The 57671-nt window shown below is 70.7% G+C and carries 46 protein-coding genes and 1 riboswitch (1 of these 47 running past the window's edge); of the genes, 20 read left to right on the forward strand and 26 right to left on the reverse strand.

The window, feature by feature from the left end; translation table 11 throughout:
* Positions 1–419 precede the first annotated feature (419 nt).
* Positions 420–3290: an FAD-binding and (Fe-S)-binding domain-containing protein gene (locus ACWEF2_RS19115; RefSeq protein ID WP_453816878.1), complete on the forward strand. Its 2871-nt coding sequence runs from the start codon at positions 420–422 to the stop codon at positions 3288–3290.
* 214 nt (positions 3291–3504) lie between these two features.
* Entirely contained in the window at positions 3505–4479 is a 975-nt protein-coding gene (locus tag ACWEF2_RS19120; RefSeq protein ID WP_355598699.1) for a LysR family transcriptional regulator, read from the forward strand.
* A 31-nt stretch (positions 4480–4510) separates the two neighbouring features.
* Here the strand turns inward: ACWEF2_RS19120 and amaB are convergent, their stop codons facing one another.
* From amaB to ACWEF2_RS19175, 11 genes are all read right to left on the reverse strand, one after another.
* On the reverse strand, positions 4511–6046 hold the full coding sequence (gene amaB, locus ACWEF2_RS19125) for an L-piperidine-6-carboxylate dehydrogenase (RefSeq protein WP_453816880.1): 1536 nt from the start codon (positions 6044–6046) through the stop codon (positions 4511–4513).
* A gap of 112 nt (positions 6047–6158) precedes the next feature.
* Positions 6159–7304, reverse strand: coding sequence for a Glu/Leu/Phe/Val family dehydrogenase (locus tag ACWEF2_RS19130; RefSeq protein WP_453817054.1), 1146 nt, complete (start codon positions 7302–7304; stop codon positions 6159–6161).
* A 130-nt stretch (positions 7305–7434) separates the two neighbouring features.
* Positions 7435–8799 (reverse strand): flavin-containing monooxygenase, encoded by a 1365-nt coding sequence (locus ACWEF2_RS19135; protein WP_453816882.1) that lies wholly within the window; start codon positions 8797–8799, stop codon positions 7435–7437.
* A 279-nt stretch (positions 8800–9078) separates the two neighbouring features.
* Positions 9079–9570 (reverse strand): gamma-glutamylcyclotransferase family protein, encoded by a 492-nt coding sequence (locus tag ACWEF2_RS19140; protein ID WP_453816884.1) that lies wholly within the window; start codon positions 9568–9570, stop codon positions 9079–9081.
* Positions 9571–9615: 45 nt separating this feature from the next.
* Entirely contained in the window at positions 9616–10794 is a 1179-nt protein-coding gene (locus ACWEF2_RS19145) for an NAD(P)/FAD-dependent oxidoreductase (RefSeq protein ID WP_453816886.1), read from the reverse strand.
* 42 nt (positions 10795–10836) lie between these two features.
* Positions 10837–11343 carry a hypothetical protein gene (locus ACWEF2_RS19150; RefSeq protein WP_453816888.1) on the reverse strand — a complete coding sequence of 169 codons (507 nt, stop codon included), beginning with the start codon at positions 11341–11343 and terminating at the stop codon, positions 10837–10839.
* 56 nt (positions 11344–11399) lie between these two features.
* Positions 11400–12143, reverse strand: coding sequence for an amino acid ABC transporter ATP-binding protein (locus ACWEF2_RS19155; protein WP_453816890.1), 744 nt, complete (start codon positions 12141–12143; stop codon positions 11400–11402).
* A gap of 4 nt (positions 12144–12147) precedes the next feature.
* A complete protein-coding gene (locus tag ACWEF2_RS19160; protein ID WP_453816892.1) occupies positions 12148–13161 on the reverse strand; it encodes an amino acid ABC transporter permease in 1014 nt (337 codons plus the stop codon).
* Between the two features lie 116 nt (positions 13162–13277).
* Complete coding sequence (locus ACWEF2_RS19165; RefSeq protein WP_453817056.1) at positions 13278–14120, reverse strand: transporter substrate-binding domain-containing protein; 843 nt, start codon at positions 14118–14120, stop codon at positions 13278–13280.
* Between the two features lie 274 nt (positions 14121–14394).
* On the reverse strand, positions 14395–16350 hold the full coding sequence (locus ACWEF2_RS19170; protein WP_453816894.1) for an aconitate hydratase: 1956 nt from the start codon (positions 16348–16350) through the stop codon (positions 14395–14397).
* Between the two features lie 271 nt (positions 16351–16621).
* Positions 16622–16996 (reverse strand): MarR family winged helix-turn-helix transcriptional regulator, encoded by a 375-nt coding sequence (locus ACWEF2_RS19175; RefSeq protein WP_453816896.1) that lies wholly within the window; start codon positions 16994–16996, stop codon positions 16622–16624.
* Between the two features lie 388 nt (positions 16997–17384).
* Here ACWEF2_RS19175 and ACWEF2_RS19180 point away from each other — a divergent pair, with 388 nt between their 5' ends.
* Both ACWEF2_RS19180 and ACWEF2_RS19185 read left to right on the forward strand, forming a co-directional pair.
* Positions 17385–17672 carry a DUF3040 domain-containing protein gene (locus tag ACWEF2_RS19180; RefSeq protein WP_453816897.1) on the forward strand — a complete coding sequence of 96 codons (288 nt, stop codon included), beginning with the start codon at positions 17385–17387 and terminating at the stop codon, positions 17670–17672.
* Positions 17673–17844: 172 nt separating this feature from the next.
* Complete coding sequence (locus tag ACWEF2_RS19185) at positions 17845–18729, forward strand: slipin family protein (RefSeq protein WP_453816899.1); 885 nt, start codon at positions 17845–17847, stop codon at positions 18727–18729.
* A gap of 117 nt (positions 18730–18846) precedes the next feature.
* On the opposite strand, the gene ACWEF2_RS19190 is transcribed toward ACWEF2_RS19185, so the two are convergent.
* Positions 18847–19233, reverse strand: coding sequence for a hypothetical protein (locus ACWEF2_RS19190; protein WP_453816901.1), 387 nt, complete (start codon positions 19231–19233; stop codon positions 18847–18849).
* Between the two features lie 175 nt (positions 19234–19408).
* On the opposite strand from ACWEF2_RS19190, the gene ACWEF2_RS19195 reads away from it, so the two are divergent.
* A complete protein-coding gene (locus tag ACWEF2_RS19195) occupies positions 19409–20233 on the forward strand; it encodes a helix-turn-helix domain-containing protein (RefSeq protein WP_355598685.1) in 825 nt (274 codons plus the stop codon).
* Positions 20224–20418, forward strand: a complete 195-nt coding sequence (locus tag ACWEF2_RS19200; protein ID WP_355598684.1) for a DUF397 domain-containing protein — start codon at positions 20224–20226, stop codon at positions 20416–20418. The genes ACWEF2_RS19195 and ACWEF2_RS19200 overlap by 10 nt, the downstream gene beginning before the upstream one ends.
* A 46-nt stretch (positions 20419–20464) precedes the next feature.
* Here the strand turns inward: ACWEF2_RS19200 and ACWEF2_RS19205 are convergent, their stop codons facing one another.
* Positions 20465–20917: an Lrp/AsnC family transcriptional regulator gene (locus ACWEF2_RS19205; RefSeq protein ID WP_355598683.1), complete on the reverse strand. Its 453-nt coding sequence runs from the start codon at positions 20915–20917 to the stop codon at positions 20465–20467.
* A gap of 115 nt (positions 20918–21032) precedes the next feature.
* Between ACWEF2_RS19205 and ACWEF2_RS19210 the strand changes: the two genes are divergently transcribed.
* Positions 21033–24518 carry an indolepyruvate ferredoxin oxidoreductase family protein gene (locus ACWEF2_RS19210; protein WP_453816904.1) on the forward strand — a complete coding sequence of 1162 codons (3486 nt, stop codon included), beginning with the start codon at positions 21033–21035 and terminating at the stop codon, positions 24516–24518.
* 366 nt (positions 24519–24884) lie between these two features.
* Positions 24885–26174 carry an ABC transporter ATP-binding protein gene (locus ACWEF2_RS19215; protein WP_453816906.1) on the forward strand — a complete coding sequence of 430 codons (1290 nt, stop codon included), beginning with the start codon at positions 24885–24887 and terminating at the stop codon, positions 26172–26174.
* Positions 26175–26187: 13 nt separating this feature from the next.
* Here ACWEF2_RS19215 and ACWEF2_RS19220 read toward each other — a convergent pair whose 3' ends face one another.
* The 3 genes from ACWEF2_RS19220 to ACWEF2_RS19230 all read right to left on the reverse strand — a co-directional run bounded on the left by ACWEF2_RS19220 (position 26188) and on the right by ACWEF2_RS19230 (position 30013).
* Positions 26188–26820, reverse strand: coding sequence for an amino acid-binding protein (locus ACWEF2_RS19220; protein WP_453816907.1), 633 nt, complete (start codon positions 26818–26820; stop codon positions 26188–26190).
* Between the two features lie 94 nt (positions 26821–26914).
* On the reverse strand, positions 26915–28186 hold the full coding sequence (locus ACWEF2_RS19225; RefSeq protein ID WP_453816908.1) for a NosD domain-containing protein: 1272 nt from the start codon (positions 28184–28186) through the stop codon (positions 26915–26917).
* Between the two features lie 210 nt (positions 28187–28396).
* On the reverse strand, positions 28397–30013 hold the full coding sequence (locus ACWEF2_RS19230) for a glycoside hydrolase family 13 protein (RefSeq protein ID WP_453816910.1): 1617 nt from the start codon (positions 30011–30013) through the stop codon (positions 28397–28399).
* Positions 30014–30480: 467 nt separating this feature from the next.
* Here ACWEF2_RS19230 and pulA point away from each other — a divergent pair, with 467 nt between their 5' ends.
* The 6 genes from pulA (at position 30481) to ACWEF2_RS19260 (ending at position 39364) form a co-directional block, all read left to right on the forward strand.
* Positions 30481–33273 carry a pullulanase-type alpha-1,6-glucosidase gene (gene pulA / locus ACWEF2_RS19235; RefSeq protein WP_453816912.1) on the forward strand — a complete coding sequence of 931 codons (2793 nt, stop codon included), beginning with the start codon at positions 30481–30483 and terminating at the stop codon, positions 33271–33273.
* Between the two features lie 79 nt (positions 33274–33352).
* Positions 33353–34309, forward strand: a complete 957-nt coding sequence (locus ACWEF2_RS19240) for an alpha/beta hydrolase (RefSeq protein WP_453816914.1) — start codon at positions 33353–33355, stop codon at positions 34307–34309.
* 377 nt (positions 34310–34686) lie between these two features.
* A riboswitch (cyclic di-AMP (ydaO/yuaA leader) is annotated at positions 34687–34825 on the forward strand.
* 18 nt (positions 34826–34843) lie between these two features.
* Positions 34844–35539, forward strand: coding sequence for a CHAP domain-containing protein (locus tag ACWEF2_RS19245; RefSeq protein ID WP_453816916.1), 696 nt, complete (start codon positions 34844–34846; stop codon positions 35537–35539).
* 158 nt (positions 35540–35697) lie between these two features.
* Positions 35698–36594, forward strand: a complete 897-nt coding sequence (locus ACWEF2_RS19250) for an aldose 1-epimerase family protein (protein WP_453816918.1) — start codon at positions 35698–35700, stop codon at positions 36592–36594.
* Between the two features lie 155 nt (positions 36595–36749).
* Positions 36750–37967: an FAD-dependent oxidoreductase gene (locus ACWEF2_RS19255; protein ID WP_453816920.1), complete on the forward strand. Its 1218-nt coding sequence runs from the start codon at positions 36750–36752 to the stop codon at positions 37965–37967.
* 65 nt (positions 37968–38032) lie between these two features.
* Positions 38033–39364, forward strand: a complete 1332-nt coding sequence (locus ACWEF2_RS19260; protein WP_453816922.1) for a class II 3-deoxy-7-phosphoheptulonate synthase — start codon at positions 38033–38035, stop codon at positions 39362–39364.
* 68 nt (positions 39365–39432) lie between these two features.
* On the opposite strand, the gene ACWEF2_RS19265 is transcribed toward ACWEF2_RS19260, so the two are convergent.
* Both ACWEF2_RS19265 and ACWEF2_RS19270 read right to left on the reverse strand, forming a co-directional pair.
* A complete protein-coding gene (locus ACWEF2_RS19265; protein WP_453816924.1) occupies positions 39433–39804 on the reverse strand; it encodes a thioredoxin family protein in 372 nt (123 codons plus the stop codon).
* Between the two features lie 330 nt (positions 39805–40134).
* A complete protein-coding gene (locus tag ACWEF2_RS19270; protein WP_453816926.1) occupies positions 40135–41934 on the reverse strand; it encodes an ExeM/NucH family extracellular endonuclease in 1800 nt (599 codons plus the stop codon).
* Between the two features lie 162 nt (positions 41935–42096).
* On the opposite strand from ACWEF2_RS19270, the gene ACWEF2_RS19275 reads away from it, so the two are divergent.
* The gene (locus ACWEF2_RS19275; protein WP_453816928.1) at positions 42097–43530 is read left to right on the forward strand and encodes a pentapeptide repeat-containing protein; all 1434 of its coding nucleotides are present in this window, start codon (positions 42097–42099) and stop codon (positions 43528–43530) included.
* Between the two features lie 121 nt (positions 43531–43651).
* On the forward strand, positions 43652–44335 hold the full coding sequence (locus ACWEF2_RS19280; protein WP_453816930.1) for a permease prefix domain 1-containing protein: 684 nt from the start codon (positions 43652–43654) through the stop codon (positions 44333–44335).
* On the opposite strand, the gene ACWEF2_RS19285 is transcribed toward ACWEF2_RS19280, so the two are convergent.
* Positions 44307–44654 (reverse strand): helix-turn-helix transcriptional regulator, encoded by a 348-nt coding sequence (locus ACWEF2_RS19285; protein ID WP_453816932.1) that lies wholly within the window; start codon positions 44652–44654, stop codon positions 44307–44309. The two genes, ACWEF2_RS19280 and ACWEF2_RS19285, sit on opposite strands and share 29 nt — an antisense overlap.
* Positions 44655–44838: 184 nt before the next feature.
* On the opposite strand from ACWEF2_RS19285, the gene ACWEF2_RS19290 reads away from it, so the two are divergent.
* Genes ACWEF2_RS19290 through cydC form a run of 4 tightly spaced genes read left to right on the forward strand, consistent with a single transcriptional unit; the run spans position 44839 to position 50224 of the window.
* The gene (locus tag ACWEF2_RS19290; protein WP_453816934.1) at positions 44839–46023 is read left to right on the forward strand and encodes a cytochrome ubiquinol oxidase subunit I; all 1185 of its coding nucleotides are present in this window, start codon (positions 44839–44841) and stop codon (positions 46021–46023) included.
* A 10-nt stretch (positions 46024–46033) separates the two neighbouring features.
* The gene (locus tag ACWEF2_RS19295; protein WP_453816936.1) at positions 46034–46801 is read left to right on the forward strand and encodes a cytochrome d ubiquinol oxidase subunit II; all 768 of its coding nucleotides are present in this window, start codon (positions 46034–46036) and stop codon (positions 46799–46801) included.
* 7 nt (positions 46802–46808) lie between these two features.
* Positions 46809–48548 carry a thiol reductant ABC exporter subunit CydD gene (cydD, locus tag ACWEF2_RS19300; RefSeq protein WP_453816937.1) on the forward strand — a complete coding sequence of 580 codons (1740 nt, stop codon included), beginning with the start codon at positions 46809–46811 and terminating at the stop codon, positions 48546–48548.
* On the forward strand, positions 48545–50224 hold the full coding sequence (gene cydC / locus ACWEF2_RS19305) for a thiol reductant ABC exporter subunit CydC (RefSeq protein WP_453816939.1): 1680 nt from the start codon (positions 48545–48547) through the stop codon (positions 50222–50224). The genes cydD and cydC overlap by 4 nt, the downstream gene beginning before the upstream one ends.
* A gap of 97 nt (positions 50225–50321) precedes the next feature.
* On the opposite strand, the gene ACWEF2_RS19310 is transcribed toward cydC, so the two are convergent.
* The 7 genes from ACWEF2_RS19310 to lon all read right to left on the reverse strand — a co-directional run.
* A complete protein-coding gene (locus ACWEF2_RS19310; protein WP_453816941.1) occupies positions 50322–51611 on the reverse strand; it encodes a S1C family serine protease in 1290 nt (429 codons plus the stop codon).
* Positions 51612–51831: 220 nt separating this feature from the next.
* Positions 51832–52056, reverse strand: a complete 225-nt coding sequence (locus tag ACWEF2_RS19315) for a hypothetical protein (protein WP_355597201.1) — start codon at positions 52054–52056, stop codon at positions 51832–51834.
* 118 nt (positions 52057–52174) lie between these two features.
* Positions 52175–53710, reverse strand: a complete 1536-nt coding sequence (locus ACWEF2_RS19320) for an acyl-CoA synthetase (protein ID WP_453816944.1) — start codon at positions 53708–53710, stop codon at positions 52175–52177.
* Between the two features lie 115 nt (positions 53711–53825).
* On the reverse strand, positions 53826–54689 hold the full coding sequence (locus tag ACWEF2_RS19325) for a MetQ/NlpA family ABC transporter substrate-binding protein (protein ID WP_453816946.1): 864 nt from the start codon (positions 54687–54689) through the stop codon (positions 53826–53828).
* 73 nt (positions 54690–54762) lie between these two features.
* Positions 54763–55419 (reverse strand): methionine ABC transporter permease, encoded by a 657-nt coding sequence (locus ACWEF2_RS19330; RefSeq protein WP_453816948.1) that lies wholly within the window; start codon positions 55417–55419, stop codon positions 54763–54765.
* 55 nt (positions 55420–55474) lie between these two features.
* On the reverse strand, positions 55475–56437 hold the full coding sequence (locus ACWEF2_RS19335; protein ID WP_453816950.1) for a methionine ABC transporter ATP-binding protein: 963 nt from the start codon (positions 56435–56437) through the stop codon (positions 55475–55477).
* Between the two features lie 422 nt (positions 56438–56859).
* Positions 56860–57671, reverse strand: the 3' end of a protein-coding gene (gene lon, locus ACWEF2_RS19340; protein ID WP_453816952.1) for an endopeptidase La. 1558 nt of this gene lie beyond the right edge of the window; 812 of the gene's 2370 nt are visible here — the last part of the coding sequence; the start codon falls outside the window, past its right edge; it ends in the stop codon at positions 56860–56862.

A 57671-nucleotide genomic window follows, 5' to 3' on the forward strand; every position in this document is an offset into this window, starting at 1 on the left:
GGCGGTGAGGAGCCGGGGAGGTGACTGGCACGGCGTGGTGGACGGCCTGCGGCCACAGGCCCAGGCACTGCTTTCGGCCGGCGTCGCCGTTCGCCGCACCGGCGCCGTGGAGGGCACCCGGCCCGGTGAGGGCGGGTGGCCACCGCACTCGTGAGACGGGGAGCCGGCGGATGTCCGCCGACGGCGCCGCCGCACCCGGCCCATCGGCCCGGTGCCCGCCGGACGCGGGACCGCGCCCCCTTGAGAAGCCACCCATCCACGATCTCTGAGACCAGGAGCCGACCGTGACCACCCTCAGCCTTCCGGCGGCCGAGTCCCCGGGAGAGCAGGTCCCCCTGACGCGATACGGCGTGAGGCCCGGCTCTCCGCAGGGGAACCGCATTGGCTGACGGCGGCACGAGATGACGAGAGAGAATGCTATGGACGTCACAAGTCGCGTCGACGCGGATCTGGTCGCGGCCCTGCGTTCGGCGGGTGCCGGGGACGTGGACGGGTCGCCTCTGCGCAGGTCGTTGTACTCCTCTGACGCGTCGTTGTACCGAATCCCTCCCCGGGCCGTGGTGGTTCCGCGTCACGTGGACGAGCTGGCCGCCGTGCTGCGGGTGTGCCGCGAACTCGCCGTCCCGCTGACGATGCGGGGGGCGGGAACGTCCATCGCGGGTAACGCCGTCGGGCCCGGCGTGGTGGTGGACGTCAGCCGCCACCTGAACCGCGTGCTGGAGATCGACGCCGAGGGCGGGACCGCCCTGGTGGAGCCCGGTGTGGTGCAGGCGAGCCTGCAGAGGGCCGCGGCGGGGTACGGCCTGCGGTTCGGGCCCGATCCCTCGACCCACAACCGCGCGACGCTGGGCGGGATGATCGGTAACAACGCGTGCGGATCCCGGGCGCTGGGGTACGGGCGGACCAGTGACAACGTGCTGGGACTCGATGTGCTGGCCGGCACCGGGGAGCGACTGCGGCTGGGGGCGGTGGAGAACCCCACGACCACCTCGCCGCTGCTGAACGAGCTGCGGGGTGTCGTGGGCGCCGACCTGGCGACCATCCGCACCGAGCTCGGCCGGTTCGGACGGCAGGTGTCGGGCTACTCGCTGGAACACCTGCTTCCGGAGAACGGGTTCGACGTCGCGCGGGCGCTGGTGGGCAGCGAGGGGACGCTGGCCCTGACGCTCGCGGCCCGGGTGCGGCTGGTGCGTGATGCCCCCGTGCGGGTTCTGGTGGCGTTGGGGTACCCGTCGATGGCGGAGGCCGCGGACGCCGTCCCCGCCGTCCTGCCGCACGCTCCCGTCGCCTGCGAGGGGCTGGACGCGCGGATCGTGGACGTGGTGCGTGAGCGGCGCGGGCCGGGGGCCGTCCCCGAGCTGCCGCGCGGTTCCGGCTGGCTCTTCGTCGAGCTGGTGGGTGAGGAGATCGGCGCCGTGCGGGCCGCGGCCGGCAGGCTGGTCGCGGACGCCGGGGCGCTGGACTCGCGGGTCGTCACCGACGCCGTCCACGCGGCGGCGCTGTGGAGGATCCGGGAGGACGGCGCGGGACTGTCCTCGCGGACCCCGGCCGGTGATCCCGCCCACGCCGGATGGGAGGACGCGGCGGTGCCGCCGCAGCGGCTGGGCGCCTACCTGCGCGAGTTCGAGACCCTGATGGGGCAGTACCGGCTGACCGGGCTGCCGTACGGGCACTTCGGCGACGGGTGCGTCCACATTCGCATCGACTTTCCGTTCGACACCCCGCGCGGCACCGGCGTCTTCCGTGACTTCCTGCTCGCGGCCGGCGCGCTGGCGGCCGAGCACGGCGGGTCGATGTCCGGTGAGCACGGCGACGGCCGTGCCCGGGGTGAGCTGCTGCCGCTGATGTACTCGCCGCGGGCGATCGGGCTGTTCGAGAGGGTCAAGGCCGTGTTCGACCCCGATGACCTGCTGAACCCCGGCGTCATCGTGCGCCCGTCCCCCCTCGACGCCGATGTGCGGGTCGCGGCGGCGAAGCCGCTACGGCGGACCGAACTGACCACTTTGGGCCTGGCCTACCGCCACGATCGCGGTGACCTGTCGATGGCGGTGCACCGCTGCACGGGTGTGGGCAAGTGCCGGGCCGACAACAGCGCCGACGGTGGCGTGATGTGCCCGAGCTTCGTGGCCACGCGGGACGAGAAGGACTCCACGCGCGGCCGTGCCAGGGTGCTGCAGGACGTGGTGTCGGGCAACCTCGGCCCGGACGGGTGGAGATCGCCGGCGCTCCACGACGCCCTGGACCTGTGCCTTTCGTGCAAGGGCTGCTCGTCGGACTGCCCGACCGGTGTGGACATGGCCGCCTACAAGGCCGAGGCGCTGCACCAGAGGTATCGGCGCCGGCCCCGTCCACGGTCGCACTACGCCCTCGGGTGGCTGCCGCGCTGGGCGCGGCTGGTCTCCCGCTCGGTCGCCCTCACGCGGCTGACCAACGTCGCGATGCGCTCGAAGACGCTGCACCCGCTCGTCGCCTGGAGCGCCGGAGTCGACCGGCGCCGGTCGCTGCCGGCGTTCGCGGAGAACACCTTCCGGCACTGGTTCGCCCGGCGGCCCGTACAGCCCGACGCCGGAAGGCACGGGGATGTCGTCCTGTTCGTCGACACCTTCACCGACGCCTTCTCCCCCGAGGTCGGGCAGGCGGCCGTCGCCGTCCTTCAGGACGCCGGCTACCGCGTCACCGTCACCGACCGGCCGGTCTGCTGCGGCCTGACCTGGATCTCCACCGGCCAGCTCGACGGCGCCCGCCGGCAGGTGCGCGCCACCGTCGACGCGCTGCTGCCGCACGTGCGGGCCGGTGCCGTCGTCGTGGGGCTCGAACCCTCCTGCACCGGGGTGCTGCGGGCCGACGCCGCCGAGCTGCTGGACGGGCAGGACGCCTCGGCGGCGGCCGAGGTCGCCGCCGCGACCCGCACCCTGGCCGAGCTGCTCAGCCGGACACCCGGCTGGACCCCACCGGACCTGACCGGCACCACCGGTGTCGCCCAGCCCCACTGTCACCATCACGCCGTGATGGGCTGGGACGCCGACGCCGCCCTGCTCCGCGACGCCGGCGCCGACGTCGAGCGGCTCGGCGGGTGCTGCGGCCTGGCCGGCAACTTCGGGGTCGAGCGCGGGCACCACGACATCTCCGTCGCCGTCGCCGAGCACCGGCTGCTGCCCGCCGTCCGAGCGGCCGGGCCCGGCACCGTCCTGCTCGCCGACGGATTCAGCTGCCGCACCCAGCTCAACACCCTCACCGACCGCACCGGCCGGCACCTCGCCCAGCTCCTCGCCGAGCATCTACCCGAGTGACACCCCACTGAGCGCTCCCGCACCGCGGAAGCGGCCCGCCACGGGAGCGGGCCGAGCCGATCGGCGGTGCGGGGGACGCCGTGGCCGGAACGGTCCACGATCAGGACGCCGTGACGCCACATCCCCGGTTCAAGATTTATTCTGAGCTAGCGCTAGCGTTGCCTTAGCTCCTTGTCGCCGCCCGGCGTCAACCGAGCTGCAGATAGGATTTCGGATGCTCAACCCCGTTCACCTGCGAACACTTGTGGCTGTGATCCGCGCCGGCTCGTTCGCCGACGCTGCGCGGGATCTGGGATACACGGGCTCCGCGGTGTCGCAGCAGATCGCCACCCTGGAGCGGGTCGTCAAGGTTCCCCTTTTCGAGCGGGCCGCGCACAGTGTGCGGCCCACAGCGGCGGCGGAGTTCCTGGCCGCCCGCGCGCACGACACCCTGGCAAGCCTGAAGGCGCTTGAGGACGACATCACCGGCATGGCCGAGGGCACCGTCGGGCTCATCCGGATAGGCAGCTTCCCCACCGCCAGCGAGCAGCTGCTCCCCGAGGCGCTCGCGGCGTTCCTCAGCCGGCACCCGAAGGTCGAGATCCTTCTTGACGAGGGCGAGTCCGAGGATCTGGTGACGAGTCTCCAGGACGGCAGAATCGACCTCGCCCTGGTGTACCACTACGACCTGGTCCCCAAGTCGTGGCCTCGGAGCCTGCAGGCGAAGCCGTTGCTTGACGAGGAGTTGATCCTGCTGCTCCCCGAGGGCCATCACCTCACCACCGCCGACACCGTCGTCCTGCCCGATCTGGCCACCGAGAACTGGGTCTCGACCCGAGAGGGCACTCCGGGGTCCAAATGCATGGTGCGGCTCTGCACCGGCAAGGGTTTCGAACCCTCCGTGGCCGTCCGCAGCAACGACTACGACGTGATCCGCAGTTTCGTACGCTCCAGCCTCGGGATCGCCCTCGTTCCGGCACTCAGCCACGTGACCAGCGACGGGGTCTTCGCGGCCCGTCTCCAGGACGTGACCGCCCGCCGCCACGTCGTCGTACTGCATCGGGCGACGAAGTACAACCGTGCCGTCACCGAGGCATTGCGCGCCCTTGAACGGGCCGCGGCGACGATCGTCGCCACCCGGCCCGGGGTGTGCCCACCCACGCCTGGATACGTGACACACCCCGATGCCGGCAACGGCGAAGGCCATTGATCCCGCGGCCCCACGTCCGCCGGACAGGGCCTCAGACGGTGAAGTCAACGCCCTGGGCCAGGGGAAGCTCACCCGAATAGTTGATGGTGTTGGTCGCCCGCCGCATGTAGGCCCGCCACGCGTCCGATCCCGACTCGCGCCCGCCGCCGGTCTCCTTCTCACCGCCGAAGGCGCCGCCGATCTCGGCGCCGGACGTGCCGATGTTCACGTTGACGATGCCGCAGTCCGACCCGACCGCGCTGACAAACCGCTCAGCCTCGGCCTGGTCGGAGGTGAAGATCGCCGATGACAGCCCCTGCGGGACGTCGTTGTTGAGCTCGATGGCGGTGTCCAGATCCCGGTAGCGCATCACGTACAGGAGGGGGGCGAACGTCTCCTCCTTCACGATGTCGCTCTGCGCGGGCATACGGACGATGGCCGGCTCGACGTAGTAGGCGTCCGGGCTCGTGTCCTCCAGGCGGCGCCCTCCGCCGACGAGAAGCTCTCCCCCCTCCTTGTCAGCCCGGCCCAGGGCCTCGGTCAGACTCCGGAAGGCCCTCTCGTTGACAAGCGGGCCCACGAGCGTTCCCTCCGCCGTGGGGTCGCCGATCGGGAGACGCGCGTATGCCGCGACGAGGCGATTCTCCAGGTCGTCGGCGATGTCCTCGTGGACGAAGACGCGGCGCATGCTCGTGCAGCGCTGCCCCGCGGTGCCGACGGCGGCGAACACGATCCCCCGTGTCGCCAGATCGAGGTCGGCCGATCGTGCGACGACCGCCGCGTTGTTCCCGCCGAGTTCGAGGAGGCACCGGCCGAACCGGGCTGCCACACGCGGCCCCACGACCCGCCCCATCCGCGTCGACCCCGTCGCGCTGAGCAGGGCCACGTCGCGATGGTCCACCAGGCGTTCGCCGGCGTCGGCCCCGCCGAGCACGACCTGGCTGACGTGCCGCGGCGCGCCCGTCTCCCCGATCGCCCGCTGGAGGACCGCCTGACAGGCCAGTGCGGTCAGCGGCGTCGTCTCGGACGGCTTCCAGACCACGGCGTCACCGCATACCAGCGCCACCGCCGCGTTCCACGCCCACACGGCCGCCGGGAAGTTGAAGGCGCTGATGACCCCCACGACCCCGAGCGGGTGCCAGGTCTCCATGAGCCGGTGGCCGGGACGCTCGGACGGCATGGTCTTTCCGTAGAGCTGACGTGACAGGCCGACGGCGAACTCGCAGATGTCGATCATCTCCTGCACTTCGCCGAGCGCCTCAGAGGTGATCTTGCCGACTTCGAGGCTGATCAGGGTGGCGATGTCCTCCTTGTGCTCGACCAGCAGTTCGCCCAGCCTGCTCACCAACGCTCCACGCACCGGTGCGGGGGTCTCCCGCCAGACGAGGAACGCCTCCCGGGCACGCGCCACCGCCTCGTCAACGGCGCCGCCGTCCACCAACGTGACCGGCAGCAGATCCGCACCGTTGATGGGGGACCGTGAGAAGTGCGCACCGTGCAGCAGCGCGGGGTCCACACCGCAGCGCTCAAGGGCGCCTTGGGCCTCCCTGCGAAGGTGATCGGCGGCGGGCAGGACGGTGGCGGTCATAACAGCTCTCTCAGTCTGTGGTTACGGTCGGTAGGAGGGATCAGGCTCGTGTGCCGGGCCTGTCAAGATCTTTGGGTTCGGAGCCGGGGCCGTGCCGGGCGCCGGGTCCGGCTCACGCCACGGGCTCCTTGATCTGCTCGTCGATCGAGATCTGGCCTCGCAGGCACATCGCCGCCAGCACTCGTTCCTGGGCGATCTGCCGGGCCGCGACGTGAGGTGTGCTACCACGTCGGCTGCTCTCCAGCAGGACCGTCTCGGCGTTGCCGCGGATCTTCGCGGATATGTGGGAGAAGATCTGAGCCGGATCGGTGGCGAACGGGGAGTATCGGTTGTCCATGGAGAACGCGGCGGCTATGACCCCTCCGGCGTTGGCGATGAAGTCCGGGACCACGGAGATGCCGCGCGCGGCCAGCACGTCCAGGGCCGGACCGGTCGTCGGCATGTTGGCTCCCTCGACCACCAGGGAGGCCGTCGTCGACCGGGCCACATCCACGTCCACCACGTCCTGGGTGGCCGCGGGGACCAGGATGTCGCAGTCGAAGGCCAGCGCGTCGGTGGTCGGCCTGACCCCGCCGTACTCGCGCACACACCCGTCGCCGGCCTCGCCGCGCAGGTACAGGAGCCGGTCCAGGTCCAGGCCGTCGGGGTCGTGCAGCGAGCCGACGGACGTGGACACCCCGACAAGGGTGGCTCCCAGGGCTCGGAACTGCTCGGCGGCCGCGGACCCCACCGCGCCGAAGCCTTGAACGACGACCCGGGCGCCCTTCATCAGGAGGCCGGTGGTCTGGGCCGCGGCGTCGGCCGCCTCCGCGACGCCGAAACCGGTGACCCCCAGTTCGTCGTAGGGCACTCCCCCGAGCGCCCTGGGCAGGCCCACCGAGGCTCCGCGATCGCCGAGTTCGTCGACGAAGATCGCGGCGTCCTTCTCCGAGAGCCCCATGTCGAGACCGAAGACGTACTCCTTCGGCACCTCGTTGGCCAGGGCCCGGGCAAAGGCCCGCAAGATTTGCTCCTTGTTCGGCGCGTTGGGATCTCCCAGAATACCGGCCTTGGCGCCGCCGTGGTAAAGATCCACAGCCGCCCATTTCCACGTCATGGTGCGTGCCAGCCGGGCCACCTCGTTGACCGAGAGTGTGGGACTCATCCGGGTGCCGCCCTTGCCCATGCCGCGAGCGGTGTTATCCAGAACAAGGACGCCTTTCATCCCGGATTTGCGATCCGAGACGCAGACGACCTTCTCAGGTCCCCATTCATCCATAAGCGCAAAGGTGTCCGTCACAGTTCTCCTTAGTCATCGACCCGCCGACTCAGCATCACTGAGTCGGTAACCGTTTGGAAGGTGCTCAGCCCCTAGACTTTGACACCTCAAGCACCAGATCCGCTGGTGGTCACGGACCCTCGGCAGTTCGATCGACTCGCGGTGCGGACGAGGCGGCGGAGTCCGAAACCGCCGGGTGGGCGGGCCGGTTCGGAGCCCCGGCCGCCGGCGGGCGGCGCCTCAGCCGGCGTACCAGCCGTCTCGCCTTGGCCATGTCCTTCTCCCAGATGTGCCGAAGGTGATCGATCTGGTCTGTCGCGGCCGGTGCTCCGCCGAAGTGCTCCGCCAGGGGTTCCGTCACCTTCTCCTGGAGGTCCAACAACTCAAGAAGCAACTCCGACTGCGCGGAGTAGACGGGTAGTTGAGGACCTCGGGGGGCGATAAGCCCCACAAAGAAGAGACGTGAGGCATTGAGGGGAAGAATACCGCCCGCGACCCTCAGCGGAACGCCCCCGCTGGTCTCGACGGCGGAGGATTCCAGGAACGGCAGGGTGACTTTGAATCCCGAGGCCCACAGGATGGAGTCGAAGTCCTCCGTGGTCCCGTCGGCAAACGACACCGCCCTGCCGTCGATGGCGACGACCTCACCGGTTACCCGGATACGACCGTGATCGATCCAATAGGTCAGAAGGCTGTTGACGACGGGAAGGTTCTTGAACAGGTTCCGGCTGGCGGGCCTCGGAAGCCCGCGATGGCTTTCAGGGTTTCCGAGCGCGACTCTCACCAGCTCACGCAGGACGCGCTCCTGAAACCACACCGGCAGTTTCGCGACGAGCTTCAGCTCGCTGCGCGGCCTGCCGTACAACGTCTTGGGCTGGTAGACCCGCCCGCCCCTGATCGAGATGCTGGTCGTGAAGCCCGCCTGCGCGGCGTCGACGGCCAGGTCGCATCCGGAATTGCCCGCGCCCACCACCAGGACTCGCCGTCCTTTGAGATCCTCGGTGTTCGTGTATTCGGACGAGTGCAGGGAAACTCCGGTGAATCCGTCGGCGAGAGCCGGGAGATCGGGATCCCACAGGTGCCCGTTGGCCACGATCACCGCGTCGAACCGTCGCGTCGAACCGTCGGACGTCGTGACGAGCCAGCCCTGGCTGGAGTCCCCGTTGACGGGACGGATCCGGACCACCTCTGTGGAGAATCGAATGTGGTCGGTCAGTCCATTGCTTATGCCGTAGTCGACGATGTAGTCCCGCATCTGGTTGCGGCTGGGGAACATCGGATAGGTGTCGGGCATCCTGCTGTCCAGGAAGCCGGAGGAATCCCGGGGCGTGATCAGGTGCAGTGCCTCGTAGTCCGTGTGCCAATGCCCGCCGATGCGGTCATCGCGCTCGAAACACGTAACGTCATGGCCTGCGCTCACCAGCGCCTTAAGCGCGGCCAGGCCGGCTGCCCCCGCGCCGATGATGCAGTACGCGGGTTTGGTGGACTTTGCCACGTTGATACTCCTCCTTAGGAAGGTGGCTCAAGGGTGCGCGGGGGTCGTCACGGGTGCCCCGTCGTATCGGACCGACGGAGGCGCGGAGGCCGGGCGGCGCCGCCGTCGCGGTGAACACCCGGGCCGCCGGGGGAAGGTGGGCGAGCCCGCCCGCCGCCGGGCGGGCTCGCACCGCGCATGACCTTGCCGTCGGATACCGCCGACGGCGACATCCCGCATGGGCGGCGACCGGGTGTGTTCCGTCTCGCCGCGGATGCGGGCATGGGGTGACGCCGGCCTTCAGGGGGTCGTGCGCGGGGGCAACGCGTCGAGATAGTCGTTCAGCTGAACGACGAACTCCTCGGGAAGACCGGCTGAACGCGAGCCTCCGCGGACCAAGCCCACGTACGCGTCGTCGGGGGTCTCCGGTCGCAGAGGATCCGTCAGGAAGTACGTCGTGACCGTCATGGGCTCGCCCTGCGCCGTGGTGACGTCGATGGGCAGGCGCCGGAACCAGTCGCGGTCGACACCTGACGCCCGGTCGAGGCCGGCCATCTCCGAATCGGGAACCCGGTAGACGACTCCGTACGCCTCCGTACCCGGGGCCTCGGCCAGGTGGCATCCCACACGGCCGGCCTCCGCGTCGTAGGCCCAGAACTCCAGCCGGTGGCCGGGGAAGGAGGCGACGGCGACCTTCTCGGCGCCCGGGCAGTATCTCTGCATCTCCGCGGTGCCCAGCAGGGTGCCGTACCCGAAGTAGTAGGTGGTCAATTCGTCAGATGCCGAGGTCATTGTCAATCCTCTGAGTAGTGAGCTTCGGGGCCAAAGGGAGAACGCTCACCCGATGGTGCGTTTGAGGTATTCCGCTCCGGACACCGGGAAACCGGCGCCCGCGAATCGATTCAGGTTGAACGGCGTCAGGTCGACGGTCTTCGCGCCGTGGCCGAGAATCAGCTCGCTGAGGGACAGCCCCGCGGCCGGTGCCACCTTGTGCCCCTTGCCAGCCCCGGCGACGTTCAGGTACAGCCCGGGCATCTCATCCACCCCGCCGATGATGGGCTTGCCGTCCGGGGCGTAGGTGTCGGCTCTGGTCCATGACCGCCGGACCTTCGAGCCGCCGAGTACCGGTATCCGGGACGTGACCTTCGCGATCCCCACCTCGTTGGCGGCCGGATCGACGCGCAGGCCGTAGCTGTCGGGATCGACCGGCTTCCCGGTGAACTCGTCGTGGAGCGTGATGATGCCGCGACGACCACCGCGGGGCGTCAGCCAGGAATCGGTGATCGGATCCATGTACGAGCTGACCGGGCCGAGTCCTTCGGGAAGGTCGATCTCACCCACGGATATCGCACGTGACTCCAGGGGCAGCTCGACACCCGCCGACGCGGCGAGGTGTTTCGCCCAGGCACCGGCCGCCAGCACGACGGTGCGCGTGGCGACGGTCTGCCCGTCGGCGGTCAGGACGCCCGCCACTCCGCGGTCGTCGACCAGAATCCTGGTGGCGTCCGTGGGGTTCACGGTGACCCCCAGCCGCTCCACCGCGGCGAGGAGCGTCGTTGTGCACAACCAGTTGTCGGCCGTTCCGGCGTTGGGCTCGTAGACCGCCGCGCCGATCCCGTGGAGGTCGAAGTAAGGGTGGAGGTCGGAGATCTCCCCGGGGGTGAGGACGAGCGCCTCGACCCCGAGCCCGTGCTGAATGGCGACATTGGTCTTGAGGCTTTCGACCTCGCTCTCGTCGACGAAACGAATGAAGCCCGAGGGGAGCCACCCGTTGGGCGCCCCCACGTGCTCCTGCCAGTGCTCGAAGAACGGCATGCTCGCCGCCGCGAGAGCCGCCTCGGGCCTGTTGTCGTGGTGGGTCCTGAGCAGGCCCACAGCGTCCTGAGACGCGCCACGGTCATCCATGGTTCCGGTCAGGACGGTGACTCGCCCCGCGCCCAGCCGGGCCAGGTGATACGCGGTCGCGGCACCGTTGAGGCCGCCGCCGATGACGACGACGTCTTGTGTCACGGTCATGGGTTGATTCGCTCTCTTCTGACGTTTGGATACGGTCGTCGGCTATTCATCGGGGATGAGGACGGGATTGGCGCGCCCCGCGTCGGGGCAGGTCTCGGCCCCGTCGTAGGTCGCCCGCAACTCCGCCGCGTAGGACCGCGGCAGGTCCCATGCCTCAACGCCGGCCACGATGTGGTCCCATTCGTAGTCCGGGACCCTCATCGGCTCGCCCGGATTGTTCAGGCAGTAGGTCCAGCAGTCGTAGACGACACCGTCGTCTCCGTACACGGTGAGGAACCGAGCCTCGTTCGCCGCGAAGACCCGTGCGTTCTGAGGCGGGCTCATCGCGATGACCGCGCCGTACGCGACGCGGCCCCAGGCGTCACCGGTGTCCGAAAGGTGGCACCAGCCCTTACCGCCCTCCAAGTCCGCCGACCGGCGGAACTCGACTCGCCGGTTGTGGGCCCTGCCCAGGGTGACAACCCTCGCACTGGGAGCCCTCGCTTTGAGGAGGCGCGGGTCCAGCCATGTGCAGTAGGCGAAGTAGTAGCCGATATCGTCCGTGCTCATGAGTCGTGATCTCCGATTACGCAGCCACCGCCGCGCGGTTGTTGCCGTTCTGGTGTCTAGAGCCGGTGCGATTCGACGAGGCGACGCAAGAATGCCTGCGTTTTCGGCCGGTCCGGGTTCGACAGAATCTTTTCCGCGGGGCCCTCCTCGTATATCCCGCCCTCGGCGACAAAGCACACCCGGGTGGCGACCTCACGCGCGAAACTCATCTCATGGGTCGCCAGCAGCATCGTCATGCCCTCGTTCGCGAGCTCGCGAACGATCTCCAGGACTTCGCCGACGAGCTCCGGATCGAGAGCGGAGGTGATCTCGTCCAGCAGAAGGGCCTGCGGGGACATGGCAAGCGTGCGGGCGATGGCCACCCGCTGCTGCTCGCCTCCCGAGAGCGCCTCGGGGTATTTGTCGATCTTCTTCGACAGGCCGACACGCGAGAGGAGTTCGAAGGCCATGTCCCGCGCCGCCCGCTTGTCCCTGCCCAGGACACGCAGCTGAGCGACCATGACATTTTCAATGGCCGTCATGTGCGGGAAGAGATTGAAATGCTGGAAGACCATCCCCACGCGGCGGCGCACGGCGTTTATGTCCACGATGGGACTCGACACCTCAAGGTCGCCGACGAAGATGCTCCCGGCCTGAATGCTCTCCAGCCCGTTAATGCATCGGAGCATTGTTGATTTACCGCAGCCGGACGGGCCGATAAGACACACGACCTCGTGCTTGTCGACCCGGAGGTTCAGATCCTTAAGAACACTTATGGACCCGTAGGTTTTTCCGACATTCTCAAGTTTGACGAATGACATTCATCTACGCCTTTCCCTGGCGTTTGCGAGCCGAGCGCACAATGATGTAGTCCGTGAGCCGCGACAGCGGCAGTGTGACGATCAGGAAGCACAGGGAGACTCCCACCAGGGGGCTCAGGTTGGACATGAAGGTGACCTGAATTCTCGCTGTCGTGAGACCTTCGACCAGACCGAGCACCGAGAGCAGCGAGGTGTCCTTGAGCACGGAGATGTACCAGTTCAGCAGCGAGGGCAGAGTCGCCCGGATCGCCTGGGGCAGGATGATGTGGCGCATGGCGCCGAAGTATCCGAAACCCAGTGAACGCGCCGCGGCGAGCTGTCCGCTCGGAATGGCGTCGATGGCTCCGCGGAAGATCTCGGCGACGTAGGCGCCGTAGACGATGACGAGGGCTATGGCCCCCGTCTGGTACAGCGACATGTTGGCGAAGAATTCAATGCCGGTGGCGGGCAGCCCGAAGCCGATCAGCAGGATCGTCAGAAGACCCGGAAGCGCGCGAAACAGATCGATATAGCCAACGACGATAAGCCGTATGGGAAGATACGCCCGGCCGGGTATGGAACGGCCCACGACAAGAATCAGAGACCAGATCACGATTCCGATCTCGGCAATGATCGAGACATACAGGTTACCGAGAAAGGCGCCGCCGATTTCCGGGATGCTCGTCTTGAGGGCGTCCAGGTCGAAATACGCACGCAGCACGGCGTGATCGTTGAGCAGGAGAAAAGCCGTGAGCGCCCCCACGATCAGGGTGGTGAGGGCTGCGCCGAATGCGTACGTCGCCCAGTCCCGCGCTCTCACGGCCTGCGCGACGGAGGGTCTCCCCTCCCGCACCGACCTGCGATATCCGACCGCGCCTGCGAGCGAGACCAGCCCCAGCGGCGGGAAAACCACCGTCGCCACGATCGATGGAATCATGCTCGGGAACCTGCGCGGTGCGCTGTCGCCATCGGAATCAACCTGGCCGACGGCCAACAGGCCGTCCGGCGACTGCGCTGGATCCCCAATGGTTTGATTCATGGTTCGCTTCCCTGCTCGGCGGGAAAGCTCGACCGCCGTCCCCGTGGACGGCGATCGAGCTCTCTCGCGTGATCACTTCTTTGGTGGCCGACCGGAGCCGGCGGCAGACGTCAGCGTCAGCTGAACGACGGGCATGTCGGCACGGAGGCCGGGTCCACCCCACCGAGGGTGGGCAGAACGTTCTTGTCCTGCATCGCCTTGAGGGTCCCGTCCGCCTGGTACTTCTTCAGCAGCTCCTGAACCTTCGGGAAGACCGCGGCGCCCTTGTTGAGGATCCAGGCGTACTGGCTTTCCTCGGGCAGCTGGCAGGCGGCCTGCATGCCGGCGTACTTCGGCGTCTGCATCTTGGCGAGGACCGACGGAAGGTTGCCGAGGGCACCGTCGATGCGGCCGTCCATCACCGCGTCGTACTTCTGCTGATCCTCGTCGAAGCCGAGGGGCTTGACATTGGGCTTGATCACCTTGTTGATGTACTGGGACGTGTCGCACGCGCCACAGGAGCCCAGCTTCAGGTCCCGGATCTTGTCCGCGGTGCTCGCGTCAACGCCCTTTTTGGTGGCGATCGCGATGTGGTCGGACCAGATGGGAATGGTCATGTCGAATTTCTCGACGCGCTCCGGAAGGATGGAGAAGGTGTCCGCGGAAATGTCATAGTTCTTCGCCTGGCCGCCAATCATGGCCGTGAAGTCGATCTTGTTGTACTCAACCTTGAGACCCAGCTCCTTGCCGATCTTCTCGGTCAGGTCGACGAAGTAACCACCCGTCGGGGCCGTGGGGTCGCTGCCGTCGATGAATCCGGCGTAAGGGAAGTCCGCAAAAACCACGGTAAGAACACCGGGCTTGACGGTCTCGATTCCGGACTTATTCTCGGCGACCGGCTCGGAACTTCCGCATGCCGCCGTCGAAAGGGCAGCCAAGAGCACCGCACTAATGGCCAGAGAAACGCGCTTCTTGATCATCACTTGCCTTTCAATGCTCCCAGACGTGGTATCATATTTTTGGTGTTCCACCCTGGGCACGGGTCGCGCTTTTCGAGGTGATGCAACAAGTGATAGATCGTCGTCCCGCCGCATTCCCCATCCGCTACGGCCGAGGACCAATCACCGTGGTGTGAGTCTCACGGGCGGCGGATGCAGTGTCCAGATGGCAAGACCACACCAATATTGCGCTGAGGATTAGCAATGCTAATCGCGGTCTTTCTCGATCTTGGCGTGGCCGGCGTCGGGCCCTGGCTCAGCGTTCCCTGGAGGCTCGCCGCAACCGAGGGATCTGGCCGCCTGCCAGGATCATGGCGACCTGACGTGGGGACAGCCGGTGCCGGGTCAGGTATGTGGTGCCCCGGGTCAGGTTGCGGAGGGTGACCTCGGTTCCCCCGACCAGCGTGCCGTGCAGGCCGTCGACGCCGAGTTCGTCGCCCGGCGCGACGTGGTCGTAGTCGGCCTCCTCGGTGAACTGCAGCGGCAGGATCCCGAAATTGGCCAGGTTCTGCCAGTGGATGCGAGCGTACGACTTGGCGACCACCAGGCGCAGTCCCAGGTACCGGGGGGCGATCGCCGCGTGTTCCCGCGACGAGCCCTGCCCGTAGTTGGCACCGGCGACGATGATGTGCCGCCCGGCCTGCCGAGCCCGCTCGGGGTAGCCGGGGTCGACCCGGCTGAAGGCGAACTCGGCCAGTTTGGCAATGTTGCTGCGGTACGGCAGGGCCTGGGCGCCGGCGGGCAGGATTTCGTCGGTGGACACGTTGTCCCCGACCTTGATGACCACCCGGGCCGTCAGACTGTCGGGCAGCGGGTCCAGTTCGGGCAGCGAACCGATGCTGGGCGCCTTCACCAGCGTCACCGTGCTCGCTTCGGCGGCCGGCGGCGGCGGTTCCAGCATGGCGGTGTTGACGGCGGCGGTCTGCGGCAGCCCCAGGACGGGATAGTCGACACCGAGCAGGCCGGGCAGGTCTCGGGGATCGGTGATCCGGCCGGTCAGAGCGGCGGCGGCTGCGGTCTCCGGCGAACAGAGCCAGACCCGGTCGTCGGTCGTGCCGGACCGTCCGGGAAAGTTGCGGGGGAATGTGCGGAGACTGTTGGCCCCCACCGCGGGGGCCTGTCCCATGCCGATGCAGCCCATGCAGCCTGCCTGGTGAATGCGGGCTCCGGACCGGATGAGATCGAGGGTGGCGCCCATCGCGGTCAGCTCGGCCAGGGTCTGCCGGGAGGTCGGGTTGATGTCCAGGGACACCTGCGGGTGCGCCTGCCGGCCGCGCAGAACGGCCGCGACCACGGCGAAGTCCCGCAGTCCGGGGTTGGCCGACGAACCGACCACCACCTGGTGCACATCCTCACCCGCGACCTGCCGCACCGGCACCACGTTGCCCGGAGAGCTCGGCATGGCGATCAGCGGCTGCAGGCCCGACAGGTCGATCTCATCGGTGACGTCGTAGCCGGCGCCGGTGTCGGCGCAGATCTCCACGAATTCGTGCTCACGCCCCTCGGCCTGCAGAAACGCCCGTACTCTGGTGTCGCTGGGAAACACGGTGGTGGTCGCCCCGAGCTCGGCGCCCATGTTCGCGATCACGTGCCGGTCCATGGCGGACAGGCAGTCCAGCCCGGGACCGTGGTACTCGACGATCCTGTTCACACCGCCGTTGACGCCGTGACGGCGCAGCAGTTCCAGGATCACGTCCTTGGCACTCACCCATGCCGGCAGCACTCCGATCAGCCGTATCCCCCAGATCTGCGGCATCGTCACGTACAGCGGTTCGCCGGCCATCGCCAGGGCGACCTCCAGGCCGCCCACCCCGATGGCCAGCATGCCCAGCGACCCGGCGGCGCAGGTATGTGAGTCGGATCCGGCCATGGTGGCGCCCGGCACCCCGAAGCGCTGCATGTGCGCGGGGTGTGACACGCCGTTGCCGGGCCTGGAGTACCACAGCCCGAACCGCCGGCACGCCGAGCGCAGGAACAGGTGGTCGGCCATGTTCCGCTCGTCGGTCTGCAACAGGTTATGGTCGACGTACTGCACCGACACCCCGGTACGGATCCTTTCCAGGCCGAGGGCTTCCAGCTCCAGCATGACCATGGTGCCGGTCGCGTCCTGGGTCAGGGTCTGGTCGATGCGCAGTCCTATCTCTTCGCCCGGCACCATCTCACCGTCGACCAGATGTGCTGCTATGAGCTTTTCGGCCACATTGAGTCTCATCCCCGTCACCTCTTCTCCGGCCTGTCCGCCGAGCGCCGGGGTCTCCTCGACGGCTCCGAGCGCACTCCTCGGCGGCCGACCCCGTGCTCACGGTCTCTCACCTGCCGGCGTCGCGGCTGTCGCCCGGCGCCTGTACGGCGTGCCGGACCTCCGGAGACACCCGCGGGTGTGTTCCAGGTCCGGACTTTCCTGGACTCACCTCCATGATGTCCCCGTTCGACCACACGGGCCAGGTGTACCGCTCCGCTCACGGGGCTGGCGCGCGCCTTTCCTACGGTGTGCCGTTCCAGGTCGGGGGGGCGAGTATCGCGTCCATGCGCCGCAGCTCGTCGCGGTGGAGCGCGCTCAGACGCGTCAGGACCCGCTCCCCCTCCGAGGTCAGCAACACCCGCACCGCCCGGCCGTCGTCCGGGTGTGTGTCCCGCTTCACCAGTCCCTGCCTCTGGGCTCGATTGACCAGTTCGACCACGCTGTGATGACGTAGCTGGAGCCGGTCGGCGAGTTCCCCCACGGTCGCCCACTCCCGGCCGGGAAACCCTTTCAACGCCAGCAGCAGCTGATACTGCTGGGGAGTGAGGCCGTCCCTGCGCACCGTCTCCTCGCTGAAGCGCAGATAGCGGCGGATCCCAAACCGGAAGCGAGCCAACGCCTCGAAATCCTGCTTCGTCAGGGGTTCGGACTCCGTTTCCCCACCCTGTCCTCCGCCCTGCGCCGCCGCTCCGGTACGACGCCGCGCTTGCTCGATCTCTGGATTCGCCACACCGCGAGTGTATCGTAATACGACATATTTGGACCACGGCCGTACGTTCACGCCACCCCGGAGCGCCCCCTGGGACGCCCACCCCTCACGGTGGCCACCGGCCCCCCGGCGGGACACCGGCCTCCTTGCCTGGACGGACCAGGTACGGGCCGCTCGACCTGCACAGCAAATAAGGCTTATGTCGGATATTTTATATCGTGCTACGATAGAAAAGTTCGGGTAGACGCAGCGACAAGACGGCACCCGACAGACAGGCACCCCTAGGAGGTGTGTCGTGCTCAGTGACCGCGAACGTGAGGCACTGCGCGAGATCCAATGCCGACTGCTGGTCGAGGATCCGGGCTTCGCGCAGTCCTTCAACGCCGACGTGCGGCGCCTGAACCGCGCGTCACCCGACCTGACCTGGTGGACCTACACGAACCTGCTCGTGCTCAGCCTGACCTTCGGGGTGATCCTGCTGATGGCGGGCACACCGGTCGGCGCCCTGATGTTCACCGTGACGGCCGCGGCGCTCTGGCAGGCGCGGCGTCGACGGGACCGCTCCGGCCACCCTCGACCGTGACGGCCCGCGCGCCGCACCGGCTCCGGGCTCGGCGGACCTCACCCCCCCCCGCCGAGACGGGCCGGCCCCCTCCCCGAGCGGAGCCCGGCGGAACCGGTTATCGATCCAAAGGTCCTCGGATCGCCGGCGGAAGTCACCCCCGCCGGCCCGAGGGCGGATGTCGGAGGATGAAATGATCACCATCATCCCTGCCCTGGTCCTGCTACTGGGCCTGTTGTGGCTCGGGACGGGTGTCCGGGTCGTCAAACAGTTCGAGCGGGGCGTCGTGTTCCGGTTCGGGCAGGTCCGCGCCGAGGTCCGCGGTCCCGGGCTGGCCCTGATCGTGCCGGTCGCCGACCGGCTGCAGAAGGTCAGCATGCAGATCATCACCATGCCGGTGCCCGCCCAGGACGGCATCACCCGTGACAACGTGACGGTCCGCGTGGACGCCGTGGTCTACTTCCGGGTCGTCGATCCCGTACGCGTGATCGTCGACGTCCAGGACTACGAATCCGCCATTCGCCAGGTCGCGCTGGCCTCGCTGCGATCGATCATCGGCAAGAGCGAGCTGGACGACCTGCTGTCCAACCGGGAACGACTCAACCAGGGGCTGGAACTGATGATCGACAGCCCGGCCGTGGGCTGGGGTGTGCACATCGACCGCGTCGAGATCAAAGACGTGGCCCTGCCGGAGTCGATGAAGCGATCCATGTCACGGCAGGCCGAAGCGGAACGCGAACGGCGCTCCCGCGTCATCACCGCCGAGGGGGAACTGCAGGCGTCGGAGAAGCTGGCCCAGGCCGCCGAGACGATGACCGGGCACCCCGCCGCGCTGCAGCTGCGCCTGCTCCAAACGGTCGTCGAGGTCGCCGCCGAGAAGAACTCCACCCTCGTGCTGCCCTTCCCCGTCGAACTGCTCCGCTTCCTGGAACGGGCCACGCCCCCCGAGATCGACCGGCCCGCCGACCAGACCCTCCCGCGCTCCGCCCCGGCGCCGTCCATCGGACCGCCGATACCGGCCGGCCGTCCCGTCCCCGATACCGACGTCCTCGACCGGACCATGTCCAACGGCGCCTGAGGGCACCGGCGCCGTCCGGCTCCCGCGCGGGCTCGGCAGGCCGGAGCCCCGCGCTCCGGCCTGACCGCCCGCGAACCGCTCGCACCCGTGGGGGCGGGTGCCGTACCGGGTTCGGGGCTACCGGAGGGGAGCGGCCGCCGGGTGGACGCCTTCCGTCCGGTCACGGGGAGGCGCGCCCCTGTGCGGCGGGGGCGCGGTGACGTCCCGGCGATCCCCCCTGAGCTCGGCGTAGCGCAGCATCACGCCGCGCGCCACGGTGGCCGGGTTGTCCACACCGTAGACCGCGTAGAGCCGGCGCCCCGTCCTCGCCGACACCCGGCCGGTCCACCACCGGTAGACCATCCCGTCCGTCCAGACCACCAGATCCTCCCGTACCGACACCAGCGCCAGACCGTAGCCACCGTGAACGTCACCCTCGACGCCCTGTCGCGCCAGCTCGTCACGGAGCAGACCGGCGGCGTGTACGGCGGGCGTCCCGGCGAGCACACCTCGAACGATCACCACCGTCCACCTCCTCTCGGCATTCCATGGAAACGATCCGTCGTTTCCTCTTCCCAGAGTGAACAGGAGTGATTACTTTCTGTAGATGTTCGACTACGAAGAGGTACATGCACCTCGGTTCGGGTCGGCTGTAGGTCCCGCCCCGAACCGTGTAGGACCCAGAAAAACGGGAGCCCCCATGCCCGCACCGAAAGAGCTGGACCCCAGCACGAGCGTCACCGCCTACTGGGGGTCCGAGTTGCGCAGACTGCGAGAGGCGATGGGCTGGAGCCAGCAGGAGCTGGCGAGGCGCACCTCCTACTCCACCTCACTGGTCGGCCTGATCGAGACCGCCGCCCGCGCCCCGACCAGGAAGTTCGCACAGCGGTGCGACGAGGTGCTGGAGACCGGCGGAACGCTCATCAAGCTCTGGCCGCTGATCGGCAGGGAGTCCTCACCCGCCTGGGTCCGCTCCCTGTTCGAGCTGGAGTGGGAGGCGCGAACGCTGCGTAACTACCAGCTCTCCGTGGTGCCGGGGCTGCTGCAGACCGAGGACTACGCGCGGGCGCTGACCCGGGCGGGACGGCCGTTCGACACCGAGAAGGAGGTTGAGGAGATGGTGACCGTGCGTATGCAGCGGCAGCGGCTGCTCGACCGGCCGGACCCCCCGATCCTCTTCGTCCTGCTGGACGAGGCCGTGCTGACCCGCCCCATCGGTGGTGGCGGTGTCATGCGCGACCAGCTCGAACACCTCCTGAAAGCCACGATGCGACCGAGGGTCACCATCCAGGTGATCCCGTTCGAGGTGGGTGCCTACGCCGGACTGGCCGGGCCCATCCTGGTGCTCTCCTTCAAGGGCGCGCCCGACATCGTGTACATGGAGAACGCGGAATCCGCGCAGCTCATGATCGATCCGGGCCGAGTCGACCCGCTGTCGGCCCAGTTCGACGCGCTGCGCTCCTATGCCCTACCGCAGGCCGCGTCCGCGGCCTTCATCGAGAAAAGGATGAGCACATGGATCTGACCGACGCCCGGTGGCACAAGAGCAGCCGCAGCAACGGCAACGGCGGCGAATGCGTGGAAGTGGCCGTCAACCTCCCCGGCGTCGTCGCGGTACGCGACAGCAAGAACCCCGGGGGCCCCGCCCTGCTGTTCACCCCCCAGGTGTGGGCCGACTTCCTGACCCGGATCAAGACCGGCACGGTCTGAGCCGGACACGGACGACCCCCCGCCACCCCGGTAGGGGGCCGTCACCTCACAGGGGCAGGACACCGCCCGCCTTGATCGCTTTCATCGCGATCTGCGAGGTCAGCTTGTCGAGGCCGGGCAGACGGCCGAGCTTCTCCAGGCAGAGCTGGCTGTAGGACTCCATATCGGGCACCGCGACCCGTAGCACGTAGTCGGGACGGCCGAACATGCGCAGGCACTCGACCACGTCGTCGATCTCCATGACGGCCGCCTCGAAGGCGGTGACGGTCTCGGCGTCCTGTCCCTCCAGCTCGACATAGGCGAGGACCTGGAATCCACGCCCGACGGCTACCGGGTCGATCACGGCCCGGTAGCCACTGATCACCCCCGACTCCTCCAGGTTACGGACCCGGCGCAGGCACGGCGAGGGGGTCAGCCGCACCCGCTCGGCGAGCTCCAGGTTGCTGAGCCGACCCTCCAGCTGCAGAAGGCCGATAATTGCGCGATCGGTGGCATCCATGACAACAGATGCTAGCCATACAGCGAATGTCCGGTGAATGTTGACACCATATTTCGCCTTACCTGAAATAACCTTGCGGCAACCGCAACGGCACCGGGAGACGGGACCAACGATCATGACGATCTCCGCCGAGGCTCGCGGGACGGCTCCCGACGACAGGTACACCCTCGACGAGGGCCAGGTCTTCATGACCGGCACGCAGGCGCTGGTCCGGGTGATCCTCGACCAGATGCGGGCCGACCGCGCCGCCGGTCTCGACACCGGCGCGCTGGTCTCGGGCTACCCCGGCTCCCCACTCGGCGGCTTCGACCTGGAGCTCTCCCGCTCGCGGCGGCACACCGAGCCGCTGGACGTCGTGCACCGGCCGGGTCAGAACGAGGAACTGGGCGCCACCGCGGTCTGGGGCAGCCAGCTCGTGCCCGTGCTCCCCCGGCCGCGCAAGGCGGGCGTCCTGGGCGTCTGGTACGGCAAGGCCCCCGGCGTCGACCGCGCTGCCGACGCGCTCCGGCACGGCAACTTCGTCGGCGCCCACCCGGAGGGCGGCCTGATCGCCCTCTGCGGCGACGACCCGGCCTGCAAGTCCTCCACGCTGCCCTCGGCCACCGAGAGCGCGCTCGCCGCGCTCGGCATGCCGATCGTCCACCCCGGCAGCGTCCAGGAACTGCTCGACCTGGGCCGCCACGCGATCGCGGCCTCCCGGGCCAGCGGTCTGTGGGTGGCGGTGAAGGCGGTCACCAACGTGGTGGACGCGACCGGCACGGTCACCGTCGGCGCCGGACGCGTCGTCCCCGTCATGCCCGTCGTCGAACACGAGGGCAGGCCGTACCGGCATGTGCCCGACGCCACCCTGCTCGCGCCCTGGTCACTGGAGATGGAGCGGACACTCGTCGGGCCGCGCCTGGAGCTGGCCCGCGCCTACGCCCGTGAGAACGGCCTGAACCGGATCACCGCCGATCCCCGCGACGCCCGGCTCGGCATCGTCGCCTCCGGCACCGCCTACCACGACGTACGCGAGGCGTTCCGCAGGCTGGGCGTGGACCCCGCCGGGCTCGGCGTCCGCATCCTCAAGATCGGCATGCTCTGGCCGCTGGAGCCGGAGATCGTCCGGACCTTCGCCGGGGGGCTCGACGAGATCCTCGTCGTGGAGGAGAAGGGCCCGCTGCTGGAGACCCTGGTCAAGGACGTCCTGTACGGCACCGCGAACGCCCCGCGCGTCCTGGGCAAGCTCGATGAGAACGGCGCCCCGCTGATCCCCAGGACCGGGGGCGTCGACGCCGACCTGGCGGCCGGGGTGGTCGCCTTCCGGCTGCGCCGGGCCGGCCTGGACGACGCGGCGGGGGCACGGGTCGCGAAGGGCCTGGCCGTGATCTCCCGCCCTGCGCCGCTAAAACTGCTCGGCCCGCGGCGCACCCCGTTCTTCTGCTCCGGCTGCCCGCACAGCCGCTCCACGGCGGTCCCCGACGGCGCGCCCGTCGGGGCGGGGATCGGATGCCACACGATGGTGGTGCTCAACCGCGAGGGCAAGGGCACGCTGACGGGACTGACCCAGATGGGCGGCGAGGGCGCCCAGTGGATCGGCCAGGCACCGTTCACCGACACCCCGCACATCTTCCAGAACCTCGGCGACGGAACCTTCCACCACTCCGGTTCGCTCGCGGTGCGCGCGGCCGTCGGCGCGGGCGTCGACATCACCTACAAGCTGCTCTACAACAGCGCGGTCGCGATGACCGGGGGACAGGCGATCACCCCGTCCCTGGCGGTGGCCGACCTGACCCGCTGGCTGGAGGTGGAGGGCGTGCGCCGGGTGATCGTCACCACCGACGAGCCGGCACGCTACCGGAGGGTCGCACTCGCCCGGATCGCCGAGGTCCGCGACCGCGCCCACCTGGAGGAGGCCCAGCGTGAGCTGGCCTCGGTCCCCGGCGTGACGGTGCTCATCCACGACCAGGGGTGCGCGGCCGAGAAGCGGCGGCTGCGCAAGAGGGGCGACCTGCCCGACCCGGTCAGGCGAGTGGTGATCAACCAGCGGGTGTGCGAGGGGTGCGGCGACTGCGGGCAGAGGTCCGGGTGCCTGTCGGTGCTGCCGGTGGAGACCGAGTTCGGCCGCAAGACCGAGATCCACCAGTCGTCCTGCAACAAGGACTACTCGTGCGTGGAGGGCGACTGCCCGTCCTTCCTGACCGTCGTGCCCGGCGGGAGAGGCGGCGGGCACGCCGTCGCGTCCGCCCCGCCGGCCCCTCCGCGGAGGATGCCCCCGCCGGCCCCGCGCGGCGGGGAGGCGGCGATCAGGCTGGTCGGCATCGGCGGCACCGGCGTGGTGTCGGTGGCGCAGCTCCTCGGCACCGCGGCGATGCTGGACGGCAGGCGGGCGCGCGGACTCGACCAGACCGGGCTGGCCCAGAAGGGCGGCACGGTCGTCTCCGACATCCTGATCTTCGAGGGCGACGACGACCGGCCGGGACGGGCCGGGACCGGCGGCGTGGACGTCTATCTCGCGCTCGACCTGATCGGCGCCACCGACCCCGGGCATCTGCGCGCCGCGGATCGGGAACGGACCGTCGCGGTGGTCTCCACCAGCGTGGTCCCCACCGGCTCCATGGTCGTCGATCCCACCGCGCACACCACCGATCTCGGCTCGCCGATCGCCTCGCTGGAGTCGCGCACCCGGCGCGAGCTGAACGTCTACCTCGACGCCGAGGGCATGGCCCGGGCGCTGTTCGGCGACCACCTGCAGGCCAACACGATCGTGGTCGGCGCGGCCTGGCAGCGAGGGCTCATCCCGCTCAGCCTGGAGGCGATCGAGCGGGCCGTACGGCGGAGCGGCGGCAAGACCGCCGACCGGACCGTCGCCGCCTTCCACTGGGGCCGGGCGGTCGTCGCCGACCCGGAGGCCGTGGCGCGGGCGACCGCCTCGCCCGTCCCCGCCGAGCCGGCGCCGGACCCCGAGACGATGAGGCTGATCGACTCGGTCGCCGCCCCGGGCACCGAGCTGCACCGGATCCTCACGGTCCGGGTGCCCGACCTGGCCGCCTACCAGAACCGGCGCTACGCCGCCGGTTACGTCGACGCGGTCCGCACGGTCCTGGCCGGGGAGCGGAGGACCTCGGCCGGGTCGTGCCCGATCACCGAGGCCTACGCCCGCCGGCTGCACCGCCTGATGGCCTACAAGGACGAGTACGAGGTGGCCAGGCTCCACCTCGACCCGGCCGAGCGTGCCCGCGTCGCCGCCGAGTTCGGCCCCGGCGCGAAGATCTCCTACAACCTGCATCCGCCCGTGCTGCGCGCCGTGGGCGTGAACCGCAAGATCCGCATCGGCGGCTGGTTCGATCCGGTCTTCCGCCTGCTGTACGGCATGCGCGGGCTGCGCGGGACCCGGCTGGACCCGTTCGGCCTGGCCAGGGTGCGCGGGACCGAGCGCGCCCTCCCGGGCGAGTACACCCGTCACGTGCACCACGCCCTGTCGCACCTGCGCCCCGGCAACCGGGAGCTGGTCCTGGAGCTGGCCGAGCTGCCGGACCTGATCCGCGGCTACGAGGACATCAAGCTGCGCAACGTGGCCGCCTACCGGGAGCGGGTCGCCGCACTGCTGGCCAGGCTCTGACCCGGCACCGGCCGGGCGGTGCCCCACCGTCTCAGACGCCGGCGTCCGCCGGAGGCGTTCGGCCACCCGGCCGTTCCCGATCACGAAGGCATGTCCGGGCCGGGTGCGGGCCGGACGGCCCCTCTCCGCGCGCCATGAAAATCATTGCCGAAATTTCCGTAAACTGTAACATTTTATAGCTACGGGCGCGAGCGATTCTCAAATTGTATGGTCGCACGGCCGTTCCGCTCCCGAATAGCCGGAGAAAGAGTCGATGGATGTGCGGTTTCCACTGACATCTATGGACACACGGGTAAGTGGCGCGATGTACTACCTCATCAATCACATGGCTGGATCCGGATGGCGGACTCTGGGAGGAATGAACGCATGAGTACCGTCGTCCTCGACAACGTGAGCAAGGTCTACCCCGGCGGGCACCTCGCGATCGACCGGATGAGCCTGCGGGCCGACAAGGGGGAGCTCCTCGTCCTGCTCGGGCCCTCCGGGTGCGGCAAGTCCACACTGCTCCGGATGATCGCGGGCCTGGAGGAGATCACCTCCGGGGACCTGTGGCTGGGGGGCGCGCTGGCCAACGACCTCGCGCCACGTGACCGGGACGTCGCCATGGTCTTCCAGAACGGCGCGCTCTACCCGCACCGCACGGTGCGCGGCAACATCTCCTTCCCGCTGGAGGTCGCCAAGATCGCCCCGGAGACGGTGAGGGAGCGGGTGACCCAGCTGTCGAAGGCGCTGCACATCGGCGAGACCCTGGAGCGCCGCCCGGGAACGCTCTCCGGCGGTCAGCGCCAGCGCGTCGCGATGGGCCGCGCGATCGTCCGCCAGCCCTCGCTCTTCCTGATGGACGAGCCGCTCTCCAACCTGGATGCGGGAATGCGCACCGAGTTGCGCATGGAGATCTCCTCGCTGGTCCGCTCCCTCGGCGTCACCACGGTCTACGTCACGCACGACCAGGTGGAGGCCCTGACCCTGGCCGACCGCATCGCCATCATCAACCGCGGTGTGCTCCAGGACGTCGGCACCCCCACCCAGGTCTACAACGACCCGGCCACCGCCTTCACCGCCGCCTTCCTCAGCTCCCAGCAGCTCAACCTGCTGGCGGCCACCGTGCGCGCCCCGCAGAACCGGTTCATCCTGCTGGACTTCGGCCCGCACCAGATCACGATCCCCTGGAGCGACCCCAGGGCCTACGCCATCTCCCAGTACGTCGGGCACCAGATCATCGTCGGCCTGCGCCCGGACTGTCTCGCCCCGGTGCCCGAGACCTTCGACGGCCCCGTCTTCCTCGGCCGCGTCCGCACCCTGGAGTATCACGGCCACGAGTGGCTCGCCCACGTCGAGAGCGGGATCCCCACGGTGACCGTGCCCGAGCCGCCGGACCCCGGCCGGCACGTCGGCGACCCGGCGGCCTCCGCGTCCGGCGGCCGGGTCATGACCGCCCTCCGCCGCCTGTTTCCGGGGGTCGGACCGGCCCCCGGCCCCGAGCCGGAACCCGAACCGGAACAGGCCGGTGGCACCCACCGCAGAGCCGATCTCATCGTCCGGGTCGGCTCGCGGCCCGTCTGGCGCGCCGGCGAGCGCGTCCGCGTGGGGGTCGACGCGGGCCGCCTGATGCTCTTCACCCCGGACGGCTCCCGCATCGATCCCCCGCAGCGCTGACCGGCAGGGGGTTTCAGCGGCCGAGGATGGCCACGATCTCCACGACGCGGATGGCGCGATCCAGCTCCGCGCGGTGAAACGACGGGCCCTCGGTGCGGGCGAGGATCAGGTGGAGGCTCGCGCCGGGAACGGGAAGGCTCATGAACCGGTGACGGCCCGCGCTGAGGGCGCAGGGGCGCAGGGACCTGAGATCCGCCGCCTTGACGCCGGTCAGGCCCCCCGCCTCGTCGAGGGAGTGCGGGGCCTGCCAGCTGCGGTGGACGAGCTCTCCGGTCTCCGACGACACGGCGACCGCCCACTCGGCGCTCACCAGGGCGGGGGCCGCGTCCACGAGGGTGACGAAGGCCCGGCCGGGGTCGGCGGCGACGTGCTTGAGCAGGTCGTAGTCGGGGGCGGCGCCGGGAATCTCCCTGGTGGGCCAGACGGCTTCGACCTGGATGCCGGGAACGGCCGACATCCGGTCCCGGACGCCGTCGGCGTCCGGGGCGCCGGGCCAGGAGACGGTGAAGTCGTCCACGGCCCGGCCGGCCTCGCGCTCCAGGACCGTCACCTGGAGAATGTCCGCGCCCAGCGTGCCGAGCACGCGTGCGACCTGCCCCAGGGCCCCGGGCCGGTCGGGAAAGGACACCCGTAGCCGCAACATCATCGTCGATCACCTCTCTCCGGACACAGGGTGTCCCAGACAGGTTTCGCGAAGGTTCCGGGGAGATGTCCAGGATAAGACCTTAAGTCCGGAAATATTAGTGTTGGTAGGCGCCCGCATCGGAAGGCCCGGACATTGGGGAGCCCGACACGTCACGGGCCGGCGGAGTGCCGCCGTACCAGTCGGGGCCGAGCTTGAGACCCCGGCCGAGTGCCGGAGAACCGGGCCGCAGCCGGAGGTCGTCGCGACCGCGGAAGCGGGGATCGGCCACCACGGACCTGGGGCCGAGCCTGAACCTGCGGGATTCGCCCTGGTAGACGCTGCCGCCCTCGTCGGCGCCCTTGCCGTCCTCGAACCCCATCTGGCCGCCGACCACCACGACGTTGTTGCGCAACCTGAGGATGCCGGGCGAACAGCCGTCGTGACAGGACCAGCCGATGGTGTCGCGGGCGGGCAGGTAGACCGAGTTGTGCACGGCGACGGTGCCGAGCACCGGGCCGACGACATGACCGGGACCACGGGTGATCAGGAAGGAGCCGCGCCTCTGCGAGGAGGTCACCACGTTGCCGGCGAACAGGTTACCGGTGGCGGTCTTGCCCTTCTCCGCGCCCAGCTCGACGAAGGTCTCGTTGTCCCTGGCGATGTTCTGGACGACCCGGTTACGGTCGCCGTTGAACACCTCCACCGCGGCGCCGTCGGTGCCGTAGTCGTGGCTCGCCGCGTAACTGCCGGTGATCACGTTACGGGCGACGAGGTTGTCGTCCCCGTTGAGCAGCACGCCGAAGGCCCCGGAGTCGTTGTCCCCGCCGCTGTCGTTGACGCTCATGCGGTTGTTGCGGGTCAGGACGCTGTTCCTGATGACGTTGTGGGACCCGATGACGTGGACACCGGCGACGTTACGGTCGGCGAGGACCCCGTTCAGCTCGTTGCGGGAGCCGCCCAGCTCGAAGCCCGACCAGCGGCAGTTGCTCGCGCGCACCCCGGCCACCAGCAGGTGGGAGCCGCTGAGCACCACGCAGTCGTCATCGGTGCCGCTGATCCTGGGAGCGGGGCCCTTGCCGTACGGCTCGACGGAGATGGGCCTGGCCGCGGTGCCCCTGGCACCGAGCCTCAGGGGGCCCTTCCAGCTGCCCCCGCGCCTGAGCAGCACGACGTCACCGGGGCGCAGCTCGGTGGCGTTGACGCTGTCCAGTGAGCGCCACGCCTTCGCGGGCGAGGTGCCGGGAGCCGAGTCGTCACCTCTGCGGGAGTCCACGTAGTAGACGTTGCGCGCCTTGGCTCCGGCGGGCGGCGTGACCACGACGAGCAGCCCGCCGGCCGTCAACGTCGCCAGCGCGGCCGTGGTCCATCGCGGCCTGGTGGACTTCATGCGGGCACGCTCCATTGCTGTCACAATCAGCCGGTCAGCGAAGATCTTGGCACACCGGCCGTCCACTGAGCCGTCGAGGTGACGGGTCACACAGCGAACCGTTACCACTCTTTCACCAGGACTCACCGCGGTGTCCCCCCTCCCCCGCGGATCCGGGGGCCGGGGAGGGATCTCCGGCTCGGAGCCCGGCGGGCTCCGAGCCGGCCGCCGTCACACGCCTTCGCACTCCCACCAGACGGCCGAGTCCGGGGCGAGCCGTGCCACGCCGCCCTCGACGGCCGGCGCCGCGCTGGCCAGCAGGACCCGCCCCCGGGCGGGCAGCTCGACCGGCTCGGCGGTCAGGTTGAGCGTGCAGGCGAAGCCGTCACCCCGGGTGAAGGCCAGCGTGCCCTCGGGGGAGTCCAGCCAGCGCAGCGGGGCGTCGTCGAAGGACCGCCGCTCCCGCCTGGTCCGGAGCGCCTCCCGGTACAGGCGGAGTGTGGAGCGCGGGTCCCGCAACTGGGCCTGGACGCTGAGCGGCCCCCAGGAGGCGGGCATGGGCAGCCAGGTCTCCCTCACCTCCGGCAGGCCGAAGCCGAAGTGCGGCCCGGCGTCGGTCCACGGGATGGGCACCCGGCAGCCGTCCCGGCCGTCGTCGGGGTTGCGCAGCCGCTGCGGGTCGCGCAGGAACTCCTCCGGCAGGTCGAGAACCTCCGGCAGGCCCAGCTCCTCCCCCTGGTAGAGGTAGGTCGAGCCGGGCAGCGAGAGCATCAGCAGCGCCGCCGCGCGAGACCTGCGGAGGCCGAGTTCGCCGCCGCCGTACCGGGTGACGTGCCGTTTGACATCGTGGTTGGACAGCACCCACGTGCTGGGCGCGCCGACCAGCCCCGCGGTGTCCAGCGACTCCTGGATCACGGCGCGGAACCGGGCGGCGTCCCACGGGGTGGTGAGGAAGTGGAAGTTGAACGCCTGGTGCATCTCGTCCGGGCGGACGTAGTTGGCCAGCCTCTCCGGGGACGGCGCCCACGCCTCGGCGACACCGATCCGCTCACCCGGGTAGGAGTCGAGCAGCCTGCGCCAGGCCCGGTGGATCTCGTGCACTCCGTCCTGGTCGAAGAACGGCACCACGGCGGTGCCGATCATCCGTATCTGGTCGGCGTGACCGACGTCGGGCAGGCCGTCGGCCTTGACCATGCCGTGGGCCACGTCGATGCGGAAACCGTCCACGCCCAGGTCGAGCCAGAACCGCAGGACCGCCTCGAACTCCGCGTGGACCTCGGGGTTGTCCCAGTTCAGGTCGGGTTGTTCGGGGGCGAACAGGTGGAGGTACCACTCGCCGTCGGGCAGCCGGGTCCAGGCGGAACCACCGAAGACCGACTCCCAGTCGTTCGGCGGCAGCCGGCCGTCCCTCCCCCTGCCGTGGCGGAAGACGTAGCGCTCCCGCTCGGGGGCGCCGGGACCGGCCTCCACCGCCCGCCGGAACCACACGTGCCGGTCGGAGGTGTGGTTGGGCACCACGTCGACGATCACCCGCAGGCCGTGCCGGTGCGCGTCCTCGATGAGGGCCTCGGCGTCGGCCAGCGACCCGAAGATCGGGTCCACGGCCCGGTAGTCCGCCACGTCGTAGCCGAAGTCGGCCATCGGCGAGGTGTAGAACGGGGTCAGCCAGACCGCGTCCACCCCCAGGTCCGCCAGATACCGCAGCCGGTCCCGCGCCCCCGGCAGATCCCCGATCCCGTCGCCGTTGCCGTCGGCGAAGCTGCGCACGTAGACCTGGTAGATCACCGCGTCACGCCACCACCGGGCGGTGGTGGCTCCGGCGTGGTCCATCCGGATGAGTTCGGTCATGTTGGTCCCCCGATCAAATGACGTATCAGGACGTGATGACACCGGCGACGAGGCCGGTGCCGGGTGACGCTGGACGAGATGGACATGGCGAAACCGGCCCACGCGGCGGAAGCCGCCGGGCCGGTTGGAGTACGCCGGACGTTACGCGGACGCGGACGGCACGGGAAGAAGTCTCTACAAGAGTCTGCAAACTCGTTACATGGTTGCGTAAAGACACCGGCCACGCGTGCTCCGCGGCGGAGGCGCCGTCCCGGGAATCCGCGGGCAGGGGGCGCTTCGCCGCCTTATCCGGGGTTTCGGGGGGCGCGCACCTCCCCGATTCACCGCCGACCGGCGGGGAACGACGAAGCCGGGGACCGCACCCGCGGGATGACGTGACCGCTCCCGTGGGCGGGCCACCGGGCTCCGGCCCGGCCGGCCGGGGGGCCGGAGCCCGTCGCGTCCCCCTGACCGAGGGGAACGGGAACGTGAGTCAGATCATCCGCGCACGTGACGGGGGCGAGCGGGACCTGCCGGAGGACAGGACGCCGGTCCCGGCCACCGGGGACTCCGAGGTCTCCGAGATCGGGGAGGCCGGAAGGGTCGAGGGGTGCGAGGGGTGCCGTCGCGCGCTGCCGAGGCCGCCGGGCCGCGTGCTCGACGCCGACCTGAGCAGGTCCTCGGCGCACTGGATCGACCGGAACACCGTCGTCTGGCGGGTCGAGCCGTCTCCCTCGCTCCGGTACTCCCTGGTCTTCTCCCCCGAAGGCGACATCGCCTGCGCGGAGGGAGACCTGACCGGCGGCTTCCGGGCCATCCGGCTGACCCTCGGCGCGCTCACCGAGGCGCAGCGGGCCGTCTGGCCACACCTGGCGGAGCACACCGCCCTCACCGTGGATCCCCGCGACGTCGCCCTCGCCGGACGGGCGCTGCGCGGCCAGGTGGTGGCCGTGGCGCGGGACGCCTCCGGCATGCCGCTGACCGCCACCGGCGTGCAGATCCCCGGTGTGCTCGACGACCTCTACGCCGCGGCGACCGGCGCCGAGCTCGGCCCGTCATGGGACGGGGCGCCCAGCCTGTCGGTCTGGGCGCCGACCGCGCGCACGGTCGGGCTGGCGCTGTACCGCGAGCCCAGGGGCGGCGTCCGCGGCGTCCGCCGGATGCGCAGGGACGACGCGACCGGCGTCTGGTCGGTGCGCGGCCTGCCCTCGTGGAAGGGCCGCTACTACACCTTCCTGGTCACGGTCTACTCCGCCGCCGCCGGCGGGATCGTCACCAACGAGGTAACCGACCCCTACAGCCTGTCGCTGGCCGCCGACTCCGTCCGCAGCCAGCTGGTGGATCTCTCCGACCCCCGCCTGCTGCCCGACGGCTGGTCCTCGCAGGTCAAGCCGCCGGCCGTACCCCAGCACCGGGCGTCGATCCACGAGCTGCACGTGCGTGACTTCTCCGCCTCGGACGTCTCCGTGCCCGCCGGCCTGCGCGGCACCTACGCCGCGTTCGCCGCCGACTCCGCGGGGATGCGGGAGCTGCGCGGGCTCGCCGACGACGGCCTGACCCACGTGCACCTGCTGCCGGTCTTCGATTTCGCCACCGTGCCGGACAGGAGGGCGGACCGGACCGAGCCGGAGGGCGACCTGGCCGCGATGCCGGCCGACTCCGAGCGGCAGCAGGACCGCGTCGCGGAGACCGCCGCCGGGGACTCCTTCAACTGGGGTTACGACCCGCTGCACCACAGCGCGCCCGAGGGCTCCTACGCCTCCGATCCCGACGGGCCCGCGCGGATCAGGGAGTTCCGGGAGATGGTGGCCGGGCTGAACAGGGCTGGGCTGCGGGTGGTGATGGACGTGGTCTACAACCACACCCACGCCGCGGGCCAGGCCCCCACCTCGGTGCTCGACCGCATCGTGCCCGGTTACTACCACCGGCTGCTCGACGACGGAGCGGTGGCCGCCTCCACCTGCTGCGCCAACACCGCGCCCGAGCACGCGATGATGGGCAGGCTCGTCGTCGACTCCGTCCTCACCTGGGCCCGCGAGTACCGGGTGGACGGCTTCCGCTTCGACCTGATGGGACACCACCCCAAGGCGAACATGCTGGCGGTCCGCGAGGCCCTGGACGGGCTCACCCTCGCGCAGGACGGCGTGGACGGCGCGTCGGTCATCCTGTACGGCGAGGGCTGGAACTTCGGCGAGGTCGCCGGTGACGCCCGCTTCGAGCAGGCCACCCAGCTCAACCTGGCGGGCACCGGGATCGGCACCTTCAACGACCGGCTGCGCGACGCGGTGCGCGGCGGCGGCCCCTTCGACGCCGACCCCCGGGTGCAGGGCTTCGGCTCCGGCCTGGCCGGGGCGCCCAACGGGGCCGAGGCCAACGGCACGGCCGAGCAGCAGCGGGCCCGTCTCCTGGGGTACCAGGACCTGATCAAGGTGGGGCTCACCGGCAACCTGCGCGACTACGTCCTCACCGCCTCCGACGGCAGGCGGGTCAGGGGTTCGGAGGTGGACTACCACGGCTCCCCCGCCGGATACGCCGCCTCACCCGCCGAGACCATCACCTATGTGGACGCCCACGACAACGAGACGCTGTTCGACGCGCTGGCCTACAAGCTGCCACAGGCGACGACGATGGCCGACCGGGTGCGGATGCAGGTGCTGTCGCTGGCCACGGCGGTGCTGGGGCAGGGCGTCTCGTTCGTGCACGCGGGCAGCGAACGGCTCCGCTCGAAGTCGCTCGATCGCAACTCCTTCGACTCCGGCGACTGGTTCAACCGGCTGCTCTGGGACTGCTCGCGGGGCAACGGCTTCGGCGCCGGGCTGCCTCCCAGGGCGGGCAACGAGGACAGGTGGCCTTACGCGCGGGCGCTCCTCGCCGACCCGGCGCTCCGGCCCGGCCGCGCGGCGATCGGCGCGACGCGGGCCCGGTACGGCGAGCTGCTCCGGATCCGCTCCTCCTCCCCCGCCTTCGCCCTCGGCTCCCTGGCCGAGGTGCGGCGGCGGCTGACCTTCCCCACCGCCGGCGCCTCGGAGATCCCCGGAGTGGTGACCATGCACCTGGACGCGGCGGGCCTCGACCCGCGCTGGAGGTCGATCACCGTCGTCTTCAACGCCACCCCCGAGACACAGTCGCAGACCGTGGCCGCGCTGCGGAACGCCCCGGTGACGCTCCACCCCGTCCAGGCGGCCGGCGACGACGCGGTGGTAAGACGGTCGGCCTTCGATCCCGCCACCGGCACGCTGAACGTCCCGGCCCGCACCGTGGCGGTCTTCGTCCAGCCCTGACGGGCCCGCCGCCACGGAGCCGCCGCCACGCGGGCTCCGGCGCTTCCCGTGACCGCCGGGAGCCGTCAGGATTGGCCGTGTGAACCGCACAGCCGTACGCCTCGGAGTGTTTCTACTGGCCGGAGCAGCGGTGGTGGCCGTGCTCCTGGCCCTGCTGATGCCCCTCTCCTCCGGAGACTCTCCGCACGACAACCGGCAGGACGTCCAGGTCGACCGCCTGGGCGAGCGCGACCACGTGCTCACCATCGCCTCCCCCTCGCTGGGCCGCGAGGGCACGGCCCGGGTGCTGCTGCCCGAGGGCTGGCGGCCGGGCTCAGGGCCGTGGCCGGTGCTGTACCTGCTCAACGGGTGCTGCCACACCGACTACGACACCTGGGCCACCGAGGGGGACGCGGCCGAGCTCGCCTCGCGTTACCCGGTGATCGTGGTCATGCCGGAGGGCGGCGAGGTCGGCTTCTACTCCGACTGGCGGGACGGGCCCGACTGGGAGACCTTCCATCTCACCGAGGTCCGCCGGATCCTGGAGCGCGACTACGGCGCCGGGGACCGGCGGGCGGTGGCCGGGCTGTCCATGGGCGGGTTCGGCGCGATGTCCTACGCGGCCCGCCACCCGGGCCTGTTCCAGGCCGCGGCCTCCTTCTCCGGCGTGCTGCACACCCGTGACGGCTACGACGGCGTCCAGCGGCTGCTCGGCCGCTACGGCGAGGACTCCGCCGATCTCTGGGGCGACCCGCGGGATCCCGAATGGGCCGCGCACAACCCGGCGGACCTCACCGCGAGGCTGCGTGGCACGCGGCTCTTCGTCTCCTGCGGGGACGGCTCCCCCGGCCCGCTCGACCCCGCGGGAACCGCGGTGGACCGGGGTGAGACGGCCCTGCTCCGGCAGGCGCAGACCTTCGTCGAGCGGGCCAGGGCCGACGGCGACAGCATCACCGTCGACTTCTACGGCCCCGGCACGCACAGCTGGCCGTACTGGCGGCGCGGCCTGGAGCGCGCGCTCCCCATGCTCATGGGGTCCATCGGCGCCGGGGTCTGACGCCGGGTAAGGCCGGACGTCAACGGCCGGGTAAACCGCGGGTCAGCGAAAAGATTTACCTTTGGCGCCCGGGAGGGTGGCGGCGTGACCGTCCCGTGACCACCCCCTCTCCGGCTTCGCACACGGGAGCGCCTCTCCCGCAGGGGTTCCCGGCCCGTGGCCGAAGATCGACACGGACCGGAGAGCCTCGGAGCGCGGCCGGCCCGCCCTCTCGATCCAGGCGTATTCCCAAGCCATAGCAATGTGTCGGACTTGTAATCGTCTGTCCGGTTCGCATAGCTTCTACGAATTCATGGCGAACGCCTGGACCTGCGAAGGTCCGCGCATTGCCACCACATTGCCCGACCACGCTTCACCAGGCGGATTCCTCCACCAGGTGAGCGTGGCCGCTGAATCCGCGAACCTCGCGGAACCGGGGAACCACGTTTTTGGGGTGAATCGGCGCGTACATGCGCTGTAGGGCACTTCCCAGCCCGAACCCGTCAGCTAACCCGGTAAGCGGTATGGAAGCGAAGCAAGGAGTCAAAACCCCTCATGGCCAAGCACCTCCTCACCCCCGGGAAGCACCACCTGGCCCGCGTCATCCTCGGAACATCCATCGCCCTCACCGGCGGCGTCCTCGCGGGACCCGCCGCCCTGGCGGACACTCCCGGACACACCCCGTTCGGCCCTTCCCGCACCGAGACCTCCAGGGTCGCCATGACCCCGCTCCAGCTTGAGGCCGAGCGGCTGCCGAAGGTCAGCGCCCAGCAGGTCCTGGACATCGCCGCCCAGCAGATCGGCGTCAGCGAGAACTCCCGGGGCGGCGGGACCAAGTTCCAGTCCTGGTACATGTCGTCGCCCCGCGCCCAGGAGACGGTCGCCCGCGACGGCGGCGCCCTCCAGGCGTACGCCAACGCCCCCTGGTGCGCGATGTTCGTCTCCTGGGTCGGCGAGAAGGCCGGCATCCGGCCCACCATGGGCTGGGACGCCTACACCGTCACCCACGCCAAGTGGTTCAAGACCAACAACCACTGGGGCACCACTCCCAAGCCCGGCGCGGTCGTCTACTTCGACTGGGCCGGCGGCAAGAACATCAGCGGGATCGACCACGTCGGTTTCGTGAAGAAGGACAACGGCAACGGCACGATCACCACGATCGAGGGCAACACCGGCAACGGCCGGGTCGAGGAGCGGATCCGGCCGATCTCCCAGGTCGTCGGCTACGGCTACCCGGTCTACAGCGACTGACCGGCTCGCATCGGAAAGGGGCGCGGCCGCCGGGCCGCGCCCCTTCGGCCGTTCATTTGACGAACGGCGGCCGCCGCCCGACCCTTGAGTCGGTCGCGGGTCCGGCCGGTCTCGGCCGCCGCATCCGCCCCACGGCCTCCTCCGGCGAAAGGACCACCGTGTCCAGGCAGTTCACCCTCCGCGGCGGCGATATGCACGCCGAGATCAGCGAGCGGGCCGCGGCCCTGCGCGTGCTCCGGCACGGCGGGCGCGACCTGGTGACCGGCTGGCCGGCGGACGGGCCGATCCCGCACTACAGCGGCACGCTGCTCGCCCCCTGGCCCAACCGGGCGGGCGGCGCCCGCTACACCTTCGGCGGCCGGACGCACCGGCTGCCGGTGAACGAGGAGAGCCTGGGTCACGCCCTGCACGGACTGGTCGCCGAGGTCGACTGGCGGGCGGTGGAGTGGCTGTCCGTGGAGGACGAGCACGGTTTCGTACGGCTGGCCCACACGATCACCCCGTCCCCCGGCTATCCGTTCACCGTCGCCCTGCGGGTGCTCTACTCGCTGACCTCCGACGGGCTGACCACCACGCTGACCGCGGAGAACGTCGGCGACGAGGCCGCCCCCTACGGTTGCGGGGCGCACCCGTGGCTGCTGGCGGGCGACAGCGTCGAGGAGTACGAGCTGCGGGTGCCCGCGCGGCGGGTGCTGCTGACGGACGATCTGCTGCTGCCACGCTCCCTGGAGGACGTCTCCGGCACGCCGTACGACTTCAGGACCCCGCGGTCGGTCGGCGGCACGGTCGTGGACCACGCCTTCACCGGGCTCGTCGCGGACGCCGACGGACTGGTCAGGGTGCGGGTGAGCGGTCCGGACGGCGGGGTCGAGCTCCGCTGGGACGCCGCCGCGCTGCCCTGGGCGCAGGTGTGCACCGGCACCGGGCTGGGTCACCGAGGGCTGGCCGTCGAGCCGATGACCTGTCCTCCCGACGCCTTCAACTCCGGCACCGGCCTGATCGTGCTCCAGCCGGGCGACAAGGTGGAGACCTCCTGGACGATCGCCCCCTGCTGAGGGGCGCCCAGCAGGGGGCCGGCGGGCCCGGCGGGGTTCCGGGAGGCGGCCGGTCCGCCTCACCGGCGTATTCGGCACCGGGTAACGAATGGATCGCCGGGAGGACTGTTCTCCCGGCGGGTTTCCTGTGCCAGAATTTCAATGGGTGATGAATTATGACGCGGAACACATGCGTGATCGCCGGGGGCGGCCCGGCGGGGGCCGTGCTCGCGCTGCTGCTGGCCAGGTCCGGTGTCGAGGTGACGCTGCTGGAGAAACACGCCGACTTTCTCCGTGACTTCAGGGGCGACACCATCCACCCCTCCACCCTGGAGGTGCTCGACGAGATCGGGCTGGCCGAGGAGTTCCACCGGATCCCGCACCACAAGGCGTACGCCATGGCGATGGAGACCGACGAGGGCTCGATACGGATCGCCGACCTGTCCAATCTCACCGGCAAGTACCGCTACATCGCGTTCGTCCCGCAGTGGGACTTCCTCAACCTGGTGACGACCGCCGCCGCGCGGTACCCCGGCTTCCGCCTCGTCATGAACGCCGAGGTGCACGACGTGATCCGCGAGGGCGACGCGGTGCGCGGGGTCCGTTACCGGGATCCGGACGGTGAACACGAGCTCCGGGCGACGCTCACCGTGGCCGCCGACGGCCGCCACTCCGACGTGCGCGGGGCCGCCGGGCTCGTCCCGGTGGAGCACGAAGCGCCGATGGACGTGGTCTGGTTCCGGCTGCCGCGTGAGGCCGCCGACCCCGAGAAGACCTTCCTGAGGCTCTCCGCCGGCCACATGATGGTGGTGATCAACCGGGAGACCTACTGGCAGCTCGCCTACCTGATCCCCAAGGGCGGCTTCGACGCCCTGCGGTCCCGGGGCATCGAGGCACTCCGCGAGCCGGTGGCCACGCTCCTGCCCTTCCTCGGGGAACGCGTGGGCCTGCTGCCGGACTTCGACCACGTGAGCGTGCTGTCGGTCGCGCTCAACCGGCTGCGCCGCTGGCACCGGCCGGGCCTGCTGGTCATCGGTGACGCCGCGCACGCCATGTCACCGGTCTTCGGCGTCGGCATCAACCTGGCCGTGCAGGACGCGGTGGCCGCGGCCAACCTGCTGGCCGGGCCGCTGGCGGACGGAGCCGAGATCCCCGAGTCGCTGCTCGCCGCGGTCCAGCGCCGCCGTACCCCGCCCACCGTGGTGACCCAGTTCGCCCAGCGCGTGGTGCAGACCATGCTGATCCGCCCGGCCCTGGCCGGGGGCGACAGGCCGGTACGGCTGCCGCGCGACCTCTCCCGCCTCCCGGTGATCGGCGCCCTGACCCGCCGGTTCATCGGTTTCGGCGTCCTGCCCGAGCACGTCAGGACGCCGGTTCGATCTCACCGGGTATAAAGACGTTCTCAATCCGTGGACATTCGGGTTAGTTCGCGCACGCGGTTGCAATAGCCTGGTATGTCGTGAGCAACAACCTCGATTCCTGGCGGCGGCTGCCCGCGGCGCAGCAGCCCGAATGGCCCGACCGTGATGAGCTGGACAGGGTGGTCACCGAACTGGCGGGGCTGCCGCCCCTCGTGTTCGCCGGGGAGTGTGACAACCTCAAGGCCGAGCTCGCGGCCGTGACGCGGGGCGAAGCCTTCGTGCTGCAGGGCGGCGACTGCGCCGAGACGTTCTCCGGGGCCACCGCGGACTGCGTGCGCAACAAGCTGAAGACGCTGCTGCAGATGGCGATCGTGCTCACCTACGCGGCGAAGGTGCCGGTCGTGAAGATCGGCCGGATAGCCGGGCAGTTCGCCAAGCCGCGGTCCAAGGGGACCGAGATCCGCGACGGCGTGGAGCTCCCCGCCTACCGGGGCGACATGGTCAACGGCTTCGACTTCACCCCCTCCTCCCGCAGGCCCGACCCCGGGCGGCTGCTGCGCGCCTACCACTCCTCGGCGGTGACGCTGAACCTGATCCGCGCGTTCACCAAGGGCGGCTACGCCGATCTGCGCCAGGTGCACGCCTGGAACCAGGACTTCGTGAGCGAGTCGCCGGCCGGCAAGCGCTACGAGCGGCTCGCCAGGGAGATCGACCAGGCGCTGGCGTTCATGCGCGCGTGCGGGGCCGAGCCGGAGGAGTTCCACAGCGTGGAGTTCTACTCCTCGCACGAGGCGCTGATCCTCGACTACGACCAGGCGCTCACCAGGATCGACTCCCGGACCGGCCGGCCGTACGACGTGTCGGCGCACATGGTCTGGATCGGCGAGCGCACCCGCCAGCTGGACAGCGCGCACGTGGAGTTCTTCTCCCGCATCAGCAACCCGATCGGGGTGAAGCTCGGCCCCACCACCACGGCCGAGGAGGCCCTCGCCCTGGTCGAGAAGCTGAACCCGGACAACGAGCCCGGCCGCCTGACCTTCATCACCCGGATGGGCGCGTCGAAGATCCGCGAGCACCTGCCCGCGCTGGTGGAGAAGGTCACCGCGGACGGCGCGCAGGTGGCCTGGATCTGCGACCCGATGCACGGCAACACCTTCGAGGCGCCCAGCGGCCACAAGACCCGCCGCCTGGACGACGTGCTGGACGAGGTGGCGGGCTTCTTCGAGGTGCACCGCGCCCTGGGCACCCACCCCGGCGGTGTCCACATCGAGTTCACCGGTGACGACGTCACCGAGTGCGTGGGCGGCGGCACCGAGATCGTCGAGGACGATCTGGCGCTGCGCTACGAGACGGCCTGTGACCCGCGTCTCAACCGGAGCCAGTCGCTGGACATGGCCTTCCGGGTGGCGGAGCTCTACCGCTCGGCCTGACCCCCGGGAGCCCACGCGCGAAAGCCCCGCGGCCGGTGACACGGCGCGGGGCTTTTCGCATCCGGACGTCAGTTGTTCTGGGCGCCCAGTTCGCTCGCCAGCTCGGCACGGATCGCGTCCATGTCGAGCGCGCGGACCTGACCGATCAGGTCCTCCAGAGCGGGCGCGGGCAGCGCTCCGGGCTGGGCGAAGACCACGATGCCGTCGCGGATCGCCATGATCGTGGGGATCGAGGTGATCTCGAAGCCCTGGGCCAGCCCCTGCTCGGCCTCGGTGTCGATCTTGCCGAACGTGATGTCGGCGTGCTTCTCCGACGACTTCTCGAAAATCGGCCCGAACGTACGGCACGGTCCGCACCAGGCTGCCCAGAAGTCCAGCAGGACGATCCCGTCGTCGGCGATTTCGTTGAAGTTCTTCTCGGTTACCTCAATGGTCGCCACCGGTGGCTCCTCTTTGTCGTCACGTCTGTCTGGCTGCATAACCACTTCCCGACGGGGGACATTCCACCCGTCCACCCGGGAAACGCGCCGGAGCCGGTGACGGCGGTCGCCCGCCGCCATCGGCCCTCGGCCCGATCCAACCTATGCCCGATCACGGATCCGGACCCCGTTTCGGCCATTGTTCCGGTCGCCGTTCCGGCGTTCCGGTCACTGTGCCGACGGTTACCCCGACGGCCGTTCCAGCGCCCCGGTCACCGGCCCCGCCGCCGGTCCCGCCGCCGGTCCGGTCTCCGGCGCGCCCGCCTGGCCGGTCCGCGCCCGCGGGTACCTCTACCGCCCGCCGGGCAGGGTGAGACCGACGACCACGGGGTCGTGATCGGAGGCGCGGAAGGCGTCGGGCCGGTAGAGGTCCGGCGGGTTGTACTCGGTGTTGTAGTCGAGGATCCGGCTCTCGTCGGAGTTGATGTGCAGGATCGTGGCGCCGGTCACCCGCCTGAGCAGGTCCCGGCCGGCCAGGGCGTGGTCCAGTTCGCCGCTGCGGCCGTCGTAGACGTAGCTGTAGCGCAGCGGCGCCGGGACGAACCGCTTGGTGAGGCTGGTCAGGCCGCCGGCCTCCAGCGTGTCGATCGGGTCCTCCTCGCCGTAGGCGTTGAGGTCTCCCAGCACCAGCGGGCTGGGAAGTCTCAGGTTCTCGACCAGGTCCAGCGTCGCCTTCGCCTGGCGGACGCGCTCGCCGTTGTAACAGCTCTGCCCGTCGCCCCGGTCGGCGTCGGGGCCGGTGGCCCCGGCGTCGCAGCCCTTCGACTTGAAGTGGTTGACCACCAGCGTGAACGGCTCGCCGCCCTGGATCCGGCGGAAGGTCTGGATCAGCGGTGGCCGCCGGAAGACCGGGTCTGCCGACGACCGGGCGGGGCCGACGAGCCCGAGCCTGGCGGGCTTGTAGATCACAGCCACGTGGATCAGGTCCGTGCCGGGGCGGGGATGGGTCAGGGCCGCGTAGGTGCCGGCGCCGACCTCGGCGTTGAGCGCGTCGACGAGGGCCTGGACCGCGGTCTGACCGTTGTTCTGGACCTCCATCAGGCCGACCGCGTCGGCGTTCACGCCCTTCAGCGCGGCGACCAGCTTGGCCAGCTGCCGCCGTTGCTCCTCGGCGGTGCTCGCACCGCGCGAGCCCAGGGTGGTGAACCAGTTGAGGGTGTTGAAGCCGGCCACCCTGACGTTGCCGCGCACCCGGAACGGCGCGGGCGGACGCGGGTTGGTCCGCAGGAGGCGGATCGGCTTGGTCGGCTGGAGCCGATACCTGCCGAAGCCGTACCCCAGCACGCCGGTGACGCCGAGCGCGGTGTCGCCCAGCCGGACGGTGCGCGGGTGGGTGTGGGGGATCCCCGGCGGGTTCTCCACGGTGGAGCCGTCGTCCACGAGCAGGCTGCGGCGCTCGTTCGCGGCGGCGTCCACCCCCGGCCGGTCGGTCGCCTGGAACAGCCGGCCCTCGGAGGAGACGGTGATCTCGCCGTAGCGGCCCAGGTTGTAGTGGTCGCTGACGGTGAGCCGCTCGGGAAAGGTGACGAGCATGCTCTCGACGGGCTCGAAGGTCACTCCCTCCGCGCGCGGCAGGCTCCGCCTGGAGGACCTGACGGTGCCCGTGCCGCAGACGTCCACGGCGGTGACCGGTGACAGTTCGGTCAGGCCGTTGAACTCCACGACCTTGCCGGTGACGACTACCCGGTCGCCGGGCCCGACGTCCTTGACCGAGCTCCGGGCGAAGGCGAACAGACCCTCCGAGGTGGCCGGGTCGGCGTCCGGGGTCGGGTCCTGCAGGAAGAAGCCGCCCAGCCGGCCGGTCTCCTGGAGGTCGGCGGTCACGACGCCCTCGACACGGACGGTCTGCCCGGCCAGCGGGCTGGTGTCCCCGCTCCCCTGTACCTGGGCGATCTGATGGGTGGCCGGGATCTCACACGGCTGCACGGCCGGGGCCGGGACGGGGGTGGGGGCGGGTCCCCCGGTGGAGGTGGATTCGATGACGGCGGTCCCCGGCTCCGCCAGGACGGGTGCCGAGGTGAGGACCACGAGGCCGGTGGAGGCGACGCCGAGGGCCGCGAGGACGGCGAACGGGCGGGATAAAGCACGCATGACCCGGAGCGTAGAGCCGGATTGATCTGCCCACACTTACTTAAAAGTGCATAGAAGGTTAAATTGGAGAATCTTGGCACTTCATGTCGACCAAAAGGCATCATTTATAGCTTGCCGTGACCTGGAGCTCGTTTTCCCCTTCGTCTGGGGTATCACTGACTCATGAGAAGTCTGGACGTGGGCTGGGTCACCTGCGCCGCCTCCCCCGAATGCGCCGGATCGGCACGGCTCCCCTACGGGCGCTGCCTGGCCCATCTCGACCACCACGAGCTCGACGAGGTCGTCCGCGGCCTCTCCCCCGGCGCCGCGGTCGACCTGCGGGGCACCACCGTGGGCAGGGATCTGCTGGAGCGAATCCTGACCGCCACACACCGCCGCCTGGGCCGGGCCAGGTTCGACCTTGCGGCCTTCCCCGAGGAGGCCAGGTTCGGCGATGTCGTGTTCACCGGGGACGTCTCCTTCGACCAGGCCGGTTTCCGGCGGCTCGCCTCGTTCGTCGGGGCGCGCTTCGCGGGAAACGTCTCCTTCCGCGAGGTCAGGTTCGCCAGGGAGCTGTCACTGCACGGCATCACGGTCGCCGGGCACGCGGCCTTCGACCGGGTGTCCGTGGGCAGGGACGCGCTGTTCAGCGCGGCCAGGTTCGGCAGGACCGCCTCCTTCGAAGGAGCGGACTTCCATGATTTCGCCACCTTCGACGGCACCCGCTTCGACGGCGACGCGACCTTCCGGGGGTGCCGGTTCGGCCGGGCGGTGTCACTGCGGAAGGTGGAGTTCGGCAGGCTGGCCGGCTTCGAGGCGGCCCGGTTCTGGGCGGGCGGCTGTCTGGCCCCCACCGCGGTCGGCCGCCGTCTCAGCCTCACCGGGGCGTGGGCGGGCAACGGCCTCGACCTGATCGCCCGTGACTGCCCGGTGGACCTGCGGCGGATACGGGTGACCGGGCGGCTGGCCGTACGGCTCGACGGCGCGGACGCCGACCTTGAGGGGGCGACGCTGCGCGGCCCGGCCACGGTCGACGGGCGGGGCACCTCCAGGGTGAGCTCGCTGCGCGAGGTGGAGGCCGAGGCCCTGGAGCTGCGCAACGTCGATCTCCGCACCTGCCGGTTCACCGGGATCCGCACCCCCGAGCGGCTCCGGCTGACCCGGTGCGCGTTCGCCACCACCCCGCGCGGCGTGCGGTTCGCGCTGCGCTGGCCACCGCTGCGGTGGTGGACCCGGCGGCGCACCCTGGCCGACGAGCACGCCTGGCGCGGCTGGTCCCGCTCCGAGGCGGAGCCGCCGACCGCGCATCGGCTCGCCGTGCTCTACTCCCGGCTCCGCACCGGGGTGGACGACAAGGACACCGCCGCCGACTTCGCCTTCGGGGCGATGGAGATGCGCCGCGTCACCAGCCGCTCGTCCGGCCGCTGGCTGCTGTCGCTCCACTGGATCCTCAGCGGCTACGGCCTGCGGATGGGCCGGGCTGTGGGATGGTTCACCCTGGTCGCGGCGATCGCGGCGATCGCGGCGGGCGGCCTGCTGATGGGCTCGGCCTCGCACGCCGCACGCCGCCCCGCTCCGCCCCGGGCGTCCTCGCCCCCGATCCAGTTCCTGCCCTGACCCGGGTCGTTCCCGGCCGGCTCGGGGTCCTCTCAGGGTCGATCCCCGATGTGCCGATCCGCCTCGGCTGTGACAATGTGCGGCGAGAGGCCCGCGGGGGGCCACGCGGCGGGAGGCGGGCATGACGGACGCCGGGGTCATCGACGACTACGTGACCGGGCTCCGCCGCGCCCTCAGGGGCCCCAGAGGCCCGAAGCTCGATCTGGTGGCCGAGGCCCGCGACAGCCTGCTCGACGCCGCCGAGGCGCTGGAGCACGGCGGGCTGGACCGGGCCGAGGCCGAGCGTGCCGCGGTCGAGGAGTTCGGCTCGATCGGCGAGATCGCGCCGGACTACCAGGAGGCGCTGTCGGTCTCGGCCGGGCGCAGGCTGGCCGCCCTGCTGTTCGTCAGCGTGCCGCTGACCACGCTGCTGTGGAGCCTGATCTGGCGGGTCTTCCCCACCGGCCCGGCGGCCCACGCGGCCTGGCCCGGCTGGTTCGTGCCGGTCGCCCGCGGCCTGGACATCCTGCAGATGCTCGTCGGCGTGATCGGCGGGGTCGCGCTGCTCGTGCTGGGGCGGGGGTTGCGCAGGATCCGGCGCCCCCGGCTCGTCACCCGGTCGCTGGCCATGCTGGTCTGGGTCACGCTGCCGGTCACGCTCGTGCTGAGCGCGGCGCTGATCTACGGCTCGAAAGGCCCGGCGGGCTTCTCCGGTTATCCGCCGGGTATCGGCGCCGTGCTGGTGAGCTGTGCGTTCTGGTTCCTGCAACTGTACGGGGCGGCCCGGTGCCTGGGCGTCACCCGCCGGCGGCCGGTCCCCGCGTAGCGCGCGGCTCCAGCACCCTGCCGATGGTGCCGGCGAACTCCCGCCAGGCGGAGCGCTCCCCGGCGAGAGCCGTCCGGCCGGAGAGGGTCAGCCGGTAGGTGCGCCGCCTGCGACCCCCCACCGTGGCCCACTCGCTGGCGAGGTATCCCGCCTGCTCCAGCCTGCGCAGCGCCGGGTAGACGGTGCCGGTCGGCACGTTCAGCACACCGTCGCTGCGCGCCTGCAACGCCTCGATGATCGCGTAGCCGTGCAGGGGCTCGTGCTCCAGCACGGAGAGCAGCAGGGCGTCCATATGCCCGCGGAGCGCGTCGGTGTTCATGCCGCCCCTCCCGCCACTCGCCGGGGGAACCCCCGGCCCCCGAGGTCCCGGCCCACGCGGTCGCCACAGCTGTCGGCTCGCTCGTCCACGCCTCCACCCTACCTCCCGTATAGGCACCCTACATGTAGGCTTTCTACATGTAGGGTGCCTATAGGTAGACAGATATGGCAATGGAGGTGAATCCGTGGACGTGCTCGACCTGGCCCGGACGCAGTTCGCGGTGACGGGAAGTCTCCACTTCCTGTTCGTCGCACTGACCCTGGGCCTGGCCCCCCTCGTCGCGATCATGCACACCCGTCACGCCGTGACCGGCAGGCCGGACCACGAGCGGGCGACCCGCTTCTGGGGCCAGATCTACGTGATCAACTACGCGCTCGGCATCCTCACCGGCCTGGTGATGGAGTTCCAGTTCGGCCTGAACTGGAGCGGGCTGTCGCACTACGCCGGGGACGTCTTCGGCGCGCCCCTGGCGATCGAGACACTCGGGGCATTCTTCCTGGAGTCCACCTTCCTGGGATTGTGGATCTTCGGCTGGCACCGGCTGCCCCGATGGCTCCACCTGGCGTGCATCTGGCTGGTGACGCTGACCGCCTACGCCTCCGCGTTCTGGATCATGGTGGCCAACGCGTTCCTGCAGAACCCGGCGGGAGCCGTGGAGCGGGGCGGGCGCCTGGTCCTGACCGATCTCGGCGCGCTGGTCACCAACCCCACGCTGACCATGGCCCTCCCCCACGTGATCGGCGCGAGCCTGTGGATCGGCGGCTTCACAATGATGGGAGCCAGCGCGTACCACCTGTTCAGGCGGGCCGGCGAGTGGGAGTTCTTCGCCGGTTCGCTCCGTCTGGGGGTGGTCGTCGCGTTCGCCGGCTCGCTGGTCGCGGTCGGCTTCGGCTACGCGCAGTTCGGCGTGATCTCCCAGTTCCAGCCGGGCAAGTTCAACGGCTCCCCGCTCGCGGGGGCCGGACTCGGATTCATGATCATGATTGGGCAGCCGCTCCAGCTCGCCCTCATGTTCCTGCTGCTGCCCACCCTGTACTGGCTGCCACGCCTGCGGTGGGCACAGCCGATCCTCATGCTCGTCACGCCGCTGCCGTTCCTGGCCGCGATCCTCGGCTGGCTGGCCCGCGAGGCCGGCCGCCGACCCTGGCTGATCAACGGCAGGCTCACCATCGCCGACGCCCTGTCCCCCGGCCTCACCGCCGGAATGGTCACCGTCTCGTTCATCGGCTTCGCCGGCGTACTCGGCCTGCTGGCGGTCGTCGACTACGTCCTGATCGCCCGGGCCGTCCGGCGTGGACCCGCCGCGGTCGCCCTCGGCGCGGACGATCCCGGCGGAGACTCCGAACGCGCCCACGCGCTCGGCTACTAGGGAGAAGACCGTGGACATCCTCTGGCTCGGCGTGCTCGCGCTGCTGCTGATCGGCTACTTCGCCCTGGAGGGCTTCGACATCGGCCTGGGCATGCTGCTGCCCGTCCTCGGCGGGACCCAGCGCGATCGGGACCGGATCGTCGCCGCGATGGCACCGTTCGTCCTGGCCAACGAGGTGTGGCTGGTGGCCGCCGTCGGCGTGCTGTTCGGCGCCTTTCCCTCGCTTGAGGGCCGGGTGCTGTTCGGCCTCTATCCGGTGGTGGTCGCCCTGCTGGTGTCGTGGATCCTCCGTGACGCCGGCCTGTGGTTCCGCCGCCGCCTCGACGGCCCCGCCTGGCGGGCGGGCTGGGACCGGGTGATCTGCGCCGGCTCGTACGGCCTCACGCTGAGCTGGGGCATGGCCCTGGCCGCGGTCGCCGGCGGCCTGGCGGGGCCGCCGATCGGCCTGCCCGGCCTGGCCTGCGGGGTGGTGGTCGCGGCGGCGTTCGCCTTCCACGGCTGGACCTTCGCCTCCTGGCGGCTCCCCGGGCAGATGACCGGCGCGAGCCGGAGCGGGAGGGCGCTTCTGGTCTCCGCGTGCGCCGCGGCCACGCCGGTCGCGGTGCCGCTGGCCGTACTCGGCCCGGGGCTGCTGGAGCACGCCGCGCCCACCGGGACGCTGAATGTGCTCAGTCTCATAATCATGCCGTTAACGCCGGTCATGGTGGGTGCGCAAGTATGGGTGTGGCGCACGTTCGGTCCCCGGCGTGCCGCTGATCGAGTCTCGTCGTTCTTCTAAGGTTCGCATGCACAAGGATCTTGTACGGCTGGCGTTGGGCGAACGGGCCGTCCGCCGCCACCTGGCGCTCTGCCTGGCCGCCGCGGTCCTGGCCGGGCTGCTCGTCCTGGTGCAGGCGGAAGTGCTGGCCGGGGTGCTGTCGGGACGGTTCGCGACCTCGGCGCTGGCTCTCCTGGCGTTGGTCGTCGCCGTCCGGGCCGCGCTCGGCCTGGTGCAGGGCGTGGCGGCCGGGCACACCAGTACCGGAGTGAAGTCGGCGCTCCGCCGCCGGCTGCTGTCACGGCTGCAGGAGCTCGGCCCGGCCAGACCGGCCTCGCGTCGCTCCGGAGAGCTGGTGACGCTGACCGGACGGGGCCTGGACGCGCTCGACCCCTATCTGTCGGGGTACCTTCCCGCGGCGGCCGTGGCGGCCGTGGTGCCGATCGCGGTGCTCGTCCGGCTGTTCGTCGCCGACCTGGCCAGCGCGGTGATCGTGCTCGTCACGCTGCCGCTCATCCCGATCTTCGGGGCGCTGGTCGGCATGCACACCAAGGTGGTCACCGAGCGGCAGTGGCGGGCCCTGTCGCGGCTTGGCGGGCACTTCCTGGACGTGATCCGGGGCCTGCCCACGCTGCGCGCCTTCGGCCGGGCGCGATACCAGGCCGAGGTGATCCGCAAGGTGGCCGACGCCCACCGGAGCGCCACGATGCGCACGCTGCGGGTGGCCTTCCTGTCGTCGCTGGTGCTGGAGCTGGCAGCGTCGCTGTCCCTGGCGCTGGTCGCCGTGCCGGTGGGGCTGAGGCTGCTGTCCGGTTCGCTGGAACTGCCCACCGCGCTGCTGGTGCTGCTGCTCGCGCCGGAGGCGTACCTGCCGCTGCGCAACATGGGCAACAGGTTCCACGCGGCGATGGAGGGGGTCGCCGCGGCCGACGAGACCTTCGCCGTACTGGACGAGGAGGCCGCGCCGACTGGAAGGACCGTGCCAAACGAGGAGACCGTGCCGGTTGGAAGGACCGTGCCGGCGGGGAAGGCCGTATCGGACAGGAGGACGGGGCTCCCGGCACGGGACGGGGAACCACGGGGCCGCGCGCCGGAGATCCGGCTGGAGAACGTCACCGTGCGCTATCCCGGCCGGTCGGAGGCGGCGCTGGAGGACGTCTCGCTGGTGATCTCGCCCGGTGAGCGGGTCGCGCTGGTCGGGGAGAGCGGCGCGGGCAAGAGCACCCTGCTCCACCTGCTGCTCGGCTTCGTCACCCCCGTCACGGGGCGGGTCCTGATCGACGGCGTCGAGCTCGTCGCCGGCACCGCCTGGCGCGAGCGGCTGGCGTTCGTGCCGCAGCGGCCACACCTGTTCGCCACCTCGGTGGCCGACAACATCCGCCTCGGCTCCCCCGGCGCGACGATCGACGAGGTGCGGGCCGCGGCACGGGCCTCGCACGCCGACGAGTTCGTCACGGGGCTGCCGGACGGCTACGAGACGGTGCTCGGCGAGCGCGGGGCGAACCTGTCGGCCGGCCAGCGGCAGCGGGTCGCGCTCGCCCGTGCCTTCTGCCGTCCCTCGGCCGACCTGCTGCTTCTCGACGAGCCGACCGCCCGGCTCGACGGCCGGAGCGAGGGCGTGATCGTGACCGCGACCCGTCGCCTCGCCGAGGGGCGCACCGCCGTGATCGTGGCCCACCGGCCCGCGATGATCGACCTGGCCGACCGGGTGATCCGGATAACCGACGGCCGCGTGATGCCCGCCACGCTGATCGGAGGGTCCCGATGAGGCGCATGAGAGGACGGCTGGCCCTGGCCGCGGCGGCGGGGGCCGCCGCCGAGCTGGCCGGGCTCGGCCTGATCGGGTCGGCGGCGTGGCTGATCACCAGGGCCGCCGAACAGCCGGAGCTGGCCGCCCTGAGCGTGGCGATCGTCGGGGTCAGGGCCTTCGCCACGAGTAAGGGCGTCCTGCGATACGGCGAACGCCTGGCCGGGCACGACGTCGCCCTGCGAGCCCAGGCGACGACCAGGGAACGGCTGTACCGTGCGCTCATCCCCGCCGGGCCGCCGAACCATCGGGGAGCCGACCTGCTCAGCCGGATGGTGGACGACACCGAGGCGGTACAGGACCTGCTGGTGCGCTGCCTGCTGCCGGCGGCCGCGGCCCTGGTGACCGGGGCGGCCGCGGTCGTGCTCGGGCTGTTCCTGCTGCCCGCGGCGGCGCTGGTGCTACTGGCCGGGCTGGTGGTGGCCGGGGTGCTGATCCCGGCGGGGACCGCAGGCGCCGCCCGGCGCTGGTCGGCGCGGATCGCGCCCGCTCGGGCGGACCAGGCGGCCAGGGTCGCGGACCTGGTGCACGGCGCCGCCGACCTGGCGGCCTACGGGGCCGGCGGCCGGGCACTGGCGGCCTGCGCCGAGGCCGACGCCCGGCTGGCGGCGCTGGAACGCCGCCAGGCGCGGGCGAACGCGACGGCCACCGGGCTGGGCGCGCTCGTCCAGGGGCTGACGGTGCTGGCGATCGTGCTGGTCGCCTCGGGCTCCGGGGCGGGCCGGGTCGCCACGACGGTGCTCGCGCTGACCGCGCTGGTGTCGTTCGAGCCGGTGCTGCCGATGGCCGCGGCCGGAGAGCGGCTGACCGGGGTGCTCACCGCCCTCCGCCGTCTGCGGGAGGTCCGCGCCACCCCGCCCGCCGTGACCGAGCCCGCCACCCCCGCCTCCCTGCCCGAGGGGCCGCCGACCGTCGAGATCGACAACCTGGTGGTCCGGCACGGTCCGGGCCGTCCCGCGGCGCTCGACGGCGTCAGCCTGACCCTCACCCCCGGCCGGCGCGTCGCCCTGGTCGGCCCCAGCGGCGCGGGCAAGAGCACCCTGCTGTCGGCGCTGATGCGCCTGGTGGAACCGGAGTCCGGAACGGTCCGGCTGAACGGGGTGGAGATCGGGGAGCTGTCCTCGGACGACACCCGGCGGGTGATGACGGGGCTCACCCAGGACCCGTACGTGTTTCAGGCGTCGCTCCGGGACAATCTGCGGCTCGCCGGACCGGAGGCGGACGAGGAGGAGCTGGCGGAGGCCGTACGGCGGGCCAGGCTGGAGCGGTGGGTGGAGCGGATCGGCTGGGACACGGTCCTCGGCGAGGACGGGCGGACGGTGTCCGGAGGGCAGTTGCAGCGGCTGGCCCTGGCGCGGGCGCTGCTGAACGACCCTCCGGTGCTGCTGCTGGACGAGCCCGCCGAGTCCCTGGACGAGGAGACCGCGGACGCTCTCATGGCGGACCTGCTGGACGCGACCCACGGGCACACGACGCTGCTGGTCACACACCGCCTGCGCGGCCTGGAGAAGGTGGACGAGATCGTCGTCCTGGAGAACGGCGCGGTGGCGCAGCGGGGCACCCACCGGGAGCTGGTGCGCGTCCCTGGCTACTACCGCGACCTGTGGCGCTCGGAGGCCCTGACCGCCGGCCGCTGAGAGCCGGACGGCTCCGGCACCGCGCCTCTGGCGCCGAGGAGGTGGACACGTCGCCGGCTCAGGGGCGATCACCGGCGGCGTGTCCGGATGCGCGGGACTACTGGCCGACCTTCTCGGCGAGGGTCACGGTGACCGTCTGGGACTGACCGTCGCGGACGTAGACGAGGGTGACCTTCTCTCCCGGCTTGAAGCCGCGGATCGCGCCGACCACGGTGGCGCCGTCGTCCACCCGGGTCTCGTTGATCTTGGTGATCAGGTCGCCCTGCCTGATGCCCGCCTGGGCCGCGGGGCTGCCCTCGGTGACCTGGCTGACCAGGGCGCCGCCCGCGTCGCCGGTGGCGTCGGCGAGGTTCACCCCCAGGAAGGCGTGGGTGACCTTGCCCGTCTCGATGAGCTGCTTGGCGACCTGCTTGGCGGTGTTGATGGGGATGGCGAAGCCGACCCCGATGTTGCCCTCACCGCCGTTGGTGGCGATGGCGCTGTTGATGCCGATCACCTCTCCCGAGGCGTTGACCAGGGCGCCGCCCGAGTTGCCCGGGTTGATCGCCGCGTCGGTCTGGATGGCCCCGCCGATGGTGGTGGGCGCGCTGCCGCCCTGCGGCATGCCGCCGCCCCAGCCTGGGGGCAACTGCTGTCGCTGCTGGCCGCCGACGGTCAGGGTGCGGTTCAGCGCGCTGACGATCCCGGCGGTGACCGAGCCCGACAGGCCGAGCGGGCTGCCGATGGCGAGCACGGAGTCTCCCACCTTGAGCCTGTCGCTGTCGCCGATCGTGGCCTTGGTGAGCCCGGAGACGTCGCTCGCCCGGATGACCGCCAGGTCGGTGGCCGGGTCGGTGCCGACCACCTTCGCGGTGGCCGTCTTGCCGTCGCTGAACTTGACGGTCACCTGACCGCCCTGCCCACCGGCCTCCACCACGTGGTTGTTGGTCAGGATCAGGCCGTCCGCCGACAGCAGCACACCCGACCCCTCGCCGCCCCCGTTGGGGGTCTTGATCTGGATGGACACCACCGAGGGCTGGACGGCCCTGGCGACGTCGGCCACCGTGGTCAGGTTGCCGACGGGGCTGGCGATCGGGCCCTCCGAGGAGACCACCGTGCCGCCACCGCCGAACGCGGTCGCGGTGAAGGCCCCCGCCACTCCACCGCCGACGGCCATCGCGGCCATCGCCAGGCCCACGCCCAGCTTCTGCCGGGCGCTCAGACCGTGCCGGACCGGCACCGCGGACGGTTCCGGCACCGGATGTGTCAGCGTCGGCTGTGCCCCGGCGGGGTCGCCTGTGGCGTAGCCGCCGGCACGCGGCGGCACCCTGCCGAACTGGCTCCAGCCTTCGCTTCCACGGGTCGCCTCAGCCGGGGTGCCGTCCTGCTCATTCTTGTTCGGGTCCATGTCTTCCCCCAACGTCCTACATCCGCCCGTGGACTGCCGGAGCGGCGACCGGTGCTTCCGGTACACCAAGACGATGCCCGAAGGCGTATAAGAGCAGCTTAAGAGGATGATCGATGTGTGCCCGATCCCCTGACAGGGGCTTTATCAACCGTGGTCAGCCCCGGTTTGCCGGCTCGGAAACCGGCCCGCCCGTCCTCCTGACCCGCGACCGAGCCGCGGGTCAGAGGTCCACGTCCTGGGAGGCGATGACGGGGCCGCCGGGAGACTGCCCGGCCGGGGTCACCACGACCCGTCTGCCCGGCTCCTCGTAGCCGTGTTCCGTCAGCCAGAGCAGGATGTACGGCCCCAGCTGGCTGAGGGTGATCGGGCAGTCCGGCGAGAAGAGGTCCGTGCCGGTCGTCTCCCCGGCGTCCTTCTCGACGATCGACAGGGTGTAGGTGGTCATGGCGGCCCCCGCGCTGTAGTCGTTTCCCCCCGGGGCGTGCTCCGCCCCGCTGCGGTCGTTCCCCCGGAGGCCATACCCCGTCGCGCGGACGGCCCCACCCCGGCGGGAAGTGCCGGGGTCAGGGGGTGGGCGGGTGGTACTCCTCGCGCAGGAGCCGCTTGTAGAGCTTTCCGGTGGCGTGACGGGGGAGGTCGGGGCGGAAGTCAACCGACTTCGGGCACTTGTAGGCGGCGAGCCGGGAACGGCAGTACTCGATCAACTCGGCCTCCAGCGCCGGGCCAGCCAGCTCCATGGAGACCGGCTGGACGACCGCTTTGACCTGCTCGCCCATCTCCTCGTCGGGGACGCCGAAGACCGCCGCGTCCGTCACCTTCGGGTGGACCGCCAGGACGTTCTCGGCCTCCTGCGGGTAGACGTTCACCCCTCCGGAGATGATCGTGTACGAGCGGCGGTCGGTGAGGTAGAGGAAGCCCTCCTCGTCGAGGTAGCCGACGTCGCCGAGGGTGGTCCAGCCCCGGCCCCGCGGATCCTGGGCGGCCCGCGTCCTCTCCTCGTCGCCGTGGTAGACGAAGGAGGGGCCGTCGGAGAAATAGACGGTGCCGTGCTCGCGGGGCGGCAACTCCTCGCCCTCCTCGTCACAGACGTGGACCGTGCCGAGCAGCGAGCGGCCGACGGTGCCCCGGTGTTGGAGCCACTCCGCCGAGTCGACGTGGAGGAGCCCGTTCCCCTCGGTCCCCGCGTAGTACTCGTGGACGATCGGCCCCCACCACTCGATCATCCGCTCCTTGACCGGGATCGGGCAGGGTGCCGCGGCGTGGATGGCGCACACCAGTGACGACAGGTCGTGGCGTGCCCTGGTCCGCTCGGGCAGCTTGAGCAGTCTGATGAACATGGTCGGCACCCACTGTGAGTGCGTGACGCCGTACCTCTCGATCAGAGCGAGCGCCTCCTCGGGGTCGAATCTCTCCATCACCACGACCGTCGCGCCCAGCCGCTGGAAGTTCATGCAGTAGCGCAGCGGGGCCGCGTGGTAGAGCGGCGCCGGGGAGAGGTAGACGCTGTCGGCCGACGGCCTGAACAGGAACCGGATGAGCCGCAGCAGCCCTCCCTGCCGCTCCAGCGTCTCCCCGGACAGGGGCGGCTTGACGCCCTTGGGGCGTCCGGTCGTGCCGGAGGAGTAGAGCATGTCCGCGCCCTGGCACTCGTCCGCGACGGGGGTGACCGGCCGGGCCGCCACCGCCTCCTCGTAGGAGCCGAACCCCGGGGCGACGCCGTCCAGCATGAGCCTGAGCTCGACCTTCGGCGTCACCGCGGTGACCGAGGTCGCCACGTCCGCCAGCCCGGCCGAGGAGATGAAGATCCGCGCCTCGCAGTCGTCCAGGATGTAGGCGAGCTCACCGGTCGTCAGCTGCGAGCTGATCGCGGTGTAGTACAGGCCGGACCGGTGCGCGGCCCAGGTGATCACCAGGAACAGCGGGTGGTTCTCCAGCATGAGGGCGATGTGGTCGCCCGGCCGGAGTCCGGCGGCGCGGAACAGGTGGGCGAGCCGGTTGGACTCCTCGTCCAGCTCCCGGTAGGTGACGACCCGCCCGGAACCCGCCATGACCACAGCGGGCCTGTCGGGTGAGACTGCTGCGACGGCTCCCGGATGCATGAGGCCGAACATTACTCGGTTTGACGTTAGGTGAGAAGGGAGGGCGGAAGCCGTGGCTCCGGCGGTGCGCCGCCACGGCTTCCCGGGGTCCCTCCGGAACCGGCCGGTTCCGGCCTCAGGCGGCGGGGACGGCCGCGGGGATGACCGCGCCCTGGTAGGTCCGCTCGATGAACTGCCTCACCTCGGGGCCGGCGAGCAGCTTGGCGAGCTTGGCCACGCGCGGGTCCTGCTCGTGGCCGGCCGCCACCACCAGGCCGTTGGCGTAGGGGTTGCCCTCGGCCTTCTCCAGCACCAGCGCGTTCTCCGCGGGCTTGAGGCCGGCCTCCAGCGCGTAGTTGCCGTTGATGACGGCGGCGTCCACGTCCTCCAGCGAGCGGGGCAGCTGCGCGGCCTCCAGCGGCTGGAACCTCAGCCCCTTGGGGTTGGCGGTCACGTCGCGCTCGGTGGCCGCGGTGCCCGCGCCCTCCTTGAGGGTGACCAGGCCGTTGTCGGCCAGCAGCTTCAGGGCCCGGCCCAGGTTGGTGGCGTCGTTCGGCAGGGCCACGGTGGCGTTCCGCGCCAGCCCGCCGAGGTCGGTGATCTTCTTGGAGTAGAGCCCGAGCGGCTCCAGGTGGACCGGCCGCAGGAAGCTCAGCCTGGTGCCCTTGGAGGCGTTGAAGTCGTCCAGGTAGGGCTTGTGCTGGAAGAAGTTGGCGCCGAGCCGGCCCTCGTCGAGCTGTACGTTCGGCTGGACGTAGTCGGTGAACTCGACGATCTCCAGGTTGAGGCCCTCCTTGGCGGCGAGCCCGTCCTTGACGAACGTCAGGATCTGCGCGTGCGGGACGGGGCTGGCGCCGACCTTGAGCACCTCCGTGGCGGCGCCCTTGCCCGCGGCGCCGGTGTCCGCGCCCGTGGTGGCGGGGGTCTCGGCCGAACCGCAGGCGGTCAGCGCCACGACCAGTGCGGCGACGGCGGACACGATTCCACGTGACGTACGCATGATGCGCTCCTTCTGGGAGGGGAAACCGGGGCCGCGCTCGTGGCGGCCCCTGGGGAGGGAGACGGAAAAGGGGTCAGCGGCGGGCGAGACGCCGGGCGACGGTGTCGCCGAGCACCTGCACGAGCTGGACGACGGCGAACAGCACGACGATGGTGAACACCATGAGCTCGGTCTCGTAACGCTGGTAGCCGTAGCGGATGGCCAGGTCACCGAGGCCGCCGCCGCCGATCGCCCCGGCCATCGCCGAGTAGGCGATCAGCGCGACCACCGTCACGGTGAGCCCGGCGACCAGACCTGGCATCGCCTCGGGCAGCAGGACCTTGCCGACGACCGTCGTACGGCCCGCGCCCATGGCCCGCGCCGCCTGGACCTTGTCCTGGCCGACCTCGCGCAGCGCGGTCTCCACCAGCCGGGCGAAGAACGGCGCGGCGCCGAGGGTCAGCGGTACCACGGTGGCCGCGGTGCCGATGGTAGTACCCACGATCATCCGGGTCAGCGGCATCACCGCGATCATCAAGATGATGAACGGGAGCGACCGGCCGATGTTGACGATCAGCCCGAGCACCCGGTTCAGCGTCCAGGAGGGGAACAGGCCGCCTCGGTCGGTGACGACCAGCGCGATGCCGAGCGGCAGCCCGAGCAGCACGGTGAACAGGGTGGACCAGGCGACCATCAGGACGGTCCGCCCGGTCGACTCCCACAGCAGCGGGACCATCTCGTCCCAGGTCATGCGATCTCCTCCGGGCGTCGTACGGGCCGGGTCCGGGGTGTTCCCGCCGGCCCGTTCACCGGGCCTCCTCCACCAGCAGCCCGCGCCCGGCCAGGTAGGCCAGGGCGGCGGCGCGGCCGTCGCCGGTGAGGCGCAGCCGCAGCCGCCCGGCGGAGACGCCCGCCACCTCCTCCAGTGCCCCGCCGAGGATGTTGACGTCCACGTCGAACCCGCGGACCACCTGCGACACGACCGGCTCGTCGGCCTGGCCGGTGAAGGTGATCGTGACGTTTCCCGGGTCGGGCGCGGGGAGGGGGAACAGCTCCGAGGCGAGCCGGGATCCCGGCCTGGCGATCAGCTCGGGGATGGTGCCGGACTCCTCGATCAGGCCGTCGCGCATGATGGCGACCGAGTCGCAGATCGTCTTGACCACGTTCATCTCGTGGGTGATCAGCAGGATGGTCAGGCCCAGCTCACGGTTGAGGCGTTTGAGCAGGGAGAGGATCGACTGCGTGGTGCCGGGGTCCAGAGCCGAGGTGGCCTCGTCGGACAGCAGCACCGAGGGGTTGCCGGCCAGCGCGCGGGCGATGCCGACCCGCTGCTTCTGCCCGCCGGACAGTCGCGCCGGGTGCACGCGGGCCTTGCCGGCCAGTCCGACCAGCTCCAGCAGCTCGGCGACGCGCCTGGCGCGTTCGGCCCTGCCGATCCCCATGACCTCCAGCGGGAACGCCACGTTGCCGGCGACCGTCCGGGAGGAGAGCAGGGCGAAGTGCTGGTGGATCATCCCGATCCGCTGCCGGGCTCCGCGCAGCTCGGCCTCTCCCAGCGCGGTCAACTCACGGCCGGCCACCGTGACGGTGCCCTCCGTGGGGCGTTCGAGGAGGTTCACGCAGCGCAGCAGCGTGCTCTTGCCGGCGCCGCTCTGCCCGAGCACGCCGAAGATCTCCCCCCGCCGGACGTGGAGGTCGACGCGCTCGACGGCGACCACCTCGCGGTTCCGGTCTCGATAGACCTTCCGCAGGCCTGACACATCAATCACAGCTGTTCCCCACCGTGGACGGATCACCAAAAAGGACTCGTGGCCGGGGAACGGCTAGCGCGTGCCGGGGTCGAAGGGGAGGTGGCTCAGGCGGCGCAGGACGAGGTCGTCCGCGGGGCAGGTCATGGTTTCGGGGCCTTCGGAGAGGAGAACGGGTGGCGGCGGAGTTCAGCGCGTGGAGTGCGTACAGCCTGTGGCTCGTACGCCCGGCATCTCACACATGCGCATACACCTGCCACGACACACGACCCGGCCCTGCGGGGTCGTGCCGAGAAGATGTGCCACGTTCACGTCTGCCTCAACGCGCGGCTCGCTTACCTTAATTCCCGACATTTCACGTGATACCAGTCACATGCGGGGGAAAAGGGGAAAGCTCGGAGAAATCCGAGTCGTCCCCGGAGGCCGGAGCCTCCGGGGACGGGTCAGGCCGCGGCCGGCTCGGCGGCCGTGGCCGGAGTGAGCGCGATCTCCAGGACCTCGCGCACGTCGCTCACCACGTGAACGGTGAGCTCGTCACGGACGGCCTCGGGGACGTCGTCCAGGTCGGGCTCGTTGCGTGCCGGGATCAGCACGGTGGTGATGCCCGCCCGGTGGGCGGCCAGCAGCTTCTGCTTGACCCCGCCGATCGGGAGCACCCGGCCGGTGAGGGAGACCTCGCCGGTCATGGCCACATCGCCCCTGACCGGACGGCCCGACAGCAGCGAGGCCAGGGCCGCGGTCAGGGTGACCCCGGCCGACGGGCCGTCCTTGGGCACCGCCCCCGCGGGGAAGTGGACGTGCACCGAGCGGTCCTTCAGGGAGGCCACCGGCAGCTCCAGCTCCGCGCCCCGCGAGCGCAGGTAGGACAGGGCGATCCTGGCCGACTCCTTCATGACGTCGCCGAGCTGGCCGGTCAGGGTCAAGCCGGTGTCGCCGGTCTCCGGGTCGGCCAGGGACGCCTCGACGTAGAGGACGTCGCCGCCCGCCCCGGTGACCGCGAGACCGGTCGCCACACCCGGCACCGCCGTACGCTGACGGGACTCCGGGAGCGAGGACTCCGGCACGTGGCGCGGACGGCCCAGGTAGGGAACCAGGTCCCCCACCGTCACGGGCAGTCCGGCCTCGCCGAGCGCGACGTTGGCTGTCACCTTGCGCAGGATCCTGGCGATCGAGCGCTCCAGGGACCGGACACCGGCCTCCCGGGTGTACTCGCCGGCCAGCCCGCGCAGGGCGTCCTCGGTGACGGTGACGTCCT

The organism is Streptosporangium sp. NPDC004631, assembly GCF_053601935.1.

Excerpts from the sequence above, each read along its gene's own strand:
- ACWEF2_RS19115 (WP_453816878.1), top strand. The coding sequence starts at position 420 with ATGGACGTCACAAGTCGCGTCGACGCGGATCTGGTCGCGGCCCTGCGT.
- ACWEF2_RS19120 (WP_355598699.1), top strand. The coding sequence starts at position 3,505 with ATGCTCAACCCCGTTCACCTGCGAACACTTGTGGCTGTGATCCGCGCC.
- amaB (WP_453816880.1), bottom strand. The coding sequence starts at position 6,046 with ATGACCGCCACCGTCCTGCCCGCCGCCGATCACCTTCGCAGGGAGGCC.
- ACWEF2_RS19130 (WP_453817054.1), bottom strand. The coding sequence starts at position 7,304 with ATGGATGAATGGGGACCTGAGAAGGTCGTCTGCGTCTCGGATCGCAAA.
- ACWEF2_RS19140 (WP_453816884.1), bottom strand. The coding sequence starts at position 9,570 with ATGACCTCGGCATCTGACGAATTGACCACCTACTACTTCGGGTACGGC.
- ACWEF2_RS19145 (WP_453816886.1), bottom strand. The coding sequence starts at position 10,794 with ATGACCGTGACACAAGACGTCGTCGTCATCGGCGGCGGCCTCAACGGT.
- ACWEF2_RS19150 (WP_453816888.1), bottom strand. The coding sequence starts at position 11,343 with ATGAGCACGGACGATATCGGCTACTACTTCGCCTACTGCACATGGCTG.
- ACWEF2_RS19155 (WP_453816890.1), bottom strand. The coding sequence starts at position 12,143 with ATGTCATTCGTCAAACTTGAGAATGTCGGAAAAACCTACGGGTCCATA.
- ACWEF2_RS19160 (WP_453816892.1), bottom strand. The coding sequence starts at position 13,161 with ATGAATCAAACCATTGGGGATCCAGCGCAGTCGCCGGACGGCCTGTTG.
- ACWEF2_RS19165 (WP_453817056.1), bottom strand. The coding sequence starts at position 14,120 with ATGATCAAGAAGCGCGTTTCTCTGGCCATTAGTGCGGTGCTCTTGGCT.
- ACWEF2_RS19170 (WP_453816894.1), bottom strand. The coding sequence starts at position 16,350 with ATGAGACTCAATGTGGCCGAAAAGCTCATAGCAGCACATCTGGTCGAC.
- ACWEF2_RS19185 (WP_453816899.1), top strand. The coding sequence starts at position 17,845 with ATGATCACCATCATCCCTGCCCTGGTCCTGCTACTGGGCCTGTTGTGG.
- ACWEF2_RS19195 (WP_355598685.1), top strand. The coding sequence starts at position 19,409 with ATGCCCGCACCGAAAGAGCTGGACCCCAGCACGAGCGTCACCGCCTAC.
- ACWEF2_RS19200 (WP_355598684.1), top strand. The coding sequence starts at position 20,224 with ATGGATCTGACCGACGCCCGGTGGCACAAGAGCAGCCGCAGCAACGGC.
- ACWEF2_RS19205 (WP_355598683.1), bottom strand. The coding sequence starts at position 20,917 with ATGGATGCCACCGATCGCGCAATTATCGGCCTTCTGCAGCTGGAGGGT.
- ACWEF2_RS19210 (WP_453816904.1), top strand. The coding sequence starts at position 21,033 with ATGACGATCTCCGCCGAGGCTCGCGGGACGGCTCCCGACGACAGGTAC.
- ACWEF2_RS19215 (WP_453816906.1), top strand. The coding sequence starts at position 24,885 with ATGAGTACCGTCGTCCTCGACAACGTGAGCAAGGTCTACCCCGGCGGG.
- ACWEF2_RS19220 (WP_453816907.1), bottom strand. The coding sequence starts at position 26,820 with ATGATGTTGCGGCTACGGGTGTCCTTTCCCGACCGGCCCGGGGCCCTG.
- ACWEF2_RS19225 (WP_453816908.1), bottom strand. The coding sequence starts at position 28,186 with ATGAAGTCCACCAGGCCGCGATGGACCACGGCCGCGCTGGCGACGTTG.
- ACWEF2_RS19230 (WP_453816910.1), bottom strand. The coding sequence starts at position 30,013 with ATGACCGAACTCATCCGGATGGACCACGCCGGAGCCACCACCGCCCGG.
- ACWEF2_RS19245 (WP_453816916.1), top strand. The coding sequence starts at position 34,844 with ATGGCCAAGCACCTCCTCACCCCCGGGAAGCACCACCTGGCCCGCGTC.
- ACWEF2_RS19255 (WP_453816920.1), top strand. The coding sequence starts at position 36,750 with ATGACGCGGAACACATGCGTGATCGCCGGGGGCGGCCCGGCGGGGGCC.
- ACWEF2_RS19270 (WP_453816926.1), bottom strand. The coding sequence starts at position 41,934 with ATGCGTGCTTTATCCCGCCCGTTCGCCGTCCTCGCGGCCCTCGGCGTC.
- ACWEF2_RS19275 (WP_453816928.1), top strand. The coding sequence starts at position 42,097 with ATGAGAAGTCTGGACGTGGGCTGGGTCACCTGCGCCGCCTCCCCCGAA.
- ACWEF2_RS19280 (WP_453816930.1), top strand. The coding sequence starts at position 43,652 with ATGACGGACGCCGGGGTCATCGACGACTACGTGACCGGGCTCCGCCGC.
- ACWEF2_RS19285 (WP_453816932.1), bottom strand. The coding sequence starts at position 44,654 with ATGAACACCGACGCGCTCCGCGGGCATATGGACGCCCTGCTGCTCTCC.
- cydD (WP_453816937.1), top strand. The coding sequence starts at position 46,809 with ATGCACAAGGATCTTGTACGGCTGGCGTTGGGCGAACGGGCCGTCCGC.
- cydC (WP_453816939.1), top strand. The coding sequence starts at position 48,545 with ATGAGGCGCATGAGAGGACGGCTGGCCCTGGCCGCGGCGGCGGGGGCC.
- ACWEF2_RS19310 (WP_453816941.1), bottom strand. The coding sequence starts at position 51,611 with ATGGACCCGAACAAGAATGAGCAGGACGGCACCCCGGCTGAGGCGACC.
- ACWEF2_RS19315 (WP_355597201.1), bottom strand. The coding sequence starts at position 52,056 with ATGACCACCTACACCCTGTCGATCGTCGAGAAGGACGCCGGGGAGACG.
- ACWEF2_RS19320 (WP_453816944.1), bottom strand. The coding sequence starts at position 53,710 with ATGCATCCGGGAGCCGTCGCAGCAGTCTCACCCGACAGGCCCGCTGTG.
- ACWEF2_RS19325 (WP_453816946.1), bottom strand. The coding sequence starts at position 54,689 with ATGCGTACGTCACGTGGAATCGTGTCCGCCGTCGCCGCACTGGTCGTG.
- ACWEF2_RS19330 (WP_453816948.1), bottom strand. The coding sequence starts at position 55,419 with ATGACCTGGGACGAGATGGTCCCGCTGCTGTGGGAGTCGACCGGGCGG.